The organism is Paenibacillus sp. UMB7766-LJ446 (assembly GCF_030226665.1).
GTDB classification, from domain to species: domain Bacteria; phylum Bacillota; class Bacilli; order Paenibacillales; family Paenibacillaceae; genus Paenibacillus; species Paenibacillus vandeheii.
Genome location: NZ_JASOYM010000005.1, coordinates 346,030 through 403,700 on the forward strand (window position 1 = coordinate 346,030; position 57,671 = coordinate 403,700).

Below are 57,671 nucleotides of genomic sequence, written 5' to 3' on the forward strand. Positions count from 1 at the left end.
CAAGGAGCTGCAGGAAGCGGCGCATATCGACGGGTGTACCAACACCCGGTTGTTCATTCGCATTGTGCTTCCGCTCTCCATGCCGATCATTGCCGTGATGGCGCTCTTCTACGGCGTTGGACACTGGAACAGCTATTTCAGTGCGATGATCTATTTAAATGATTCCTCGAAGTATCCGCTGCAGCTCTTTCTGCGCCAAATCCTGGTACTTCAGGAGATGGCAGCACAGGGCGGGGGAGCTATCGATACCTCTTCCGCAACGGCGATGAATTCCAAAGCGGAAATTGCTGCGCTGGTGAAATATGCCGTCATTATTGTTTCAACTTTACCTGTCATTGCCATTTATCCATTTCTTCAGCGTTACTTCGTTCAGGGTGTTATGATCGGTTCCGTCAAGGGATGATCTTAAACCATAATCCACACTAAAAAAGGGGAGTTGTCGTCATGAAAAAGCTTCGCAAGGCTTCATCCATTGCACTCTGCCTCACCCTATCAGCAGCATTGCTTGCAGCTTGTGGTTCCAATGAAGATGGAGGTTCTGCGACTTCAAATGTCGAAGGGGTCAAGAAAGAAGGATTCCCGATTGTGGACAAACCGCTTACGTTAAAGGTCATGTCCCAGGATGCGGGCGTAGCAGACTGGAATACGATGCCAGTCCTGCAAGAGATGGAGAAATTGTCAGGCATCAAGCTGGAGTACCAGCTTTCGCCGATCGACAGCTTTGAAACAAAGAAGAACCTGGTATTCGCGAGCGGCGATTTACCGGATATGTTCTATGCTGCGGATCTCAAGCCGGCTGAGCAGGTTACTTATGGGACTCAAGGCATTCTGATTCCACTGGAAAAATACATTGATGAGGGCTATGCCCCGAATATTAAGAAGATTCTCGACGAAAACCCGGATGTCCGCAAATCCTTTACAACACCTGACGGACATATGTATGCACTGCCATTTATCGATACGGCTGCCGTGTGGTATAGAGGCCCGATGTGGTATAACGGTGAATTCCTCAAAGCACTTAATGTAGAGGAGCCTAAGACGACAGAGGAATTATATACGTACCTGAAGCGTGTTAAGGAAGAAGATCCTAACGGCAATGGACAACAAGATGAAATTCCGCTAACTTCTGTAAAACTGGATGATCTTCGTATGTACTTCTTCGGCTTCTGGGGCATGTACAACGAAGGAATCTACGCGGATAAGGATGGAAAAGTCCACTACCCTTACCAAGAAGAAGGCTACAAAGGTTATCTGACGTTCATGAACCGTCTGTGGAAGGAAGATTTGCTGGATCATGAGACCTTCTCGCAAACCGGCGATCAGAAAAAAGCAAAAGGTGAAAGTAACAAGCTGGCGCTGTTCAATGACTACCATCCGTACTTCACGCTTGGCGGCGAGCCTAGCACGAAACATCCACTGATGACACCAGTGAAGAGTGAGATTGCAGACTCACCTGTATACGGTAAGCATCCTGGTATATCGGCACGTGGTACCTTTGCGATTACTAGCAGCAATCCGTCCCCTGAGGCAACCATGCGCTGGATTGATTATTTGTACAGCTATGATGGGGCGACCCTGTTCAATCAAGGTCCTGAAGGCGTGCTGTGGAAATTCAAAGACAAGGAAAATCTCGTAAAAGAGTGGCTGCCTGTTCCTGGCGGCGGGGATCGTGAGGAATATCGCGGTAAAATCACGCCGAACTATGGCATTTTGACACCGGGTATTAATGATCCGGATATAGCGAAAGGTCTTCGCACTGAATTTGACGAATGGCTTGACCAGCAGAATCAAGAGAAGTTGGTGCCGATCGGCAAAGCACCATTCCCTAACGTTTATTTGACAAATGAAGAACAAAGCGAAGCGACCGCTCTGTTATCTGATCTGGATACGTACGTCAAGCAGATGGAAGCGAAGTTCGTAACTGGTCAGGAGCCGCTTGAGAACTGGGATAAGTATATTGCGCAAATCAAAAAAATGGGTAGCGACCGTATCGTTGAACTATATCAAGGAGCATACGACCGCTGGAACACAGGCCAATAAGAGTAATCACTCATATAGAAGGACTTCAGAAAGAGGTGTGAACAAGGATGCAGAAATGGTTTGAAGAGGCCAAGCTGGGAATATTCATCCACTATGGCATCTACGCTGTAGATGGGGTCTCGGAATCGTGGTCCTTCTATAATGGAAGAATTTCCTACGAAGAATATATGAAACAGCTGGACGGTTTTACGGCATCGAAGTTTAATGCGGAGAAGTGGGCGGATTTAATTGAGAAATCGGGAGCCCGATATGCCGTGCTGACAACGAAGCATCATGATGGCGTTGCTCTGTGGGATACGCAGTATAGTGACCTCAATGTCGTCAAGCAGACACCAGCGAACCGGGACCTCGTGAGGGAATATGCGGAAGCTATTCGGGAGAAGGGCATTCACCTGGGGATGTACTTCTCGCTGATTGATTGGTCGCACCCGGATTATCCTAGCGTGTATGAGGGTGGCAAGGTACCGGAGGATCTCAGCAGCGTCAATCGGCATTCAAGTCCTGTGGATGGTGTTCAGGATGAGGAGAAATGGCAGAAATTCCTTGAATTCAATAACCACCAGCTGCAGGAGATCTTGACGAATTACGGAAAGGTAGATCTGCTGTGGTTCGATGGCGACTGGGAACGGAGTGCCGAGCAGTGGAATCTCCCGGAGTTCAAGCATTACCTGCAATCTTTTAATCCGGATATCATCATCAACTCCCGCCTTCAAGGTTATGGGGACTATAAAACACCGGAGCAAGGTATTCCGATCACGAGACCGGAGGGACCATGGGAGTTCTGCACCACGATCAATACATCTTGGGGTTATGTGCCAACAGACGACAAATACAAATCGTTAAATCAGATCATTCGGATGTTCTGTGACTGTATTTCGATGGGTGGCAACATGCTGCTGGATATCGGTCCGCGCGAGGATGGCACCATCGATAAGAGACAGGAGGATATTCTGCTTGGGCTGGGAGCGTGGATTCGAACGCATGAAGAGGCTGTATTCGGAACGGGTGAAGGCATTATGCCCCGCTATTATCTGGGAGGCAGCACCGTATCCGAGGACAGAAAGACATTGTACCTGTTTGTATATGACGAGCCAAAAGAGAATGTGTGCATTAAGGGACTGTGCAATAAGATCAGAAAGATTACCGTACTGCACTCGGGCAAAGAACTTAAGCATGAGATCCATGGGGGCGTGCCTTGGTTCAATATCCCGGGCACAACATGGATCAAAATGACCCCGGAGGACACCCATGAGCAGGTGACGGTGCTTAAGCTCGAATTCGATGAGGAACTGGAAATGTACGGCGGCTCAGGAGCCGTTGTTACCCACAACTAACATTACGGGAGGGCATGCGCCGATAGATGCATGCCCTCTCTCATGAAGGGGAGAGAGCGATATGAACCAAAGTGGAGTACCTGAGCCAAGGATTGAGTATGCTCCCAAACATTATATATGCAAACGTGCGAAGGAACCGCTGGTGCTGGACGGCCGCGTCGATAAGGCGTTCTGGGATGCGGCTGATTGGACGGATGATTTTGTTGATATCGAAGGGGATCTTCGTCCGAAACCCGGGAAACAGACAAAGGTAAAAATGCTGTGGGATGATGACTGTTTCTACTTTGCTGCCGAGCTGATGGAAGATCAGATATGGGCTACGTTGACTGAGCGCGATTCCGTTATTTTCTACGATAATGATTTTGAGATTTTTATCGATCCTGATGGAGATTCCCACCAATATTATGAGTTCGAAATCAATGCGCTCAATACGGTATGGGATCTGTTATTGGTGAAGCCTTATCGGGATGGTGGACCGCCGGTCAACGGTTGGGATATCAGCGGTCTTAAGACGGCCGTACATATCGATGGGGAGCTGAACACACCTGGTGCCGATAACCGGAAATGGAGTGTGGAGGTCGCGATTCCTTGGACCAGCCTAAAGGAATGTGCCGAAGGCAACCGTCCGCCTGCGCCGGGTGAGTTCTGGCGTGTCAACTTCTCGCGCGTGGAATGGCAGACCGAGGTGCAGGATGGTGAGTACCGTAAGGTGCTAAATCCGGAGACAGGCAAGCCGTTTCCGGAGGACAACTGGGTCTGGTCGCCCATGGGCATTATCAACATGCATTATCCTGAGCTATGGGGCTATGTCGTATTTTCGGATGATGGAACGGATCATTCCTTTGAGTTGCCAGAAGACGAACGAATCAAGTGGGAGCTTCGCAAGCTCTATTATCGTGAACGTAATTATTATGAAACGCATGGTGAATTTACACAGGATGTGAAGCTACTAATGGGCGAGGAATCGTGGAGCTGTTCGCCTGTAATTGAAACGACTCGCAGCCTGTTCCAGATTACTGCGCCTTCCTCGGACGGCACAGCTGTAATCTGTATTCGGGAAGACGGAAAGCTGTGGAAGGAGTGAGAATGTAATGACCAGTCAAACCTTGGTATTTTCCCTGGATGCACAGTCATTGGAGCGGATCGAGCAGAAGTTCCAGGAGAAGGTACGTTTTGCAGAGGCCCGCAAAGATAAACTGTTTCATGTGTTTCAGCAGCCATTAACTGAAGAAGAGGCATGGGCCTTGAAATATGTGTATGCCTACATGCCGGTGAACGACCTGGCTGATTATGAAGGTGAACTGTTCCTCAGCCATGTGCGTCGGGCGCTGGACATTCGCAAACGTGTGCCTTGGGGCGAGCGTGTACCGGATCATCTGTTTCTGCATTTTGTGCTGCCCTATCGAATCAATACGGAGAATATTGAAGATTTTCGCGGCATTATATTTGATGAGTTGGCCGACCGGACAGCGAAGTTATCCATGGCGGATGCCATTCTGGAAACCAATTACTGGTGTCATGAGAAAGCGACATATATTGGCAGTGATCTGCGAACGATATCGCCGCTGACGATGATTCGGAATGCTCGCGGCCGTTGTGGTGAAGAGTCCACGCTGGCGGTAGCTGCTCTTCGCAGTATCGGCATACCTGCCCGTCAGGTGTATACGCCGCGCTGGGCTCACAGTGACAGCAATCATGCCTGGGTAGAAGCTTGGGCAGACGGCCAATGGTATTACATTGGGGCATGCGAGCCGGAAGCCGGATTGAATCAAGGGTGGTTCACTCCGCCAGCCCGCAGGGCCATGCTGATCAATACGAGGATTTTTGCCGATTATCCGGGACCAGAGGATATAACCCTTAACGAGAAGGGATTTACGGAGATTAATTTGCTTGAAAACTACGCACCGACGCGAACCATCCGCGTGAAGGTGAAAGATATGCAGGGAGAGCCTGTGCCTGGAGCGAGCCTCCGCTTCGAGCTGTATAACACGGCTGAATTTTATCCGATCGCCGAAATTAAGACCGATGTGCTAGGGGCGGCTGCCTTCAAGACAGGTTATGGTGATCTATTGATTCGTGCGGTTAGCGGAGACCAATGGAGTGAACTCCTATTCAAAGCTCAGGACAGCGATCAGGTTGAGCTAGTGTTGGACTCGTCAGAGCAGCCATCAGGCAGCGTGGATTTCGATATGGTTCCTCCTCCCGAAGGAGAGGGAGAAGCAGCAATTGCTTTACCGGAAGAGAAGATTCAGGAACATAGCCGCCGTCTGGAGGAAGGCACGAAGATTCGGAGTGGATATGAGGATACATTCCTGAATGAGGAAGCGGCGAATGCATTGGCTCATTCGGCTGGACTTCCTCGGGAACGGGTATGGGATATTCTCCAGAAGGCACGGGGCAACAGTCGTGAAATCGCAGCTTTCCTGGAGGAACGTTCCGAGAAATACGGTGAGTGGCCGCTCCGACTGCTGGAGTCGATGAATGAAAAAGATTTAATCGATACTTTTCGTCAGACGCTGGACGATCATCTTATAGGTGCGCTCTCGCAGCGAGGATCATGGGCAGATGATACGTTCATGGAGTACATCCTGTGCCCGCGGGTTTCCTATGAAATGGTGGTACCTTATCGATCCGTGTTCCAGAATGCCTACTCGGAGGAAGAGGCAGCGACATTCAGGAAGGAGCCTTCGGCGCTTGTCCGGCATCTGGAAAAGAGTTATACGTATAATGAGGACCTCCCTAACTTGAAAGGCAAGGGAAATCCGGTAGGCACTTTCAGCCTGATGAAGGGAGATCCGCAGTCGCTGGATATTCTGTTTGTCGCTGTGTGCCGCAGTTTGGGCATTCCGGCCCGATTGCATCCGAGCGAGCAGAAGCCTCAGTACTTAGGTGACAGAGGCTGGGAAAATGTGATGTTCAGTCACAACGCTTCTCGTAATCAGGAGGACAGAAGCTGGGGAATGCTGCAACTCCTTAGGGATGAAGAGGGGCCACAGGAAGCACCAGCAGCATCCTATGGCGAGAACTTCTCGTTTGCCCGTCTGGAAGATGGCGTGTACAAAACGTTGATATATCCTCATGGCAGCACGGATGTCTATAGCCAGCCATATGAGGTTGAACCGGGAGCTTATCGCTTGACGACGGGTATCCGTCTGAAAGATGGAGCGGTAAGAGTGCGCTTCATCTACTTTACCGTGCGTGCCGGAGACACTACGGAGGTGGTATTAACTTATCGCGAGACGGTGGTAGACATCCCCGTGTTGGGCAAACTGGCACCCGGCAATGTACTGACCCGTCTGGATGGTTCAGAGGTGGTACTGGAGGCTCTTCTGGGATCAGAGGGTGCCATTGCTGCCTGGATTGAACCCGAGCGGGAACCGACCAAGCATCTGATTCGTGAGCTGGGCGAACTGGCTGAGCCGCTGGATAAGCTGGGTCTACCCATCGTGCTGCTGATCGGAGATACGGAATGGAACGCCTCCTTTGACCCTGCTGCTTATCCGAAGCTGCCCGTACGTACGATTTTTGTAAGGGATTCAAGCTATGCGTCCTTATCCGGTTTCATTCCAAATCCTGCAGCTCACGAAGCTGGCTATCCACATCTGTTCGTGCTGGATAGCCAGGATCAAGTCCGTTATTCGGCTTCCGGGTACAAGATTGGTACCGGGAAGGAAGCCTTGCAGATTGCTGCGGCAATATCTCAATCATTGAATGGATCGGAGTGAAGAGGGTGCCAAACTATATTGCTGCAGGTTATGTCGTCGATTCAGTTCTTCCCGATATGAGGCATGAGGATCTGTTGAAGTTAACACATCTGAACGTAGCCTTCGGTCATGTCAAAAATGATGAAATTACTACCGAGCATTTGAAACACGGTGAGGTTATCCGGAACATAAAGCGCGATCATCCGAATCTAACGGTGCTGTTGTCCGTCGGGGGGTGGAGCGCTGGCGGTTTCTCTGAAGCCGCATCAACCCAAGCCGGAAGGGACAGCATGGCCGCATCGGCGGTTAGGGTACTGGAGGAATACCCTTTTGATGGAATCGATCTGGACTGGGAGTATCCTTGTTACGGTGAAGCCGGCATCGCCTCGAGTCCTGATGATAAACGGAATTTCACCTTGCTTCTCAAGACGATCCGGGAGGCAATGGATGCCAAAGGCTCCCGGGATGGCCGTCATTATCTGCTCACGATTGCGGCAGGGGCTGACCAATACTACGTAGACGGTACAGAAATGGCTGAGGTGCAGAAGTATTTGGACTTTGTGCAGTTGATGACCTATGATATGCGCGGCGGTTTTCAGGTTCTGACCGGACATCATACGAATCTGTATACGCCAACCGGAGATCTGTTCCGAATTAGTACAGATGCTTCCGTGAACCTTTTCATTCGCGCCGGCGTTCCGAAAGAGAAGATCGTGATCGGTGCTGCGTTCTACTCCCGGATCTGGACTGAAGTTCCTGACCGGAACCGTGGCCTACATCAAATGGCCGGCAGTACAGGCGGGTACGGTCCGGCTTTTGCCGAGCTGGATGCAAAGTACATCAACAAGAATGGTTACGTCCGTTACTGGGATGATGAAGCGTGTGCACCGTTTCTGTTTAACGGGTCCAGTCTAATATCTTATGATGATGAGGAATCAATTCAGTGCAAATGTGATTACGTAAAGGATCAAGGCCTGGCCGGAATCATGTTCTGGGAATATGGCTGTGATCCGACCCACCGTCTGCTCGGTGCAATGCATCAAGGGCTTCAAGGTATTTCGGCTGCAAAATAGAAGAAAACTCGGCGTACGAGATCGTTCGGAACACTCGAAAAGTAAACTTGAAAATACGAAAACCTCCCCTTAACGATACGGTAAAGGGGAGGTTTCTATTTATTCGGTGAATCGGTTATCCGGTGAATCCTTATATAGACGTCATTCGAAGCCTTTATCCGATACATTCCTCGTCATCATCATCCGGGGAATCGGCGGAGCCATTGGGGCGGTGCATTTTGCGGTATTGTCCGGGCGTGTAACCCGTCTCTTTCTTGAATTTGCGGATAAAGTTCGGTGTGTCCAGATAACCGACACGTGTGATGATATCTTTTAACGGATCAGTTGTATGCAGCAGCAGCCGGATGACCTCATCCATCCGTTTCTGCCAGATGTATTGGGTAAAGTTCATGCCGATCTTCTCTTTAAATGAACGGCTGAAATACGATGAAGAGATCGTGAATTTAGACGAGATCGTACCCAGGCTGAGATCATAATCCGAGTAATTGGCATCAATATAAGCAACGATTTCATCCATCAGCGAGCTTTCTTCCGTCTCGCTCTTCGCCTCGACATGGGCGCAGATTTCGGCGGCAAGGCCAGTCAGTTTTTTCTCCAAATCCTCCAGCGAGTCATAGGAAGTAATCCGTGGAAGTTGATTAACCACGTGATGAATGCCAAGCTCCGAGGCCGTTTTGAGCATCGTATTCAGAATGTCGAAGCAGATGCAGCGCAGCAGCGGTACAGATGGCATTTCAGATTTCAGGGTATTCAACGCGGTGGATACCATCTGAACCGCCACATCGTAGCTGCCCTGTTTCAAGCTCTGAACCAGCTTCAGCAGCACATCCTTAGGAACCCAGAAGGACGAATCCTGTGCACCGGAACCGGAAAGGGCGTTGAAGAAGGTACTGCTGCCTTGTCCGTGCAGCATGGATGCTTCGAGTGCGGTCGATGCCTCGATGTAGGATTGGTTCAGCTGCAATGGAGAACTGTAGCTGTTGCCGATACCAATCGCCGGAGCGACTCCGACGTGCTCTGTCACCATCGATTGCAGTGATCCAACAATAGACTCCATACGATTACTCCAGCTGGCATGATGGCCGATTTCGGCATCAAAACCGACAATGAGGGCTAATTGGTCTGGCTGTGGAAGCTCCACGCCGTAAGCATAAGCAGACAACTCCGGCAGTTCTATATCGTTTATCAGCTGCATGACTGTACGTTGTTCGGGGTTATCACCGATGGGAAAAGCGTGCATTTCCCAGCCCAAGGTCATGACAAAATAATGGGACCGATTAAAACGGATGCCGAGATTGTCCGTAAACTCGGAAGGGATTTCTCCGGTATGACCATGCTTCAGTAACATGAGCAGTATATGATTACGAGCGTAGGGCTCCTGAAGATCTACGCGCTGGCTGTAATCATGCAGCGTTTTCTTGATCCATTCCAGCTCGTTGCTGGATGTGGAAGGTTCAGGATTATTTTTCAACCGAATGAACTCCATCAAGTCTGAAATCGGATGGTATTGTCTTCGTGCCAGCATGATGGCAAGGAAAGTGCCCATCACCACAACGAAGGAGAAAACCAGAACAATAAAGGTACGAATATGGACAATACGGCTAAAAAATTGATTGCTTGGCATAGCCGTTACATAAGTCCAGCCAGCATCTGATTTGACGGATACAACCGAATGCGGTTCCTGGTTTAAGGAGAGACTGTGCGTTCCCGGCTCAAGTGCAAACAGAGCTTTGACTTCCTGATCGGTAATGGTTTCCCCTTTATAGTTGGCGGCCAGTACCTGCCCGTAATTATCGAAAATATAAGTCATCCCATGGTAGTCGCTGAGAATGGAATCAATCAATCCGGTCAGATTGGACTCATGAATCAGGTACATGACCGTGCCGTGGGCGGGCGTATTGTTAGGCGCAATCGGTACAAGGTAGGCCAGCATGGAATTGGGTATTTTGGTTCCTTGAACGACTTGCTCGGCTGGTCGTATCGTGGGAAACGGAACATTATTCAAATCCCGGATCATGTCCGTTTCGTTCCAGGTGTTAAATTTGTAGCGACCGGTGAATACATCCAGGTTCTCAGAGCCCTGGGACGAATAGATGCTATCATCTCCACGGAAGAACAGGAATAGCTCATCAATAATGGAACTGGTCGCTTTGTATTTGACCAAGGCACTAATCGATTCCCGGCTATAATAGGGATGGTGAGTCCAATATCGGGTTAGCTGCTCATCGTAGGCGATGCGAAATGCGATGTTCAATGACCGTTTTCGCTTGAGTCAGCTGATTGACATTGGTTTGTTCGATCTCTGAACGGAGCGTGTCCACAGCATTGTGATAAATAATAATAGTTAATATAACAAGAGGTATAAGGAAAATGGAGATATAGGATAGTGTGTACTTAAGCAGAAGCTTGGACTTGAAGTGATTCCATTTCATATCTGCAACCTCCCGTTTTTCTATAGTGCTGCAGCGATAGCGCTCTCATAAAAACAGTAAAGCTATTGCTATGATGTCGAGCTCTGGGTGTCCTACTAAAAATACTAGGAGAACTTCTCTAATAAATCAATGGACTTTTCTGAAATTTAAGAGGAGTTGTGCGGAAAGTTTCTTGGAAGAATCGATGTATATAACCATAGCAAAATCCCCTTCAAGTTAACTCTTTTCCTTATGTTACCACACAAGGCTTTTCAAAAGAGTATCGACTTGAAGGGGATAATTTTAATGGAGGATATTCAACGTTTTTACATTGAAATTCGAAGGTCGCACTATGATTTAATCCAACGGTTCATAATCAAACCAATCGAACTGGCTTGGCGCACCTTCTCCCGATGGACTATAGGCATACATGGCAAGGATGACCCCAGTGAAGCCACCCGCCACTTCAGTAGAGAGCAGATGTGTATCGCCAGAGCCAAGTACAGTGCCAATTGTTGAACCTTGCTGTATGGAGAACGTAAAAAGATCACGTTGGGCCTGGATTTGTAATATGACAGGGCCGGGTTCACAATCCTGAATCTCCTCTGTTCTTAATGAAGCAATCGTTCGCCGAAATATGATTTTTTTCTGGCCGTTAATTCGTTTTATGGCTAAATCATAATGGTATTTCTCATTCATGTAGACGGTCAATCCCGCTTCGTCGCCATCATGTATTGGCTCAAAGTTCAGTTTGGCAGCCACGTTGCATAAGAAATGGCTTAATCGACGACCTACAAAGGCGGGATTGCGACCGTCATTGAGAGTCACAGGATTCCCACGCAGAACAAGATGACCCGGGTATTCTGTGAGTGACCAACTTCCAGGAGCCGGATTTCGCAGGAAGATCCAGTCCAGGCCCAGTGTGGATACATCGAAATCATCCCGGATTGCTTTGCGGGGCCAATGAACCTCAGGCAGCTGCGGCCCGGCCATGACGGGCTCAATATGTCCGTCATGACCGATTATTGGCCATCCGTCACTCGTCCAGGTCACTGGTGCGAGAAATGTCTCACGACCCAAATGATGACGCATGGGGTAGGCTGCAGGACGAATTCCCAGGCATACCGCCCACCAGCTCCCATCCTGTGCTTGTACCAGATCCGCATGTCCAGTGGCGTGAATACTGCTTTTTATGCTTCGATTGGACAGGATGGGATTATGAGGACAGGGATCGAATGGTCCGTATGGATTCGTGCTTCGCGCAATGGTTTCCATATGCCCGTACTCGGTTCCCCCTTCGGCAATCATTAGATAATAGAAGTTATTGATTTTGTACAAGTGAGGGGCCTCAGGTGCAGCACCGCCGGTTCCACTCCAGATGAATTGGCTTTCTGTCAGCTTCTGACCTGTCGAGATGTCGATCTCACATTGATAGATTCCTTCGCCTTCATCACCATTACAAGCGGTTTGAAAGTATATCCGACCATCCTTATCAAAGAGTAGGGAGGGATCTATACCGTCTTGGGCAACAAAAATGGGATCGGACCAAGGTCCTTCAGCCGCTCTGCTTCGTACATAGAAGTTACCACCCCCGCTTACATTGGTCGTTGTCATATAAAACCAGCCATCATGATGGCGGAGAGTCGGCGCATATATGCCGCCGGAGCTGCCCGCATTGGCGAGTGGGAGCTGCTCGGCAGACGTGAGAACATGGCCGATCTGGCGCCAATTCACGAGATCTTTGCTGTGAAAAATCGGCACCCCCGGGAAATATTCAAATGTACTGGTTACGAGGTAATAATCGTCGTCTACCCGACAGATGCTGGGGTCAGGATAAAAGCCCGAAATCACGGGATTGGTGTAGTTCATCATGTTGTGCTCCTATTCGTTCCAGAGTTTAACCCGATCCTGGACGTATTTGGTGAATCCCTGTTCCATTTTTTCGACTCCTGCATCTATGAGCTTCTGCTGATAATCATTCCAGATCGCATCGAATTCTTCCGGTTTGGCCATCACGGCCTGTGGAATCTGCTTCCATGTAATATCCTTCACCTTGTTGGCTATAATGTTGATTTCATCATCACTTGGTACGGAGATGTTCCATACCGCTCCCCACGGTTTTACCGGGAAATCCTTCTCATTCGGAAACAGATCCATCCAGGTCGCTGCATCATAAGCTTTGAGGGTCTCTTTCTCAGCATCCGTGTAGTTCTCAATAATCTGTTCCGGGAAGTTCTTGGTATAATAATTGCCAGTGGAGTCTTTTACGCCATCCCCGTAATGCCCTCCGATATTGGTGTAGAGTCCAACGCCGGATTCTCTGGTAAAAGCGATATTGTCATTGATAATACGCTGCTGCACATCCGCAGGCACAACACGTTTACCGTCCTCAACGGTATATTGCTTGCCTTCCAGGCCCCAATAGTTGAGGATCTGACCTTCTTCAGAAGCGAGGAAATCCAGAAATTTAATGGCTCGGACCGGATCTTCTGCACTTTCCGTTATGCCTACTCCCCAGCCAGCCATGAAACCTGTGGACTGGTAGCGGTTATCCTTGTATTGGTCGGACAGCATGACAGAATAATGTCCATAAGTCTGATCATTTTTTCCTGAAGCCTTCAGTGCTTTCTCCCCATCGGAGTAGCCCCAGTCTGCATCGATCAGACCAATGACGCGACCAGAAGCGACTTTGGCCAGATATTGGTCGTTTTTCTGAACAAAAGATTCCTGATCAAGCAACCCGGTATTATACATATGGTTAAGCCACTGAAAATACTCTTTCTCACCTTCCGTACGGAAATGATAAGTTGCTTCATTTGTATTGGGATCAATGTAGTATTCTCCATCGCCCGATTTGCCCGTGGTCTCAGCTGCGGGGTTCGTCACGGTAATTTGGATGTGCCAATCATCCGCGTTCAATGTCATACCGATATTTTTGTTGCCATTCTCATCGGTAGGGTGCTTCTCCAGATAGGATCGAATGACATTTTCATAATCTTGGAGTGTATTGATCTGTGGATACCCGGCTTCCTTCACAGCACGATGCTGAAGCTCGAAACCTGCGCCTGCCACAAAGTTGACTCCATCTATGGCAGAGTAAGTAGGGATGACATAGATGGACGGGTCATCGTTACTGTAGCGCAAGCGTTTGATTTGATCACCGAACAGCTTCTTGATGTTTGGGGCATGCTGATCAATCAGATCGGTAAGGTCCAGCATGGCACCTGCATCTACCAACTTGTCCAAATCCCCTTTGGGACTGATCAGATCCGGGTAATCTCCACTTGCCGCGATCAGTGCCAGTCTCTGTGCAGGGTCCGACACTGCAAATTCCGCATCAAGTGTAATTCCTGTCTGTTTGGTTATCTCCTTACCCACATCATCCTGCATCTTATTCCAGTTTGCGTTGGAATCAGCTCCGAAGAAAGTCAACGTCATCGGTGAAGTATCACTGTCACTTCCTTCATTGCTTTCCAAACTGTCACTGCCACTACTGCATCCTGCCAGCAAGCTTAATGAGACTGTGAGGACCACAGAGTATTTTGCAATCTTTCTCATGGTATGAATCATATTAACCCCCTGTTGTTATTCATTATTTTCTTGAATGCGTTTACAATTATGAATTTTAAAAAAGTCCCTGCATCCGACAGATCAATCATATAATCGTGTTTTCACGATCCATAACACCCCTCGTTTCTGTGCTGAATTTGCATGGCTACATGAGGAATTATAGAGGTCTTATGATCGGCAAACCTTGATTTTTCGGTCCAGGAGTAGCATGATATAGACATTCATCCCAGCATGAACCATGGAGGGCGAACTGTTGAGCAACGCCTATTTGAATTGGTTTACAGCCGATCCGGAGTTCCCATTTTATATTCAATATGGAGGACATGACGAAGATACCGAACTTCACAGGCATGTGGATTTTTCGGAACTTGTCATTGTCCTGAATGGCAATGCGACACATGTTGTCAATACAGAGGCGTTTTTTGTTAAAAAGGGAAATGTATTTGTAATTAATGGTTCCACTCCGCATGCCTACAGAGATCCTCAGGATTTTCAGATATGCAATATTATGTTCAGACCTGAAATGCTCGCCTCAGCAGGACCGGATTTGAGAAAATCCAAAGGCTTTCAGGCTTTGTTTGTATTGGAGCCGTATTATCGCAGTATTCACTCTTATCCGAGTAAAATGGCGTTGCCAATTCCCAATCTGGAGTACGTGGAGTCGCTGATTTCTGTCATGATTGAGGAATATAAAAGTAAGCAGCAAGGGTATCAGACCATGCTAATTTCCCGTTTTACGGAGATGGTTGTTTATTTGTCGAGGCATTATGATACACAGGAGAAGGGGATAGAGGGCAATAATCTGATGCATTTGGCTAATGCCATTTCCTATATTGAGGATCATTATCTGGAACCTCTGTCCCTGGAAGAGATTGCAGGAAAGTCGAATGTTTCTATAAGGCATCTGAATCGGATCTTTAGATCTTATTATCGGATGACGCCCATCTCCTATCTGCAGAAGTTGCGTCTGGAAAGGGCATGTCATCTGTTAAAACACGGGAACCTGTCCATCACGGAAATTTCTTATGAATGCGGGTTTAACGACAGCAATTATTTCACCCGACAGTTCAGAAAGGCATATGGCATGTCTCCCAAAACGTTCAGGCAGTCTCTATAACATTCCACTATGGTACGATGAACAAAAGAAGGAGGGGGAACTTATGAGCGAAACCTGTGTTCCGACTGGCGTGGCATTAAAAGACACCGGCTTTGGATATACGTTGTCCCTGGTTAGTGGTAAATATAAAATGGTCATTTTGTATTGGTTGGCCGAAAACAAGGTAATGCGGCATAATGAGCTGAAGCGAAGTATCGGTACCATTTCTTTTAAGAGCCTGAGCGTTATGCTGAAAGAGATGGAGGAGGATGGTTTGGTGATACGTCAAGAATATCCCCAGATCCCGCCTAAAGTTGAATATTCATTATCTGAGCGAGGGCGTTCACTGATGCCGCTGCTCCATATGATGTGTGATTGGGGAGAAGCCAATATGGTATCTGACCCGGAGTCTGTTCAACGCTAGTGCAGCCGTTTTATAACAACAAAAGGATCTCCCATACGTGATATGGAAGATCCTTTTGTTATAATGATTGATTTACAAGATTTATAGGCAATTTATCTCCAGTGGTTTCAATGCCACTTTAATCATCCAGAAGACGTTCCTGGTCAAGCCATTGACCATGCATTTTATTTTCTTTTTATGCCAACTTCTCTAGATGCGGAACAAGCATAGTGCTTCCTCAACGACCTGGTGATTAGGATTACAGATTGTCAATAAAATTCAAATAGTCTTGTACACTTTGTTCCAACTCACTTGACGCAGGCTCGTGTTCTGCTCCATAAAAGGCAAAGAATGATCGATAATCTGCATCGCAGTATAGCATGGTTGTCTCAAAAGGAGATAATAGTTGTCCAAGGGTATAGCGATATTTGCCCTCTTCCGTGTAATCCGCCTCTTTGATTCCGGCGGATACGGCTAAGGCAACTTTGCGTTGCTGTAGTTTGTCTCCCATAGAGCCATAAGCCCAGCCGTAAGTAAAAACTTCATCCAGCCATTGTTTAAGAAGAGGTGGGCTGCTAAACCAATAGAACGGAAATTGCAGGACAAGGCGATCATGCGATTCAATGAGCTGCTGTTCTTTCTCCACGTTTATGTTTCCATCTGGATAAACTTTATATAGTTCATGTACGGTGTACTTTTCCGGGTATTTCTGAAGTTCGGTTGCCCACCGTTTATTAATGACAGATGTTTGTATGCTTGGGTGTGTGACGATAACAAGGGTTTTCAATGATTATTCCTCCCTGAGCTCTAGTATTTCTTGAGTATAAAGGGAGGTTCGTCATGATGTAAGTATGCACTTTTAGTTCATGTACTTACCTCAAGGTAAGTACTCTATGAAAAAAAAGTGCAGAAATAGATAATCGCCGCCAAGTGTGACCATTGGCGGCGATTGGTTGTTTTCTTGTCGTATGACTTAGCTGAGAAGAAGGAGCCTATTCCTCTTGCACATTATAGAGCACACGGGCGAGCAGACCCTGTCCATAGTTGCCGAAATGCTTGCCGAAGATCGTCAATCCCCGTTTGTTCACCGGTCCGTCCGTTACAGCAATCCGAAAGTGGATATCGCTTTTGTAATCCAGGCCGATCTCGTTCAGGGTTACATCCGAGATACGGCAACCGTCGATATAGCTACCTTCCTGAGTAATACGAATCAGCTTCAGCATTCCGTATTGATTCAGATGCGGTGGCCACCAGTCTGGATTGAATGTACCGCGTGTATTACCGAAATCCCCTGGACTTGTCCAGCACCCAATCTCAATTCCATTGACGTAGAAATAAATATCCGAAGGGTAGTTATCGCAATAACCCGGTGCTTCTGAGCCCAACTCCATGGATAGCTGGATCTCGCTAAACGATTGATTAGGCTTGAGATAGTTCGGAATCCGGTATTCCAGATAACCCTCAGCCAGCCAAATCATCTCAGCATCAATTCGCAACGGGTCCGCAAAATACCGCGGATCATCAAATTCCCCAACAATGCTGTCCCGGGTGGCGAGTCCGCAAGTGGGAGCTGCCTGATAATCACTGTAGTGTCCCACCTGAATTTCAACTTCATAACGATTGCTGATCTCCTGAGAACGCAGATCAACCATCAGTTTTTCCTCATTCAGATAACAAATCTTCTGTATTCCGTGTTTGCCGACTGCGGTGTTAATTTCAATCAGGCCGCTTTCTTCCAATTTCTTAATATGCATTGTAATGGCGCCATTGCTGAGCCCCAGTTTGGTCGCGAGATCATTGAGGTTAAGACTCTGGTTCTTGGCAAGCAACTCAATGATCTGGATCCGAATTTCCGAACTGAGTGCCTTGAATATATTAACGCCAGACATCAGATCTTTAATATAAATCATAAGTGGGTTTCCTTTCCACGTTCTGAACGAAGCCCTTCTGATCCAGGCTTCTGCACATTTATATGGTTTGTTTTAGATAATTATAAATGATTCGTTGAAGGAAGGGAAGGGCAGAGAAAAGGATGCCAAATGCCCTGTTTATATAACAAAAATGTAAGTATAAATCACATATGGATGAATTAATAATCTAAAAAATAGTGTGAATCAATTTATATATATTTGAAATATACCATTGAATTGTAATGTAACCGCTTTTATAATCCTAGTATACCTAAATTGATTTAATACTTCATGAACCAAATTAACGATTTGATCAGGAGAGGTGGAATTCAGTTTGGAAAAGTTCAAAGGATTGACAGGATTCAGGAAGAAACGTTGGGCGTTACCTGCACTGCTTGTACTTGTGCTGCTATTGGCGGGTCAGTCTCGGGCATTTGCAGCATTCTGGAATCTGAGCGGAGATATTGCCGTCCACGATCCATCCATTATCAAAGAGGGAAGCTCATGGTATACCTTTTCAACGGGTGCGGGCATTCAGGTGCTGAAATCGGATAACGGGTCCTCATGGTACCGCGTTCCGCAGATTTTTCTGAGCAAGCCCTCCTGGTGGGCCACTGCCGTTCCGGGTCAGAGCGGCCTGGATGTATGGGCACCAGACGTTGAGCAGTACAACGGCAAAGTGTGGCTGTATTATTCCATCTCTACCTTTGGCTCCAACAGATCGGCGATCGGGCTTGCGTCTGCAACCAGCATTGGAGCAGGTTCGTGGAAGGATGAGGGGGTAGTGCTTCAAACCACATCTGCTAACGATTATAACGCTATTGATCCGAATCTGGTCATCGATGCTTCTGGCAACCCATGGCTTGCTTTCGGTTCTTTCTGGAGCGGTCTGAAGATTGTGAAGCTTGATAAATCCACGATGAAACCTACCGGAAGCATATCCTCTATTGCGGCACGTCCGAACAATGGTGGGGCCATTGAAGCACCGAGTATTGTGTACCGGAATGGTTATTATTACTTGTTTGCCTCCATTGATTCCTGCTGCCAGGGGGTGAACAGCACGTACAAAATGGTCTATGGTCGTTCAACGAGTATTACAGGTCCGTATGTGGACAAAAACGGTGTGAACATGTTGAATGGCGGCGGAACCCTGTTGGATTCAGGGAATGTCAAGTGGAAGGGACCGGGCGGCCAGGATGTGTATAACGGTAACGTCATTGCACGCCATGCCTATGATGCTGACGATAACGGCAATCCAAAATTGTTAATCAACGACTTGCTGTGGGATTCCAGCGGATGGCCAACGTACTAGTTTATTTTATATAAACATAAAATGTTTTAATAAAGTATTGACTAAAGTGATCTGGGTTTGATAAATTTAACAACAGAAATCTTATTTCAGCTAATTGAATACGTTTACAAATCCAGATCAGGAGGGGTTCAGATGGTAAAGAAAAAGAGGTTGGTTACGATCATGCTTCTTATGCTTGTGAGCGCAATTGTGTTTGCAGGCTGTGGTGGCAGCAGTGGTTCAAGTGGGGACAAGGAACTGACGTTTATGTTCCGGGGTGGCACGGATGAACAGAAGGCTTATCAAGCCGTTGTTAAAAAATATGAAGAAGAGCATCCCGGTGTCAAAGTCAAAATTATCGTAACAGCTGCGGATCAATACGCGACAAAATTGAGAGCTGCCATCACAGGCAACAGCTTGCCAGACGTATTCTATATTAACCCTGGCGATGTGAAAGCCTACGTGAACAGCAAAGTGTTGATGAATCTGACACCTTACGTTGAAAACAATGCGGATGTGGATCTGGACAACATCTGGAAATACGGTGTCGACCTGTACCGCTATGATGGAAAAATGGCAGGTCAGGGTGATATCTACGGCATGCCGAAAGATTTGGGTCCGTTTGCACTCGGATATAACAAGACGTTATTTGAAAAAGAAGGCATTCCATTCCCTGATAAAGACAAACCTTATACCTGGGAAGAATTCATCAAGGTCAATCAGCAAGCGACCAAGGATACGAATGGCGACGGCAAACCGGACGTGTTCGGTACAGGCTTTAACGTACAGTGGGCCTTGCAATCCTTTGTCTGGAGCAATGGTGCAGACTGGCTGGATGCAAGCAAAACAAAAGTGACGATTGATGATCCCAAGTTTGCTGAAGCGTTACAATTCTTTGCCGACATGCAAAACAAATATAAAATCACGCCTTCCATTGAGGAAGCGCAAACATTGGATACGTACCAACGCTGGATGAAAGGGGAAATGGCTTTCTTCCCTGTAGGCCCATGGGATATGAGTACCTTCGAGAAACTGCCTTTCGATTATGATTTGCTTCCTTTCCCAGCGGGCTCTACCGGAAAGTCCGCAACGTGGATCGGCTCCCTCGGTATCGGGGTGTCTGCTAAAACGAAATACCCGGAAGAAGCCGCAGCATTGGTGAATTACCTCACGGCTTCCAAGGAAGGCATGCAGCAGTTGGTGGATGCCAAAGTACAAATTCCGAACCTGCTCGATATGGCTGACGAATGGGCCAAAGATACTTCAACGAAACCTGCTAACAAACAGGAGTTCATTGATATCGTAAAAGATTACGGCCGTGCTCTGCCAGGTAACTACACGTACAATGCGGAATGGTATGACCTGTTCTTCACCGACATTCAGCCGGTATTGGACGGCAAGATTACAGCCGCAGACTATGTAAAGCAGCAGCAGCCAAAAATGCAGAAGCTGCTGGACAAAGCAGTAGAGCAAGAGAAGAAATCACAGAAATAATAGATGAAAAGGCGATGCCAGCGGTCTGTGATCATGCTGCTGGCATCGTTATTATTGGATGATTCCATGCGGGTATGTGGCATCAATTGATCGGATCGTTTCAATCGAATGATGCCACATGCTGAACTGATACTAGAAACAGGGGTGACTGCCGTGGTTACAAAATCGAAATTGTATCGCAAAGAGATGCTGTACGGTTACTTGTTCATTTTGCCTCCGGTTCTTGGGCTGCTGATCTTTGTCATGTTCCCTTTTCTCTACTCCCTATATGGTTCGTTTACAGACTGGGATGGACTGGGACAGATGAATTTTATTGGTTTGGCCAACTTTAAGGACCTGCTTACCGATGACCTATTTTACAAAGCGATGTTTAATACATTCTATCTCATGCTTGGCATTCCGATCGGTCTCTTGCTGGCGCTGCTGCTGGCGATGGGGCTAAATCGTAAAATTCCGGGCACAACTACCTTCCGTGTAATTTACTATATTCCGGTTATTTCTTCCCTGGCTGCGGTTTCCATCATGTGGAACTGGGCGTACAACGGGGATTATGGTTTGGTGAACCAATTCCTTGATCTATTCGGGATTGAAGGGCCCAACTGGCTCGCCAATAAAGAAACGGTGAAACCTGCCCTGATTATTATGGCCGTATGGAAGGGGCTCGGTTACACAATGCTGCTCTATCTGGCCGCCTTGCAAAGCGTTTCGCGTACATATTATGAAGCGGCTGAGCTCGACGGAGCGAATGGGTTCCAGATTTTCCGCAATATCACCTGGCCGATGGTGAAGCCTGTTACGTTTTTCCTCGTCGTCACAAACATTATTGGCGGTTCGCAGATTTTTACCGAGATGAACATTATGACGCCTACTGGCGGCCCTGAATACTCATCAGCCTCCATTGTCTTTTATATCTGGCAAAAGGCCTTTAGTAACCTGCAAATGGGTTATGCGTCAGCCATGGCAATGATTCTCGGCGTATTCATTTTTGTCATCACACTCGTGCAATTCAAAATGAATGAAAAATCAGCCTTTGATGGGGATTGAGGACAAGGAAAGGAGTGAACGGATATGTCTTATAGTCAAAAGAGAAAACTGACCAACTCGATCATCTTCATTGTTCTGGCGATTGGGGCCATTGCCATGATTGCACCGCTGATCTGGATGTTATCCACTTCGGTGAAGGAAAAGCAGGATGTATTTGCCCTGCCGCCCGTATGGATTCCGGAGATTATTCAGTTCGGCAAATATAAAGAAATCTGGGAAGCGGGTCCGCTGCTCAGCGGGATCAAAAACAGTTTGATCGTTGCGCTGAGTGTGACGATTGTCGGGACGTTTACGTCCAGTATCGCCGCCTTTGCTTTTGCCAAATTGAGATTCCCGCATAAAAACAAACTGTTTCTTGCTCTGCTCGCATCGATGATGATTCCGTATCCGACAGTCATGATTCCGCAATTCATCATGTTCTCGAAGCTGGGCTGGGTGGACACACTGTTGCCACTCATTGTTCCTGGATTGTTCGGCAACGTGGTCATGATCTTTTTCCTTCGTCAATATCTGCTCAGTGTGCCTGATGCGATTATTGAAGCAGCCAAAATCGATGGCAGTTCCTATTTCCGACTGTACTCCAGCATTACGTTCCCGCTCATTAAGCCTGCGATAGCTGCACAGTTGATTTTATGGTTTATGGGCATCTGGAACGATTATCTGGCACCGATTATTTATCTGAATTCACCGGAGAAGCAGACCTTGCAGCTCGTCATTGCGAACTTCAATGCCACGTATGCGATACAGACGGATTACCCGCTTATTATGGCAGCATCCATCGTTGCATTGCTTCCGGTATTGATCATCTTCCTGATCTTCCAGAAACAGATTATTGAATCGGTAGCGATCTCTGGAGTGAAAGGATGAATCAGCGGAGAACATTCCGCAGGTGGACAAATTCAGGTAAAGGAGTGGTTGCTTCCATGCTGCTGCTGTTTTTGATTGGGGCTACAGGCTGTTCTGGAGACGGGGCAGGGGAAGTAGTGTCTCCGCCTGTTTTTCCTGATGTTCCTCAAGATACTCAATTGTATGACACCTCCATTCTGGACGACGAATCCCGTTGGACGGTGAACAATGCACATGATCCGGCCATTATCAAAACAGATCAGGGATACTACGTCTATTCGACCGACGTTCGGGTAGCGGGAGAAGCGAAACCCGGCGTGATGGTTCGCAAATCGGATGATCTAATTAACTGGACATGGGTAGGTCAAGCGTTACCAGATATTCCGAAGGAAGCGCTCGATTGGACAGGTGCGGTAAATCTATGGGCACCGGATGTGATTCAGGTTGGCGATACCTACCGAATGTATTATTCGGCTTCGACCTTTGGCAGTACGCGTTCGGCCATCGGTTTGCAGACCTCTGCGTCTCCGGAAGGACCTTGGACAGATGAAGGGCTGGTTGTTAAAACTTCCGAGAATGAAAAGGATAAGTTGAATGCCATTGATGCCAATCCGGTAGTGGATGCCGAAGGCAATTCATGGATGGTATACGGTTCCTTTTTTGACGGAATATACATTGCACCTCTCGATCCGCAAACCGGAAAGTTCAAGGAAGAGGGCTATGGAACCCGCATTGCCGCCCGTGATCGTGCTACGGAAGAAGGTGCAGTGGAGGGTCCGTATATCGTGTATAACCCGGAGTTCAAAAAGTATTATCTATTCGTCTCCTATGATTCCTTATTCGAAGATTATAATGTGCGTGTAGCCCGTGCCGATTCCATAACAGGCCCCTACACGGATGTAAATGGCATGAACATGCTGGATACGGAGCACCTGCCTCAATATGAAGTCGGAACCAAAATTCTGGGTGGCTACCGCTTCACCGAAGGTGAGGGCTGGGTTGCACCTGGACATAACTCAGTCCTTAAGGATGGCGACGATTATTATATTGTGCATCATGCGAGAGGTGAGACGGATAAAAACTGGCCGTATCTGCATGTCCGTAAAATGCTGTGGACCAAGGACGGCTGGCCTGTTGTGTCACCAGAACGTTATGCAGGTGAGTACGCACAGGACATTCCGAAGTCGATGATCGCCGGGGAGTGGGAAGGCCTGGCTGTTGACCCGTCGGTGGACGGACAGGTGCAGGCAGTGCCCTACACCCTGCAAGCCAACGGCAAAGCAAAAAGCGAAAACGGTGCAGGCAAATGGACGTTTGACGGTAAACAAACACTGACGCTGGAGTGGACAGAAAGCCCGTGGGGCGGAGCTTCTACAGAAGAGTTGAAGCTCCTTCCATCCTGGGACTGGGAGCGAAGCCAGCCAGCACTTGTAGTAACGGGCCTGAACGACCGCGGCATTGCCGTCTGGGGCAAGCAGCTCAAGGCGGCGGAATAGGTAGCCATAGACATGGCTCGAGGTTATGTGGAGTCGACCAAGCAAAGCGGTCGACCCCATAGATACAGAGCCACACCTATGGCTCGGAGTTGGTTTTGGTACAGCGAGCGTAGAAAGAGCGAAGCTATACGCTTTGAAAGGGTGCACAAGCAGCGAAGGGGGAGGAAGGAGCCGAAGGAGCGACTTTAGCATCCGATTTCAACCGCCAAGAGCGGTGGAAAGAAGAAATCGGAGGACAAGAGAGCAACAAGGCCCTACCACCCCCGGAGCGACCGCGGTGCACCAAGAGCTGGCCTAAAAAAGCGGCCAGCCATGCATTTAGTGTGGGGAGAGTCGCCTGAGCGAAGCGGGCGACACCACATATACAGAGCCACAACCAATGGCTCGGAGTTAGATTTGGTACAGCGAGCGTGGAAAGAGCGAAGCTGTGCGCTTTGAAGTTGCACAAGCAGCGAAGGGGGAGGAAGGAGCCGAAGGAGCGACTTTGGCATCCGATTTCAACCGCTAGGAGCGGTGGAAAGAAGAAATCGGAGGACAAGAGAGCAACAAGGCCCTGCCACCCCCGGAGCGTCTGCGGTGCACCATCAAAGGTTCTTTGCTCTTTTTCCATCAGCGTTTACAAAATAATTACTCCGAGCCATACACACATTTGAAAGGGGAGCATTCCCATGACTGATTCCATTACATTTACCAATCCCATTCTGGAGCAGCGTGCTGATCCGTGGGTGTACCGTCACACAGACGGATATTATTATTTCTCGGCTTCCGTTCCAGCCTTTGACCGGATTGAGATTCGGCGTGCATTAACCCTGGAAGAGTTGAAGAATGCCGAGCCGGTAACGGCATGGCACAAACATGATACAGGACCAATGAGTGCCAATATATGGGCACCTGAAATTCATTTTATCGATGGGAAATGGTACATATATTATGCAGCAGCCCATACGAGCGAGACGAATGAGGGTCTTTTCGACCACCGGATGTATGTATTGGAGAACGATTCTGCGAATCCACTGGACGGTGAGTGGGTAGAGAAAGGACAGATTCGAACGCGCTGGGAGACGTTTGCATTGGATGCAACGACCTTTGAGCATAAAGGAATCCGCTATCTGGTCTGGGCGCAGAAAGATCCGGACATTGTCGGTAACTCCAACCTGTACATTTCCGAAATGGAAAATCCGTGGACGCTGCGTGGAGAACAGGTCATGATCGCTACACCCGAGTACGATTGGGAGATCATCGGCTTCAAGGTGAATGAAGGGGCAGCAGTACTGCACCGCAATGGGCGAATTTTCATTGGCTACTCTGCGAGTGCGACCGACTATAATTATTGTATGGGTTTGCTCACTGCGGATGAAGATGCCGACCTGCTTGATCCAGCGAGCTGGGTAAAATCGCCTAAACCGGTATTCCAGACGTGTGAGGCAAACGACCAGTATGGTCCGGGTCATAACAGCTTCACAGTATCACCGGATGGTAAAACGGATATTCTGATCTATCACGCACGAAACTACAAGGACATCGAGGGAGACCCTCTTTATGATCCAAACCGTCATGCCCGCGCGCAGGTGATTCACTGGAACGAAGATGGCACACCTGATTTTGGAGTCCCTGTTCCAGATGGGAAGGCTGCGGCGGAAGCAAAATAAGGAATGGAAGTTTTGGATAGGAAGAGCCCTTAGTTAGCGAATAACGCTGATTAAGGGCTCTTATTTATGCACACATTGTGTATGAAGCCATGAGGATGAGTATCTTAGATTTACATCTACATTTACATCGAAGCAACCATCCCCCGAACTCTGCGTATGAGGAGTATACAATTCACTATACACATAACTTAGGAGGCCATATATGGATTCACGCGAGACATTGGACCGGGAGCTGGAACAGATTTTAAAATGGGAAAAAGGGCAGAAGGACTTGTTTATTTGGGACAAAATTGGTCGTTTGCCATTTGCCATGCTGGATAAAGTGATGCCTAAAGCGCTGAAACAGAAGATTGGAGACTCGCTGAACGAAGTTGGTCAGTATGTGCAGAATGGCGGGAAATTTCTCGTTCAGAAAAAGAAAGTGGCCAAGCTGCTTCAAGAGGAAGCCACCAGATCGGGTTATACCATGAAGGAAGAACATGATCACATGGAACAGGATGTAGAAGCAGAAGATACGGCGAAGATCCACAGCGTGGAAGGCTTGCCCCTTGACGTGCTGGATCGCACTGCTGATCGCATTACGGATAGTCGAACCAAGTTTGCTGCCGCACAAGGCGCTGCAACAGGTATTGGCGGCATTGTAACCATTGCAGCAGATATACCGATCGTGATGGGACTCTCCCTAAAGGTGCTGCAGGAGATGGCGCTATGCTATGGATATGATCCCGACGAGCCTCAAGAGCGTATATTTATCGTCAAATGTCTGCAATTCTCCTCTGCCGATATTGTGGGTAAGAAAGCGATTATTGATGAACTTTCTGATTACGATAATCCGGACAAGCAGGTAGAGGTTATCTCTCAGATGCAGGGCTGGCGGGAGGTTTTTAATTCCTACAGTGAATCGTTTGGCTGGAAAAAGCTGTTCCAGCTCATTCCGATTGCCGGCATGGTATTTGGTTCGGTGAGTAACAAAAATACGATTCGTGATGTTGCCGAAGCGGGGAAGATGTTATATAAAAAGCGGCTGATTCTTCAACGCCTTTCGCAATGATGTCCATGACGCTAACGCTGACAAAACAAAACCGGGATAAAGCCTAGTGGTACAAGGCTTTACCCCGGTTACACAACAGCGAGGTTGGTTAACCACCTGACGTTACGCTTCACGCGGCTGGTTTAACAACTCTATTTCGCTTCATTGAGCATTGCAGTTTATTTTGTTGAAACTGATCTTTTGAACTGATCTCATTAAATCTGATCCATTTAAAAAACAATTATTCTTCGCTACCGTTCTCTTCCGCCCAGCGGTTCAGCAGCTTATCCGATGGAAGCAGGAAGGTGAAGATACCGATCAGTGGCAGGAAGCTGCACATTTGCATGACTGGAGATACACCGAACACGTCGATCCAGTTCCCCAGCACGAGTGCACCCAGACCGCCCATACCAAATGCCAGGCCAGTAATCAGACCAGAGACGGTGCCGATTTTGCCTGGAATCAGCATTTGTGCATACACAACGGTCACTGAGAAGCTGGACAACATAATAAACCCAATAATACTCAGCAACACGGCTGTCCAGAACAGATTGGCGTAAGGCAGCAGCAGGGCCAGTGGAGCGGCTCCGGCCATCGACAGGAAGATCATGTTACGTTTGCCGAAGCGATCCGCCAGTGGACCACCAAAGAACGTACCCAGTGCCCCGGCAGCCAGGAACAGGAAGATATAGATCTGTGCGTCTTCTGTGGACAAGTTGAAGGTATCCTTCAGGTTAAACGCATAGAAGCTGCCGATCGAAGCGACATACCACGAACGGACAAAGACGAGCAGGATCAAAATGGTTATGGCAGCAGCAATCTTTTTACGCAATGCCGGATTGGGTGTACGACGGGCTGCCGCCTGTCTGCGCAAATACCCTCCCGATTGCAGCATACGTCCATACCAGCGAGCGATATAGATTTGGACCGCGATCCCCGCAGCAGCAATCCCTGTGAATCCGATGGCACCGAACAACCCAAATGGGATGAAAATCCATCGGGTGAGCAATGGAGCCAGAGACTGCCCGGCGTTACCACCGACCTGGAAGATGGACTGAGCCAGACCTCGACGAGGCCCTGAGGCCATATGAGATACCCTTGAACCCTCTGGATGAAACGCCGCCGAGCCCAGACCAACAAAGATAACGGAGATCAGAACGGCCATATAACTATCGGCGAAGGCAAGCAGCAGCATGCCCGTAAACGTAAAGCCCATGCCGATGGGCAGGATGGAAGGCGTCGGTTTTTTATCGGCAAACCAGCCTACAACCGGCTGCATGATGGACGCAGTAAAGTTAATAGCGAACGAAATCCATCCGATCTGCGTATATGTAAGATGCATGGAGTCTTTTAGAATTGGAAAAATAGCTGGAATGACTGACTGAATCGAGTCGTTGAACAAATGAACCAGACTGATGGCAATTAAGATCCGATAAACGGTACCTTGGGCATCCAATCCGGGTGGAGCTTTCGAACGCGCAGCGGCGTCTTTGGGTAATGAATTTTGCATGGACATGTACAGTTCTCCTTTGGTCGCGGTCACGAGGGATCAGCGCCTGATGATGTGATGTGCCTAAGCATATTGTTACATAATAGGACAGATTTGCAGGGGCGACAAGGGGAACAGAAGAAATTAACATACTCTATATAATGTAAAATCTTGATATACTCTACTGGTTCCACTATTAAAGTTCTACTAAATCAGAAATGATAAAGGACTGATCACTATGAAATCGCTATCACCATATGTTCTTGCCAAACGCAATTTGGCGATGACCATTCTATTTATGGCAGTCATGACTTTTCTGACTATACTAAAAACAAAAGCCGAATTTCTTCAGATAGAAGAGTTCGGCTTTTGTGCGCTCTATGATTTTATTTTTATATCTACCCTAACTGATGTAACTGCCAATTTAACGATTATCAATCGTCTCCGGATACATATCATGATTCATCATGCGGTGCTCGGCCATCTGCTCGTACTTCGTACCCGGCTTGCCATAGTTCGTGTACGGGTCGATGGAGATGCCGCCGCGCGGCGTAAATTTGCCCCACACTTCAATGTAGCGCGGGTCCATCAGCTTAATCAAGTCGTTCATAATGATGTTTACACAATCCTCGTGGAAATCTCCATGGTTGCGGAAGCTGAACAGATACAGCTTAAGTGACTTGCTCTCTACCATTTTTACATCAGGGATGTAGCTGATATAAATGGTTGCAAAGTCCGGCTGCCCCGTAATCGGGCACAGGCTGGTGAACTCCGGGCAGTTGAATTTGACAAAATAATCACGGTACGGGTGCTTGTTATCGAAATTTTCCAGAATGCCTGGATCATATTCAAACGTATATTTTACGCCCTGGTTGCCGAGCAGCGTCAAATCTTCCATTTCATCAGGTTGTCTCATCGGTTCGTAAACGCTCCTTATTTCCGGCGACGCACGAAGCTTACCGGTATATATGATAGGCCCTTCATAGCCTTTGTATGTTCTCAAATTACATCATGCCGCCCATTCCACCCATAAAATCCATCAGACGCCGCGTTTGTTGCCCCACACCAAAGTATGCAGCTGTGGCAGCACACGAACGTCGTTCAGATCATCCGATGCGCTAACTTGATCAATCAGCCACTCGTAACGGGCAAGCAATGAAGACGCCAGATCTGGCGTATCGGCAGAAGTGACATCCGGGTTCCCGGTCTGCAAAAATAAATCTGAGCCTGGATACCGTGCATGCACACGGCGGGCATAATCCAGATCTGTCTCATCGAAGATCACGATCTTCAGACTATGGCTTCGTTCCACCGGGCCAGCAGCCAGTCGGTGGATCAGATCATCCAGCACAGCCCAGTCGGTGTTCATGCCTGAGCTGGGAGGCTTGGGAGAGACGGTGACTTCGTCAATGTCCGCCAGCCAAGGCTGCCACCGGGAGCCCTGTGTTTCTACCGCGGTGCGGATGCCGTTCTCCCGCAGTAAGGTAACCAATCCGCCCAGCGAAGCGAGCAGGGCAGGGTTGCCGCCGGAAATCGTCACATGGGAGAAGCGTGAGCCGCCAACGCGGCGCAGCTCGTTCCACACCTCCTCCGGTGTAATCATCCGGATCAGATCCTTGCCGCTGCCGTCCCAAGTAAAAGCCGAGTCGCACCAGGAGCAGCGATAATCGCAGCCCGCGGTGCGGACGAACATCGTTTTCTGCCCAATGACCATGCCTTCACCTTGAACCGTCGGGCCAAAGATCTCCATCACAGGAATACGAGCCTCTTTGTTTCCGTCTTGTCCGTGAGGAAGCTTGTTGTCAGCCAATTCCACCGCAGAAGCAGCATTGGTTCCATCGGTACGGGTCGACGTTGTGAGATTGCTTAGTTCTACACTACTCATCGATCATCCACTCCCGTCTTGCCTCGGCGTAGCTGGTTGGCGTCTCGTATAAGCGGACAAACTCCGTTCGACCACCCTCGGTCAGTGCAGCATAAGGTTCGGTCTGCAAGGCATGTTCCATCTGTTCATACAACCAAACGACCATATTTTCAGCCGTTGTGTTCATGAGGGGAAGGGTTTCGTTCAAATACTGATGATCCAGATACCCTTCAATTTGTGTTTTCCATATCTCTTTGATATGTCCAAAATCAACTGTAAGCCCGGTCTCACCCGGATAACCGCTAATGCCAAAAACAACTTTATAGGTATGCCCGTGCAAGTTCTTGCACTTGCCTTCATAACAATGCAGGTGATGTGCCGCGTCAAACGTAAACTCCTTGCTCACAAGCACGCGTTTGCGATGATAGCGAAGCTGTGCAGGAAGGATATCTTCTCCAATCCGCTGCAATCGCTCCACAATACGGAAGGTTCCTGGCTCTCTCATCATACGTGCGCTCCTACAATTCCAACAGAAGCAGAATCGGTGCGTTGCTCCAGATAGCGATCCAGTCCGGCTTTGCGCAGTTTGCAGGCAGGACATTCACCGCAGCCATCGCCGATAATCCCGTTATAACAGGTTAGTGTACGTTCACGTACATAATCGAAGGCACTGAGATCATCCGCCATTTTCCACGTCTGGGCTTTGTCAAGCCACATCAGAGGGGTGTGAATGACAAATGGGTAGTCCATGGATAGGTTCAGCGTAACATTCATCGATTTCACAAATGAATCCCGACAATCCGGGTAACCGCTGAAATCCGTTTCGCATACACCTGTGACGAGGTGCCGAGCCCCTTTTTGCTTCGCCATAATGGCCGCAAAACTAAGGAACAGCAGATTCCGCCCATCGACAAACGTACTCGGCAGTTCTCCTTCTTCATGCGTAATCTCCACATCTGTACGGGTGAGTGCATTGGGAGCGAGTTGGTTTAACAAGCTCATGTCCAGTACCGTTTGCTGCACACCCAGATCGCGAGCGATCTCTGCAGCGCATTCAATCTCCAGCTTGTGGCGCTGTCCGTAATCGAAGGTAACCACCTCAACCTCGGCGAATTGCTGTTTGGCCCAGAACAAACAAGTTGTACTGTCCTGACCGCCGCTGAATACAACGACTGCTTTTTCTTCGTTCAACATAAAAAAACCTCTCCATCTTCTTAAGATCAATCCATGCGCATAGGCACAGAGTGTCGGAAGAACAGAGAAGTTCATGAACTGGCATCCATCAAAAAACACACCTTCTCGTAGACTGCTTCAAAAAAGCAGGCACGATCTAGTGTCCTTAGTTTTTTACGTACGTTGTTACCTAAAATGTACGCAAGACCATATTAACCTTAATGAAGGTCGAGTCTTATAGAGGGAGTTCGCGAACCTCTCCCATGCCACAGGCATGGATTTTCTTCTTCAATTGTCCGGTACAGTATAACACAATTTTATTATGGTGAGCATATCTGCACTTATTTAATTAATACATTTCCAAAAGGAATGACTTCCTTCAATATTCGCTTAAATAAGCCTTCATCGTTCATATCCTGTTCCAGTCGATGATTTTCACGGCCAGCCTGAAAGAGTACCGAGCCATGGCCCGTCATCTTCCAATGATAATTCATATGCTGGCTGGCAAGGTGGTTCCCGTACACGGTAAGTTCAAGCTGCGCGTTCTCGGGATAAGCGATAATACTGCCCGCATCCACGTAGAGGGGTGCAGTAGGGTGCAGTTCCTGCTGGCAGACCTGACCTTGTGTGAGCAATCCGATTTTGCCTTCGCCGGAAAATTTCATTTTGACTGCGTCCCGGGTGATCAGCATGTTTTTGATTTTCTGAATCTTGGTATGCATCGTTACGCCATCGGAATAGAAAAAAAGGTGGCGGAAGTCGTACAGCAGATCGCTATTCTCACTCAATTCAACTTCCTTCATGGTGAATCCGGGAGGCAGGGCGGCCACAAATTGACAAGGACCGGTAATTTCGGATTTGATCAGCTTTTTTTTGCGATATATCCCCGTAATATTCATGAATTTATCATTGCGACTGCTGCTTGGGCCGCGAAAAGCGACAATTTGCTGGGGGTGTAGAATATGAAGGCGGTCGTCCTGGATCAGTGAGAACGTAACTACTTGTCCGGCTCCGCCAGCTTCGGTATTGTTCAGGTGTATGTGCATGCGGTTGCTCCTGTCCTTTTATACTCGGCCTGAACGGCGACGCGTACCCCAGCGCATCACGCGAATCAGAATAAAGTATCCCAATATGAGAGAAACGGCTGTGATAATCATCGTCTGAATGCGTTTGGCAGTTGCTGTTTTGGCATCCTGATCATTTTGCAATTTGCTAACCATATCGGTCAGTTTCTCGTTTTGCGCCAGCAGCAACTCGTTCTGTGCCTTGAATGCTTCAACATTAGCCTGAGCTTGTCCCAATTGGGCAGAAGTCTGATTCAATTGCTCCAGCGTCTGTTTGTAGCTTTCCTGCAAAGCGTTTACTTCTCCAGGAAGCTCGGAGACCCGTTCCCATCCACTATAGATATCGGAAAATATATTGGCATTCGCTGCACTGACTGTAGAAGTCAAAGAAACAGTAAACAATACACATGTGGTGAATAACACCCGAATGAAATAACCCTGAATGGGTTTTGGCATGTATGGCACCTTCTTTCGGTTACATAATCGTTTGCCGATTTCGTCGTCATTTGTTGAAATACGGCTCTTACATTATACGTCAAAACCGGGACAATGGGTTCAAGAGGATGTAGTTTTAATTACCCTGTATGAGAATAAATCAATACATGCGCATATTGTTTAATTTTAAGAACGACGGGGTAATAGAAGGACAGGGCAGCACTCCGGACGGTCTTGACATCATTCCTTTACTCCAGTTCCGGGTGCAGCTATTCATATTAACGAAATTAGCAATTTAATGAGCGAAAACAATATATCCGATTTTTATAAAGATCGTGAATGCGAATATGTACACAACTGAACAAGCTGCAACGACCAAAACGATTATGATCACTGTAAATGGTGAGCCCATCGGGCGTGAATTGATTATCGACAGTATTACTTATGCTCCCATCACAGAACCTGAATCTGTACAAAAATTACACAAAATGGGAATGAATCCATCTGCGATTTAAGTTAGGACTTGTCATATAAAAGTGGTCTAAAAGCTTGGCATACTGCCAAGCTTTTTCGTCGTTTATTGTCGTAATTACACGGATTTAGGGAGGAAAAACTAATATTATGGAAAAATTTCCTGCGAACATATGTTCCGTGACAATATAGTGTCCATTTACCCTGATAAGTTAGAAGATAATACATATAAATCGGGGGAGAGACTACCAGTGAACTCAGTCTTTGAAGTATCTTATTCGTGGAATAGAGAGGCCATACCGACAGGGGGAGCCGACCCCGTATATATGATGGTAGAGTGGCGTAACGGAGCCCCTGCCAAAAGACTCAGGAAAATAGCACCCAAAATTGTGTCGAGAGACTTGGAACTTTTGCTCAAACCGGAATTTGGAATTCAGCTCAAGGGTATCTATGGCTGTCGTTCCAAAGAAACGGATATCGGTTGGGTTCTAAGACTCGGAGATGTATACAAGGGCGAGAGTAAACAAATATTGCTCGAATTCGCCATGGGACCTCGTGTATCTGGGAAAAGTGCCGTTTGTTCAGCTTATTGGAGTACACGAAAGTTGAAACAAAGCCAAAGAGTGCTGCTGCGCAGAGAACAGTTGTATATTCAGTACACAAGTCATCTGGGCATGCTGCGCCAGCCGGAAGATCCCAAGGTAGAAAAGACGATCAAATTGAACGAAACCGTTCCTCTGATTAAACAAGCTTTGCGCGCTTATGAAAGAGGTCGTACACAAGAGGGCAGTGATCTGCTGCGTCGTCACGCAGATGCTTTGTTAATTGAAGCAGCTCGTAAACAGGATCTGGATTATTATGCGGAAGCCGAAATTGTTGAAAAACTTCGGTACCACTACGGGATTACTTTTAATTCCATGGCTCATAATCGCGGAAAAACGATGTTAGGTGAATAGGGATAAAGAACTAGTGATGATGGTAGGGCCAGGAATGTTTCTACATAATTTTTTGAAGGTGAAGTCAAGGAATAAGTCGAATGTACTAAACAACATAATAATAAAAAATGGATGGAGTTGTATCGAATTTATTGAAACAACATCGTGGAGGGTCCGGCAAAATGACAGACCGACTGATCCGATTAATGCGCATTATAACTCTTGTGCAGGCCAAGCCGGGCATTCTGGCCCGTGAGCTTGCCGAGCGGTGCGAAACAACGGAAAGGACGATATACCGCGACATGGAGGCCCTCAGTGCAATGCATATCCCCATCGCCAATATGGGACACGGGAGAGGATACATGTTTATCAGCCATTTTGCCATGTATCCGCTGAATTGGTCTGATGATGAAGCTCAAGCCTTTATGCACCTGGCAGAAGTCATGGAGAATATTCGTCCGTTGCTGAAGCCTGCTTTTGAGAGCGCGTATGAGAAAGTGGTTGCTTCGAGTCAGAAAAACAAAACTGAGCGAGTGGAATGGTCTGAGCAAATTAGCGGGATGTTCAAAGTGGGTACTTCTGCATGGCAGAATGAAAGTACCGAACTTCTGAATCATTCACTGGTGATGTTGCTTCAGGCTGGAATTTCCCAGAACACTATTGAAGGAGAATATCTGTCTCAAGGTAAAAAGGGGATTGTGCGAATGGATCCCTACTGTCTTATTCCGCGTGAATACCGATTTGATCTGTTGGCGTATTGTCACCTTTCAGAGAAACTGACATTATTTCAAGTGAATCGTTTGCACAGGGTTCGGATTTTGCCACGCACGTTCCGCAAAGATGATTACCTTTTACAATCTCACTTCCGTACGCCACGGGAACTTGGCAGCAGTACGGAGTGGACTGCATTCAAAATCAGATTTTCGCCGCACGCTGTAGAGCGTGTCATGCAGGAGCAGTTTTTTGCACGCCCCATCTTGACGATTGAACCGGAAGGCACATTGTTGTTTGAGGCCATATTGAGTGATGAGCAAGGGTTTCTAACCTGGCTGTCTCAATATGGACCCGATGCCGAAATTCTGGAACCTGAGAAATACCGCCTCATAATGAAAGAACGTCTGGAGCGCTGGAGGGAGATCTACAACTGAACTTCTATGTAGCTCATGGCTGGTTCGTCTTAGTTCAACATACGTTATATGCAGTTACTCTTTAGTCTTGAACAGGTGTGCCAGGTTACCAAAAGGGGAATCGTTGTCATCGTCTTCTGTACTGCTCGAATAGACCACTTTGGACGTGATGCCTTCATCATCTGCGGCGCAATTGGTTTCCAGGTTGAACTGGTCAAATTGATGCATGAATACTTTGGCTGTATTAATAGCATCATCCAAAGCGCGATGCTGGGTGCCATCGAATTCAATACCGCACAGCTCAAGAGCCTGAGCGAGTCCAAGCTGACGGAATTTCCCTTCTTTGCGCACTGTGCGCGACCATTGCTGCTGAAGATCATTGTGATTGGTGATCCAGGCGACATCAAGCTGATGCGTGCGACAATGAGAGATCAGTTTGGTGCGGTCATCCGGTCCCCAGGAGCACATGTAATAGGATTCACTTCCCATCCAGGCAATAAATTGATTCAGCGCTTCCGGAAAAAGGGGAGATGCGTCGATATCTTTCTGCGAAATACCCGTAAATTGAATTGTATCGGCGGACAGCACCGATTTATTGGATGGACGAACATAAGTATGGAACGTGTCTGAAACGTACAGGCCGTTCTCACTTTCCGTTACTTTAACGGCACCGATATCTATAATTTCAGAAGAGTAACGTGTATTGCGGCTTACTGTGAATTCAAGATCGTAAATAATATATGGCATAGGACAAACTCCTTTATCAATTAATACATGGTTTCTATTTCTCTATATTACAGGTAACGCACGGCCATGTCAGCCATCGCTCAGGAATTCATTTTAACGTAAAGCTGGCAACCGTATGGTTGACAATTTCTTGTAAATACACTATGGTGATCAAAATGATAACAGCGATCAACGAGGACATAATGACGTTAGCCAGCTTCGGCAGAGAGGAAACCGCCTAGTGCAAGGTTTCTGTTGCTGTTTCGTTATTCCTACCTCGCGAGCTGCGGAGGAGAAGGCCCAATCGGTCTGTACCCTCCGCCGGATGGGCCCGTTATGCCCTGAAGGACTGTAAGTTCACGTATGGCACAGGTTGCAAACGGAGAACCGGTTATGGCAAATGCCCTGTTGATTGAATGGCAGGTCAGCCGGCAAAATGCAGTTAAATAAGGGTGGTACCACGACACATTCGTCCCTTGACGGATGTGTCTTTTTGCTGTTTATAACTTGATTCACAATAACGACTAGAAGGTAAGGGGTGTGACAAGATGCGTCAAAGTGAAATGCTTGTTCCAACATTACGTGAAGCACCAGCAGAGGCAGATGCAGCAGGACATCGCTGGTTACTTCGCTCTGGCATGATTCGCCAACTCGCAGCAGGGATATACAGTTATCTGCCCTTGGGACGTCGTATCTTGCTGAATGTCGAGCGTATCGTTCGGGAAGAAATGGACCGTGCAGGATGTCAGGAAGTATTGCTGCCAATCATGCAGCCTGCTGAGCTATGGGAGGAATCCGGAAGATATACACAGTATGGTCCTGAGCTGATGCGTCTGAAGGATCGCCATGCACGAGAATTCGCCCTGGGTCCAACCCATGAAGAAGTCGTAACTGCACTGGCTCGTGACGAGGTTAATTCCTATCGGAAGCTGCCGTTTACACTTTATCAGATTGGAACCAAATTCAGAGATGAACGTCGACCAAGATTTGGATTATTGCGGGGACGGGAGTTCATCATGAAGGATGCGTACTCTTTTGCATCCGATTGGGAAGAGCTGGATCACACTTATCAGGCCATGAATACCGCATACTCGCGCATTTTGGAGCGTTGTGGACTGGAATATATTCGCGTGGAAGCCGATGCAGGCACCATTGGTGGTCAGGGAGAGACCCATGAGTTTATGGCACTTGCCGATGTGGGAGAAGATACGATCGTAACCTGCAAACATTGTGGATATGCCGCAAATCTGGAGAAGGCAGGATATCAGACTTCTGAATCTTCTGCTAATCATTCAGGACCTGCTGATACTTCTACTGACCCCAAAACAGTCGATAAAGCCGATGGGAATATTAAAGGGGACACACTGGTTCGTATCGAAACTCCAGGGGTACGTACGATCAATGAGCTAAGCGCCTTTGTGGGTGAGGACGCTCGGCATATGATCAAAACGCTTCTTTATCAAGCAGATGGTCAACTAATCGCTGCGCTTGTTCGTGGGGATCATGAAGTGAATGATATCGCTCTGAAGCAGGTATTAGGTGCAGAGGAGCTGATCCTGGCTGATGAAACTGCACTTGCAGGTCATCCGAAATTAACTGTAGGCTTCCTGGGTCCCATTGGACTGGATCTGCCGATTGTAGTGGATGCGGATGTCGCTGTTATGGAACATGCAATTACAGGAGCGAATGAAGTCGATGTACACTATTCGAATGTACGTCCGGGTATAGATTTTACTTTGGACAAAGTAGATCGAATTCGTTTCGCTGCTGAAGATGACGGCTGCCCAACCTGTGGAGAATCGCTTGTATTCACAAAAGGAATCGAAGTGGGGCATATCTTTAAACTGGGAACCAAGTACAGTGACGCCATGGGAGCATCCTTCCTGGATCGCAATGGACGGCAGTGCGCACCAGTAATGGGTTGTTACGGGATCGGTGTGTCTCGTCTGATGGCGGCTATTGCTGAACAATATGCCGGAGAAGATGGTATCCGTTGGCCAGCAGCTGTCGCACCTTATCATGTACATCTGATTCCAATGAGTTGGAAGGATGAGCAGCAGCGCGAGCTTACGCTGCAGCTGGAACAACAACTTACAGATGCCGGATACAGTGTATTGGTCGATGATCGTGATGAACGACCAGGAGTGAAGTTCAAGGACTCGGAATTGATCGGATTGCCTGTCCAAATTGTAATTGGTCGGGGTGCGGCAGAAGGACAAGTGGAATTTGGCTCACATGTTCTTGCAGTGCAAGGTGAATCCAAACGAATCAGTATGACGGCACAAGAGGCTTTAAGTCAGGTGAAAGATAAGCTTATAGTCCGGAATTAAAAAAAATAGCATCCTTATGGAACTGTGCTACGTGTCTCTATATAATAGAACGATCTATAATAGGTCCGGATATTATGCGATAAGAATTGCTTGTGGTTATGTAACGGAGTAAAGCGCTAAAAAGAGGGCTATAGTCACATAAGCAGGCAACAATATTTGCGTTTTGTCATACAAAGTAACTAGAATTTGAAAAATTGTATTCTGTATACAGTAGGTTTGTTCCTAAGAGCTACAGATATGGTGTGTTAGCAAAGTTTGCATGTGCAAATATGCAAACCATGAAGGATAAATATGTCGATTCTAATGTGAAATATCCGCATGAGAGTGGCAATTATGGAGATTTCTTCTATAGTCCATGGTCGGGGACAAGGGATGAAGTGAATTCTCAAAGTGAATCAAGAGATTTATTTTTGCAGCAAAGCTATATTCAAGTAGACATGGATTGTACAACTCAGCAGATTAACCATGGAGTGAAGTAATTTGTAAATTAGAAAAGGGTGTCCATCAGCCGATTATGGCTTGAGGGACACCCTTTCTTTGGAATGGATTGATGGGTACAACTATTTCTGATTCTGTCGCATCCTGGAGATCATCGATTCGAGCTGCTTTTCTCGGATGATCTTAAGAGGCTGCAGGCAGTTTCAATTGTTGACCTGGATAGATCCAGTGTGGATTTTTGATTTTATTCAGCTTTTGCAGAGCTTGCCAAGTTGTACCGTATTGTTTGGAGATGGAGTACAGGGAATCTCCGGATTTAACAACATGCACTTTGGCTGGAGCTGGTTTGCTTGGTGTCGGTTTCGACGGTGTTTCTGGTTTTGGTGTCTCTGGTTTCGGTGTAGTTGGTGCTGGTGTTTCGGTTACTGGAGCTTCCGGTTCAACCGCAGGAGCTTTTGCTTCCTTGATTCGGCCGTCTGTTTTGATATCAACAGCGCCCAGTTTTTGCATGTATCCGATCAACGCTTCATCCATAGCACCGTACATGCCTGACGTTGCGTATTTTGCGAACATGGTGTACTCGTCACCGCCAACAGCAGTGAAATCATTTGTAGCCAGCGTATACGTTGCTTTCGGGTCAAGGGCTTTATCGCCGATCATGACGGAATGTACACGGCTGCCTTTTGCAGCGGAAGAATCAATGCTGAATGTCATGCCGGATACTTGCGGGAATCCACCGCTTGGTTCCGGATAAGATCCTACACCGTTTTCAAGGGCTGCAAGTACATCAGAGCCTTTTACTTCAAGCGTTACAACCTGATTACCAAAAGGAAGTACAGTGATAACATCACCTTTGGTTACGATACCTTTTTCAATGGAAGAACGAATACCGCCACCGTTTGTGAGTGCGATATCAGCTTTGCTGACGTCACGGATGGCATCTGCCAGCAGGTCACCCAGGTTAGTTTCACCTGCACGCACTTGTTCACGTTTGCCGTCCAGCAGAATCGCTGTTTTGGCTACTTCTTCTTTCAGAATAGGCTCTTGTTCTTTCTGAATGGAATTCACCAATGCGGCTACTTTCTCATTCGGTTTGATGTCTTTTGCTTCGGTTTCATCAATCAATGTTGCTTGTTTTTTGGTTACTTTACCGCCGTCAACCCACAGGTCGATAACACCTACAAAGTTAGTATACTCACCGGCGCTGGCGATCAGTGTTCCGTTATCGGATACAAGTCCATCTTGCAGAACCGTATGGCTATGACCATCGATGAATACATCAATGCCAGGCACTTCTTTCACAACTTTGAGGCTAGTATCGGTGCTGGACGCGTCTTGTCCAAGGTGTCCCAATACCACAACAACATCGACTTTGCTGCGAATTTCGTTTACGAGCACTTTAGCTTCCGCAGATGGGTCTGTAATGTCCAGACCTTCCATATTTTTCGGGTTCGTTTTGTACATCGTTTCCGGTGTGGAGAGGGCAATAATACCAATCTTCACGCCATCTACTTCTTTAATGAGATAAGGCTCAAACAGACGAGTACCGTCTTTTTTCTTCACATTGGCACTGATCATTGGAAAATTCATCATATCCGCCAGTTCAAGCAAACGCTTGGAACCGTAGTTGAATTCATGGTTGCCTGGAACGATGGCCTGATAGCCCATTTCGTTCATGACTTTGACAATGCTCTCACCGTTAACGAGCGTAGCAAAGGTTGTACCATGCACTGCATCTCCGGCATCCAGCAGAAGGTTGTTTGGGTTTTCGCTACGGTATTTGTCCGCAATTCCAGCAACCTTGGCGAAACCCATCGCAGGTGAGGACTCAACTGCGCGTGCGTGCATGTCATTCGTATGTAGAATAGTAATGTGCTTACCTGTGCCCGAAGTCGTATCTGTTGCAGCAGAGGCGAAGCCTACACTGCCAAATAACAGACAGAGCGTTAGCACAAGTGAAACGTAAGTCTTCCAGATTTTCATATGAATCAGTAACCCCCCAAAAAATAATAATCTCGTGAGCGTTTGCACAACTCATGTTGTATTTTACCAGACTATTATTAGGAAATCTCGTGATTTGTGTAAAAATAGGTAACCTGAAAGTGACATCTGATTTTAATAGTGGAAGATTAAGAGATGAATTGACTTATAAGGAACGTATGTTCTTAGAAAGACTAAAAAAAATGCTGCACTTCACGTGGCAGTCCTGTACGTAAACAAAATTTCTCCAGTGATTCATCCGGTTCAGGCCTTAATCCGGAAGTGAGTAGCTGTATGGCAAAACGATTGGCCTGTCTTTCCAGCTTGCCTGGCGCAAAATAGGAGTGTTCCTCCAGAAAGAACCGGTTTATGCCTTTGTGCAATCGGTCATGTCCAAGCTCATGGGCACACACGAAACGCTGCCATTCCGGCGGTAAATCATTGTGAATGACGATAAATCTGCGACGGAGCTTGCGGAAATACAGTCCTTTGGTAGACTTGCCCAGATTGGTGAACCGGATCTGTATTCCAATGGCTCTGGCAATGCTGAAAGGGCAGTTGGTCCGGTGTTTTCGAATCAGCTTTGTTACAATGTCATCCATATCATCTCACCTGCTGCTTTAGTTTATTCAGCTTGAAATGCTTCATGGGCGCTCGTCCGGATCATTCGTTTTTTTGCGTTTGTTCATCTGCTTGGCTTCCCAGAACAGACCTGTCAGGACATCCTTGATTCGTTTCTTGTCCTCAACATCCAGCGGGATGCCGTCAAACATCAGATCATCCTCGTCCTCCAGCATCTTTTTGAAGTCCCGACGGTCCTTGTACGTTGCCCATTCCGGAGCTTCCTGCAGCTCGATTGCTGTATTTGAGACTTCCAGATACCCGGCCTGCTTCATCATATCCGCGTAAGGAACCGAGAGTGCGTCCGAGATTTTGCGGATGGTGGCGGGCTTAGGAACACCGCGAACCCCATTCTCAATGCGTGAAATTTGCGAGTTGCTGATTCCTGCTGCTTCGGCGAGTTGATTGATGCTGTATCCCTGTTGCTCGCGCAGTTGTTTCAGATAAGGACCAAAAGCGTGCTCCACCATTCATGCCACTCCTTTGATTCGTACAAGTGTGTTAACAATTATTAAGAAGACAGTTGGACGGGGGAGGTAGATGCGCACTCTAAGCCCGTTCCGGATTCGGATCGTTCTTTCGATCGCTGTTATCCCCAGATTTCTTTGTTTCCCTTTCCTAAAAGGGAGAAATCCGGTGATAAAGGCGAACGCTTCGCTTCTTCAGAATCGATTCCGTCTCCTTCACTACGTTCGCTCGTGATACGTACCTAAACACGACGCAGGACAATTCTCGGTAGCTTCTTAATAAAAATCAAATGACTTATACGAGGATCTTTAATTATCTGTACTATATCGTATATATACCATTAGGTAAAGGGATATGAATCAATTATGCCAAAAGGTAAAGGAAATGAGAGCGCGGGTTTTATTTTATAGTTAAAACGACCCAAAATGAAGGTTTACGCCGATCCCCAGAAAGTGGTATCCTCAAATAGAAATACGAACAAAATACGAACAAAATGTAAAGATGAGACAAGTTGGGTGATCGGGAAAATGAATTATTCCTGCTTCATCGCTGGCTTGAATTGATTCCAAAAGGCAACAGGGAAAATTGAAAAATGCCGTTACTATTTCAGAGAACTGGATAACCCTAATAAGAGAAGTATTTTGTATTAATCCAAAGAGCGATTCAAATCAGCAATAGATAGATCGAAAAGCTTCTATTCGTCTATCTAATGTACCCGTAAGTGACTGGAACCGAATAATACAAAATACCAAAGATGAGATGAATGCGAGTTTAACTGACCCTTTAAGGAGGAGAATGAATATGGAACTGATGCTGCCCGAATTGGACCGACGCAAAACACAGACTGCTGTTGAAGCCGCGCTGGAAAAATACCGGATTTATAAAACGATTGCTTTTGAAGAACGAGAGGTGATGGTGACGGCGAGTTACGCTGAGCGTTTCCATGGTGCAACGAATGTGACCGGGGATTCCACCGCCAGAACGGCAATCTATAATGTGGATGTGCAGCGCGCACGACAGGCTTACTGCGATACGATTGATTTTGTAGTCTCTCGACTGAGCGAGAAGGAACGTGTACTCGTCAGCGAACGTTATCTGAAGGATGACGATGTATTTGACTATAAAGTGTATAACCATGTGTTTGATCCGCCTGTCAGCAAGGATACGTATACGAAGATTCGGACGCGTGCTTTCTATAAAATGGCGCTGGCTCTGTCGGACCGCGGTCTGATCAATATGGAGCCTTTATCTGCTTCTCGTAAAGAACGACAGAAGCTGGGTTAGATATGAGGCCAGAAGTTCATCCTTTTATATCCTTCGATGATTGTATACAATAATTGAAAAACAACACTAAGGATCAGTCAAAGGAGAGGAATCCGCATGACGGAACAAGCCGGAATGCAGGAGATGTACACACTGAAGACGATCGCGGAAACGCTCAACACATCCAACGACCTGAATTTAATGCTGGATACGGTGCTCGGCAAACTGTTGGAACTGACAGGATTGACTGCGGGCTGGGTGTTTCTGATCGATACTCAGGGAGCATACGTCTGTATTGCTGATCACCGTCTTCCTCCTGCACTGATGCATCATGACAAGGAACCGATGCGCTGCGGGTCTTGCTGGTGCGTGAATCGCTTCCGCGACGGGAGATTGGATAATGCTGTAAATATTATTAATTGCAAACGTCTGGAGGATGCGGTTGAACATCAATGGGGAGATACCCATGACATCACCCATCATGCGACGGTCCCGCTCCGCTCAGGGGAGAAGATGCTGGGACTGATGAATGTGGCTGCTCCGGGCAAACAGCATTTTAGTGATAGTGAGCTGGCACTTTTGCAGGCTGTAGCTTATCAGATCGGCAGTGCGATGGAGCGGATGCGATTATACAGCGCGGAGCAAAGGCGAGCGGATCTGTATGCCAGGCTGGGAGAGTACAGCAGATCGCTGGGCCTGGCGGTGAACGAGTGCAGCAATTCAGACGATATGGCGAAGAAGGTTGTACAGCTGCTCGGGCAGCATTATGACTGGCCTTTTGTTGCACTGTTATCGCAGAAGAACGGAAGTTTTATGGTACAGGCCGCCCATATTCTTGGAAAGTTCGAAATGCTGACACGTTCTCAACTTTCTCCACAGGGGGAGAGTCGCATGCATCGGGTGATTGATTCTCATCGTGCGACGGTATTGGCGGCAATGGAGATTCAGGAAGTTTCAGCACTTTGCAATACTCGGCTCCCCATGTCCGTTTTGGCCTCGGGACTGGCTGCTCCCATCCCTCTGAGTTCTCCTGGCGAAACGGCGATACTGGTGGTTGGCTTGGGTTCTTCCAATGGTTTCCTTCAGGCAGATCGTGAGGTTCTCGATGCACTTGCTGAACATATAACAGCCTCGTGGGAAAGTCTGAGACTGGTTTACAAACGCCGGGAATTAACCCGACTGGAGGAACGAAATCGGCTCGCAAGGGATTTGCATGATTCAGTGAATCAAATTTTGTTCTCCCTGTCCCTGACAGCCAAAGGTGCAGAGAGCATGTTATCCGGATCATTGCAGCTGCATCCAGCCGCGGAAGCAATGAAGGATATACGTGCCTTGTCACAGGAAGCCTTGAAGGAGATGCGTGCCTTGATTATGCAGCTTCGCCCGGCAGGTTTGGAGTCTGGTCTGCTCAGTGCTTTGCAGGAGTATGGTACAGGACAGGGGTTGCAAGTCGTTGTACACCGGGCGGGTATGCGGTCCTTGCCTCAAAGTATTGAGGAAGGACTATGGCGTATTGGACAGGAAGCGCTCAATAATGTACGTAAACATGCGGAAGTTACTTCCGCTGAGATATCCCTACAGCTAAGCGATCAGAAAGCGATATTCATCGTTACAGATCGGGGCAAAGGTGGAGCCAAAAGGCGTGAGGCCTTGCCTGCCAGTTCACTTGGTCTGTCCATCATGAGGGAACGGGCGCAATCGCTGGGTGGCAGACTAGAACTTGTAAGTTCATCCCGTAAGGGAACATCGGTAACGGTAGTCATTCCACTCCCGTCCGAATCTGTATAAAGTCAGGGGGATGAAGAGATGCCGATTACGATTTTACTCGCTGACGATCATGCGATGGTGAGGCGAGGATTGCACGTTTTTTTGTCCACACAGCCAGATATGGAAGTCGTCGGAGAAGCCTCGAACGGACAGGAAGCACTGGAACAGGCAGAACAGCTGCATCCGGATGTGGTGTTAATGGATCTGCATATGCCAGTGCTTGACGGGATCGAGACGGCGAGAAGGCTTCGTGCGATTTTACCTGGAATCCGTATCATCGTACTTACCTCCTTCTCGGATCAGGACCATGTGGTACCAGCCGTACGCGCAGGAGTGAAGGGCTATCTGCTCAAAGACATTGAGCCAGAGGATCTTGCCGTTGCCATCCGCAATGTGCACGCGGGTCAGGTAGAATTGCATCCTGCGGCAGCGGGGCAATTAATGCATGTGATGGCTTCGTCTGAGCTACCGATGAATGAAGCACATGGGCGTGCCAATCCCCTTACGTCCACTCGGCCTCCAGAACAAGAGCGGGATGGGATAGGGAGAGAAACTTCTGACGGACCGGACATGCTCACCCGGCGGGAACGAGAGGTGCTGGGACTGATCGCACAAGGTTTGAGTAATAAAGAGATTGCCATAAAGCTGATCATTACCGAGAAAACGGTGAAAACCCATGTCAGTCATCTTTTGGACAAGTTAGGACTGGCAGACCGGACCCAAGCTGCGCTTCATGCTGTAAGAAATGGCTGGGTTGTCTGATCCATCTTCCAATATTCTCAGACTAAAGTCGTAGAAACTCAACCCCAAGGTTGAGTTTTTTTGTGCTATAAGTTAAGTCTATCTGCTGACGATTCGGAGACGGAAGCACGGTAAGATGAGAGTAACGAAATTTATAACGCAGCGTAGGAACGACTATTAAAACTTAAGGAGAGTGACATAGATGAATATCTTGATTTTGGCAGGCAGTAATCGGAAAAATGCAACCAGTACACGTTTAGGGGAATATGCCGTGGAGGTAATCAGTGGTCAGGGACATGAAGCCAGCCTGTTTGATTTGTATCAAAGACCGCTTCCATTCTATGCACCGGATGAAAAACAGAACGATGATCAGAATCTCGCCGATCTGAACACGCGTATGCTCGCGGCAGATGCCATTATTTTGTCTACCCCAGAGTATCATGGCAGCATCAGCGGTGTGCTCAAGAATGCATTGGATCACCTGAGCCAGGCTCATTTCAGTGGTAAACCGGTATTGTCCATCAGCTCAGCAGGAGGCGCGGTGGGAGTGAGTTCGCTTTTGCAGCTGCAGGCGATCATTCGCAATTTGCACGGGATTAACGCGCAGGAGTGGATTTCCATTGGTGGTGCGCAGCGGAGAAGGTTTGAGGCAACGTTTGACGGATACGAAGAGTTTGAAGGCAGTCAGGACATTGAAGACCGGATCAAACGCGTGCTTGGTTCATTTTTGCACCTTGCCGAGACGTTAACTTCAGTACGGAATTCCTTCGGGAGTTAACAGAGGGAAGTAGAGTAATGGGATGCTAACCATAGATAAAGAGAGAAAAGAGGTTTTCATCATGATTAAAGGCATATTTGAGACGCATCTAAACGTAACGGATTTGGAGAGATCTCATCATTTCTATGAACAAATTGTTGGATTACGGCATGCCTATGGGCAGAAGGAACGTGGAAACTCCTTTTACTGGATTGGCGGTGAAGGCAACGCGATGCTCGGACTGTGGCAAAAGGACCCTTCTGAAGTGCAGCGGCAGCATTTTGCCTTTCAGGTATCGTTGGAGGACATGAAACAAGCTGTCACTTACCTGGAGGATAAAGGGATCAAGACGCGTAACTTTCTGGACGATGATATTGGCGAGTTGTATGTATTTGGGTGGATGCCTGCGGTGTCCGTGTATTTTACCGATCCGGATGGTCATTCTCTGGAATTCATATCGATGCTCCCGGATGAAGCGCAGCCTGAACTCGGCATGGTGCCATGGAGTGAGTGGGAGAAGATGCACGGTCGGGTGAAGGAGGACACGGCATGATTTTTGAAGAAGTCAAATTATATACAGCACGACTGGAAGACATCAAACCATTTTATGTGGATACTCTGGGATTGGAGTTGCTGGAGGAGTCCGAGCATTCATTTACGATTCGAGTCGGTTTGACGAAGATGATATTCGCGGAGAGTGACACGGAGCAGGAACCCTTTTATCACGTTGCTTGGATGATTCCGAAGAATCGTTTTGAAGAGGCCAAAGCATGGGCAGCGGCACGTGTCCGTCTAAGTAGGTATGAAGGTAAGGATGAGACCTATTCAACCAATTGGAACTCGAATTCGCTCTATTTCGAAGATCCTGTCGGTAACATTCTGGAGCTGATTGCTCATCATACCGTTCATAACGAGAGTGACCATCCCTTTTCGAAGCAGGATCTGCTGCAGGTGTGTGAGGTGGGGATAGTTACGGAAGATGTTCTTTCCACGGTGGATGAACTTGAGCAGATGGGGTTGAAGCGATGGGGTGAGGCTAGTGATACCTTTGCCCCTGTAGGGGATGTGAACGGACTGTTTATTGTGGTGAAGAAGGAACGTGTCTGGTTCTTTTCGGAGCAAAAAGCTGACATATATCCGCTGGATGTGTCCATTCGTGAAGTGGGAAAACTTCGAATTGGTTAATATGGGAAGCAGCAGGTAAAACGGTCATATGTGCACCCTTTGAATCATCTTATAGAAGTAAACGCTTTAAAAGGAGTGTTTTGCTAAAAAACGGTCTATGGTCGTTTATGTTTTAGAATTGGCATCGATAGAAGGGTGGTGGCATGTTGGATCGACGTTTGTTGGAAGAAGGGCTGGATATTATGGTGTCCAGTCGGGAGCGTACAGGAGATTTGTGGCACGCCCATTATGGGGCGGGAGCTATTGCGGCTTATTTTTGGGTGCGGGAAAATCGTCTCACTGCCCTTGCAGCGGGCAGTGTTACGGCTGAAGCGAAAGCGATGCTTCGCCAGCATGGATTGAACGATGGCTTGACCTCCCGGAGGGGAGATGTTTTGCCAAGGGAAGAGGCCGAAGCACGTATTACGGCAGCGCTGGATCGAACGATCGGAGAGCTGCACTGGGTTGGCCATCAGGCCATCTACGGTGCCCTTAGCCTGAAAGCCATTCGGGAACTGGATGGTTGGGGCTCGGAGCACGACTTGAATCAGCTGGTTGCACTTATTGATTCTTTTGAACGAACCATCCCAGGCAGATCCTGGATGAACACGACTGTGAAAGAAATTCGCGGCTTAAAAGTAGATGAGGCAGACGGATTTCCTGAAGTTGAAAGCCCTGAACAATTGTCCCGTCTAATTCTGGATGAGCTTGGAGCGTTCCGCGCGATCTATCACGCGGAAGCACATCATGATCTGATCGGCCATATGCTGACCTATGGGCACGCGCTTAACATATTATATGAACTGGATTATCCGACCTTGTTCCACAAGGGTGTTCCACCATTCTTGAAGATGGTCAAGGCTTTGCGACTGAGCCGGGATGTGGACGTTGAGCAGGAGATGCCAACGCTGCAATCTCCAGTCGATCGACTGCCATTGATCCGTGCAGAACGTTCTGTTGCATTGCCCCATGAACTGGAATACTGGCTGACCGACAGACGTTCCAACGATTGGCATGGAGGTCATCTGTTCAAATTTCCATTCAGCTTCTACCATCATGCCAAAAACGGAAATTCGGTTCCGGAAAGCTGGGAGAACTTTCGCTATATTATTGCGTGAGAAACATACATTCAAGAGAGCACAGCCTGAGAAGGTTGTGCTCCTTTTATCTTTTTAAAGGAGCCAAATTTCAAGGATAAACAGGATCAGCATGACTCTGGACGCTAACATGTAAGGTGATTTAATGGACCGCTAATATGGGAGCAGAGTTTATAGCACAAGAAACCGACGTTTAACCGCCATGATGGCGACAACAAATAGGCGTAATCCATACGGATAACCGTCAGCGCGACCGATTTAAACATGTAAGATTGTACTATCGGATCAATAGCAAGTGACACATCCCGATAAGCACATACGCTAATGTACAGACCGGCCTGGTGGGCCGTTTTTTTATGCGGTGAGTGCACACTTGCTCTGATCGGGTACTAAATAAAGATTGAATATATCATTATAAGTTGAACTTAACTTTTACACCAAAACGGAGAGTGCAGAACCAATCTGAAGAAGCGTAGTGTTCGCCTTTAGCACCGGATTTTACCCCAGAACTAGGGAATCAAAAAAATCTGGGGATAAGAGCGATCGGAAGATGGTACTGCAATCGCAGTGACAAGGTGTAACATCTCTAGTTTAACTTATCTAACAGGAGGTTTTAGGATATGAAAACAGTATTGTATGTTCCACTGGATGATCGTCCAGCGAATCTGGATGACGTCGTTGTACAAGGAAAAGCAGCCGGTATCCATATCATTACACCGCACCTGGGTGACATTCAAAATCGTCTGGATTCCGAGAAAACGGTCGAAGGCACAACCTTGCTTGGAACGTCTACGCCTACGTATGGTAAAACGTCCAACATTCATGATTTTATTTTGAAAAATGCCGCCAAAGTGGATGGCTTCATCATCTCTTCGGATATGCTGTCATATGGTGGTCTGATTGGCAGTCGTCAACTTCGCGAGGATGGAGGAGGCACATATCCTGATTACGATCAGGACACAACCCGTTTGCTCGATGTGATTAAAGCCATTAAAAAGAAATACCCGCGCAAACCGGTGTATGTGATGGATACCATTATGCGCCTTGCGACGACCTCATTTGCAGATGGTCTCGCATTGGATGCCTACAACGAATCTCGTGCACTGATGCAGCAGCCACGGCAGTCCTTTACAGCATTCGAGGACATAGTGAACGGGTACAACCTTTCTCCAGAGTCTAAGGAGTATGGGGAAACGACGTACTTTAATAAAGAACATTACTACAACACCAGACAACATAAATTCAAAACGAATCTGTACATGCTGGATCAGCTTGCTCGCAAAGGATATATTGACTTCCTCGCCGTAGGAGTCGACGATGCGAATACACAAGGCGTTCAGATTAATGAGATCAATTATGTGGAAGCACGAATTAATGAATGGCTTGGTGGGACAGATGGACAAAATCCGGATCGGGCTATTATTCTCCCGGATGCTGACGGTCTAGGTCACGCTCTGGTGGCACGCATGGCGAATCAATTGCTTCGCGGCGGGGCGAAGACACGTTATGCGGTAAAATATTTCGGCCCTCATGGTTCAACGATTATCAATGCCTACGAATATATGGATCTGCACAAAAATGTGGTGCGCCATGTGGATATTGTAGGTGGTGTGGTTGTAGCGGATTCCGCTTATCCAGAGCCTGATGTGGCAACTGATACAACTTCCGATGTGGAAAATGGAAATGAATTGACGAATGCTACATCTGCCGATGAAGCGGCTTCGTTTGACATGGCGTCTGAGCTGGATCGCATGACGAACCGTCATCCAGGTAAACCGGGTAAAAAACCGGTGGACATTGAGATTATTGCCATTACAGCGCTGGATCAGGTGCAGGCGGCTGTGGCGCAATTAACGAGTAATAGTGAGAAGGGCCTTCCATCGGTGTTGATTGATTTTGTAGGAAAAGGTCCGGCCAACGTCGATGTAGCCGAAGCACTCCTGAACAGTCCGCATACGGGTCGGGTTCTGGGTTACAGTGCATGGAATACACCGGGGAACAAAATCGGTATGGCTGTGGGTATGGGACAATCCCGTTATGCTTTGATTACAACTGAAACGCATGCCCACACGTTGCGAGACGCCATGAATGCACAGGGGTCATTATTGTTCAAACGCTTCCTGAAAGATTACTACTATAAAGCTGTAGCGATTGCAGACATCCGCACGTATTCCAGAGCGCATGCGCTGTATACCAATGTGGCAACCCTAGCGGATCAGAATATGTCACTGTTTAACTCTGAAGAGGATTACGCTCATCTGCAAACGTTGCTGCGGGATCTGATGCAGACCCATACCGCGACGCTGGCGGGAAAACCTGCTTTTGCCCAAGGGAGTGTGGCGATCAAACAAATCTGTAATGGCGAAGCAGTCTACGCGGAGTATTGCAGCGCGCTGCTGGAATATGCGAACCCCGATTTCATCTGGGGACGTGCGTTTGAGATCACGTTGAATCCAAAGGTTACGCTGAATTAAGGTGTTGACGGTATGAGACGCACTGAGTCGACTTTTTTCCACCCCAGATACACCCTTAATCGCACCGAAGTCGTACGAACTACCGTCTGCGCTAGGGAGGAAAGGGTGTAAGATTGTATTATCGGATCAATAGCAAAGGACACACACCGAAAGCACATACGCTAATGTACAGACCGGCCACAAGGGGCCGGTCTTTTTGATGCGGTGAATGGTGTCCAGCTTCCAATTCGATGGAGAACCGCAAGTACAGAGACGTACTGGCGATGAGTTCCTTTTTCCTATAACAGATCGGTTAAAGGGGGAGTTCATCACTGCAACATGGTCGCTGCACTATGTGAAGCAGAACGCAAACTCGCAGCCGAAGGGGGCGAAATGAATGTGTCTACGAGTAGTGGGTTAAACAACACGGCTAGCACAGGGCAAATGAGCAACGTAATCAGGCGAACGCTGAAGCAGAAGCTTGCGGCTCTTATTCCGGCATGGAACGGTCGCGTACAGGATATTCCTGCATCGGGAGAGGTGTTAACCGGACCCTGTGCCGTGATTGCTTTTTCGGAAGAAGTACCGAAGTCTGCTTGGGCGGGGTATCGGAGGATCATCAAAATCTCTCCATATGCACGCCCCGAAGATGGAGGCGCAGAACAAGTGGAGGCGTGGTCCTCATTGCTGATGGAAGGACTGCACCAGGTCAGGCTGGAGGATGAAGAAGGCGGGGCAGTTACCTGTATTTATCTGGGTTCTTCGGATTGTGATCGTGTGGACGCCAGTTCTGGACTGGTTACGCGCAGCCTGCGATTTGGGGTGTATGTTCCGGAAACGCTGGAACACGCTCAGACTGAAATAGCAGATCCGTGGATGGCTGCACTTCAGGGCTGGACACGAACTCAGCTCGGACAGGAATGGTCCATATATAGGGATGTCTGGCCTGGAGGATATGCGACCAAGTCCATACTGTGGCGATTGACGGGATGCAGTACAACTACCGCAGGGACTTCGGCGCTGGAGATTCGGAAGCAATGGATTGGACATGTGCTGGCTGCGAATGTGGGAGATGTCCGTCAAACGGTTGCGCATTTGGTTGAACAACTGGCTGTGCAGACCCGGATTGCTTTGACGGATACAGGCGATACGCGATATGTGACGGTAGATGAAGTTTCTGCCGACTTGCAGGCAGACGCCTACTTGAACGGGCAGATTCGTCTGACACTGCAGAAGCGTATTCGCCGTCCAGAGACGGATGCACCATTGATCCGCGAGATTCACCATAGCAAGGGGATCGAGTGAACGTTAGTCGAGAGGAACTGTAGATGGGTTCCAGATGAGAGAGATAATATCATAGCTTTAGCTTCAAATTCATAGGTTCATAGGGACAAAAATTCATAGGTCAAAATGATAGTGCAAGATCAGGCTCCACGAATTCAGTAGTCAAACAATGAGGTGAGATGGCCATGGCAAGCTCCGTTAAAAAAAGCAAACAGGCTGCCCCGCAGTATTCGCGGGCGGAACTGATGAATCATGCTGAAGCCCTCTTTGCCATTAAGGCAGAGGTGCTGTACGGTGCACTGTACGAAGCAGCGCAAGAGACGTTTTCCATTGAAGAAGCACAGGAACGTATCAACCAATTTATGAAAGTGAAGGTGAAGGGATAATGGCAGGCGGAACTTGGGAGCAAACGAATCGTCCGGTACTTCCGGGCTTATATATGAATTTTCAGGCGGCGGCATCTTCGGCCATTCAGGCTGGTAATCGCGGAACGGTTGTTGTGCCGATTAAGGCAAACTGGGGTCCGGTGGGAACTTTTGTAGAAGTCGGCAGTGAAGCTGCAATTGAACGTATTTTCTCGGCACATGCCCTGGATAGCGGGACAGCTTATACTTCCTTGAAGCTCGCCCTGCTGGGTGGGCCGAAAAAGCTGCTCGCTTACCGGGTGGCCGGAGCAACAGCAAAAGCAGCCACGCTTACGCTGAAAGACAGCAGTGATGCAGCCGTGCTGCAACTGGACGCCAAGTATCCAGGTGACCGGGGTAACGGATTCTACGTCACCATTCAGCCGGGTGTAATTGATAATACGAAGCATGAGGTTCGCCTGTTTGAAGGCAACCGGATGCTGTATGCACTGCTGACTTCGGATATTTCCGCGGCGTCGCTGGCGAAAGAGATCAATGCGGATGAAAGCAACATTTGGATTAACGCTCAGGCGATTGGTGAGGGTACAGGTGCCGTGGCAACCGTTGCTGGAGCTGCTTTCAAAGGTGGCGCAAGTGGCAACGATGGTCTGACCAATGCAGAGTATATCGCTGTACAGGGCGCGCTGGAAGGTGAGCAATTTGACGTGTTGGCACTGGATCATGCGGCGGATGCACCGTTGCTGGCGAGCTTTGCGGCTTGGGTCAAACGTGTACGCAGTGAGGGTAAGCCCGTAATGGCTGTATTTGGCGGTTCTACGGCGGATGACACCTCTGCTACCGCAGCACAGAAGGCGGCGGCACGTTCACTTACGTTGAATCACGAGGGCGTAATTAATGTCGGTACGGGTGTGCGATTGGGTGATGCTTTCTATAGCTCTTCGGAAACGTCTGCTTATGTCGCGGGTCTGATTGCCGGACAACGTCTGAATGAATCCACAACATATGCACCTTCTCCTTTCGATGACGTAACACGCCGCTGGACGCGTGCAGAGCAGGAGCAGGCGGTACAGAACGGCGTATTTATTTTCTTCCATGATGGACGTCAGGTGAAGGCGCTTCGTGGAGTTAATACACTTGTAACCCCTGCTGCAGGACAGAATAATGCCTGGAAAAAAATCCGTTCGATTCGTGTTATGGATGCGATTAATACGGATTTGCAGCGCTCTGCTGAAGATACGTATATTGGCAAAGTGAACAATACCGAAGAGGGTCGCCAAGCGCTGATCGGTGCGATGAAAGCCTATCTGGCGCTGCTCGCACAGAGCAATGTCATTGAAGCTGAGGGATACGATGTCGTTCTCGACCCGGCATATTATGGTGCTGCACCAATTCTTAAGCCTGAGGCAGATCAGGTATTCCTGCAATGGAATGTGAAGCTCACGGATGTAATGGAGCAGTTGTTTGGTACGTTTTACGTGCAATAAGTAGTGTAGAAGGATACGGTGTTTTAAAAGAAACGCCGATTCGTTGAACGGTTGGTATATACGATATTTTCTAATTTCAAGGAGGAATTGTCATGTTGGATGCGTCAAGAGTAATTCTCGGTACCCATGGTCAGCTGCATATCGATGGTGTGTGGCAGACAAATATTAATAAGCTGGAGGCCAGCGTAGAAATTGAGAAGCGTGAGCTGAATCTGGTCGGCAACGACTGGAAAGTACACAAAAATGGTGCGAAAAAAGGAACAGGTACGATGACGGGTTACAAAGTCACTTCGGATATGATCCAGCGCGGCTTCACCAAGTTCCAGATTATCTCCAAGCTGAACGATCCTGAATCATACGGACATGAGAGTGTCCTGCTGAAAGGTTGCATGGTGGACAAAATCCAACTTGCAAACTGGACAGCGGGTGAGGAAGTTCCGGAGGAAACTGGTTTTACGTTTGAAGGGTTTGAACTGCTGAATCCGATTGTGGCGAACTAAGGATTGGAATGACTTCGAACTTCGGAAAGACCTCGTAACGAAGCTTGTCTGATCAAGCGTACAAGCTACGAAACTTAACAGAAGCGGGATACATATGCAGGCCGAGAAATTCTCGGTCTCTTTGTTGTCCCTGAAATATTGAGATGTATTAACCTAATGTGAAATGAGAAGGAGAACACACCCCATGAGTATGAATGAGAATATGTCTGAAGAACAAATTTTGGATCAACTGTTTGAAGCAGCAGAGCGTTTGCCAGAAGAGAATGTTCGCATTCAACGTTTGGATCTGCTGCTTACCCTGCGTGGATTAACGTCCTCCAAAGTGGATCAGATTCGCGAGCGCTGTACGATTCGGAAAACGGTCAAAGGCCGCACCGAGGAAAAGGTGGATACCGAAACGTTTAATGCGTTGCTGATCTCCGAAGCAACGGTGAAAATGAATGTGCGCGGCCTCGAACTGTCCGGTTGGGGAGACAATCGCATCACAGGCCGCATGAAGCTGTCCGGTGGGGAACAAGCGGTTCGCCGCATGCTGCTCGCGGGTGAGCTGGACGCCGTTGGTGACAAGGTACTTGAGCTATCCGGCTTCGGTGTGGAGATTGAAGACCTAAAAAACTGATTCACTCCGGCGGGATGACCACGTTCCTGTATCACATGTGGGTGCGTCATCATCTACGGCCCGGAGAGTTCTGGTCTTTGCCACGCGGGGAACGTTCGCTGTTGATTGCTTTCTCGGAAGAGGAAATGGCAGCGATCACCTCGCAAATGAATCGATAATTAGAAAGGGCAGGAGGTGAAAGAAATGGCAGAAATGATTGTGGGTTTGTCCAAATCCAATGCGGAAATGCGGACGACTATCCGGTATCTGGATCAGATCCAGCGTTCGACCGAACGTCTGGGCAGAGTTCGCTATCAGAGTTTGATCAAGGTGAACAATGAGCTGAGAACAACCGGGCGCAGGTTGGAAAGCATCTATAGTACGGCTGTTCGGTTGAGCAGATTGCGGATTACGCCGACGGTTGGGTTGACTGACAGTGCTACTCCAGCATTAAATGGCTTGTTGAAAAAAATGAAGCAAATCCGATCTAAGATGCTGAATGCTACAGCTAATGTACAGCTCAAAGTCAAGCACCAAATTTCAGGTGTGTCCGTTAATGTGAATTCACAGCCATTGAATGTGAATTCACAACCATTAATTGATGCTTTGAGTGTAAACACGCAATCTATTCTTATGTTGAGTAACAAGCTGGATTCCATCAATATTGGGGCGGCATCAGGAGGCGAAGAAAAGCCTAAAACCTTTTTACAAAAGATGAAAGGCATGTTTGATCGAGGCAAATCGATTTCTTCTGGAGTAAAAAAGGGATTTGACGCGAGAAGTAGTGGGAAAAAGCTGTGGAGAGAAATAACTAGTCCATCTACCCCAGGTAATAAATGGAAGAAAGCGGTTAGGGTTACGAAACGCGGAGCTACTTTTATGAACGATTTCTCGACCGCAGGTTCCGATTTAATCGGTGGTATAGATGGAATGTGGGGAGATGTCAAAGGACTGTTTGGTGGTGGAGGAGCAGGAGGTGGTGGAGCCTCTGGAATAATGAGTAAACTGGGTGGCGGGTTAGCTAAGGGAGCAGGCAAGCTATTTGCACCGATTCGTATGCTTAGCAATATTAATGATCTTGCAAGCGCCCCTCCAGAGGAACGCGCGCGTGCGGTCGGTTCTGTTGCTGGTAGTGCAGTAGGAACTACTCTTGGCAGCATCCTTGGCAGTGTAATTCCGGTGGGTGGAACCCTGGTAGGCGGTGCAATAGGTGGCTGGCTTGGCGAGAAAGCTGGTGGCTGGGTTGGCGATAAGGTAGGTGGATTGATTAATGGCAGTGCGGAGGGTGTTACGAAAATGACTGCCTATGCTTTAAAGGGAGTTAATAATATTACGGAGAAAACGAAAGATTTTTTCAGTGGTATCTCCAGTTTCTTTGGTGGTTCCAAAGAAGAAACGCCTGCTGCATCACCGTCCACAGCCTCAATAGCTCAGGCAACAACGGTTGCTGAACCAACTCCAGTACCCGCCGGCCCGCCGATGCCGCCACCTGCCTATATTCCATCTGCACTCACTACAACCGGGCCAATGGCTTATATGAACAGCAAGTTCGGTCAGCCTACGGCAGCAGGATTCATGGGAACAAGCGTGATGCAGACTCAGGCGATGGCTCTCGGTAACGGAGCGCAGACAACTGCGAATGCCAATAGCAAATCGTCCACGATGACGGTGCAAATTTCCGAAGAGCAGATGAGCAGTCTGTCCGGTTACCTCAAGGATTTCAAAACCGAGACAACTAACCAAATTTCCGTGAATGTACCTCAAGGCGCTGTACAAGTGACGGTCCGTGAAAATGCCATCGACTATGATGCCATCTCACACCAGGTTGGAATGAGATTTGCAGGTGAAGTGCGTCGTGCGATGGAAAACCGAAAAACCATTATGGCCTAAGTAGAAAGGAGGCCTGTCATGACTGTATTTGAAGATAATGTGGAAGGTATCAAAATGGAATTTACCCTGATCGATGGGAAAACGAAGTTCCAATTTCCGGTGAAACCGGAAGAGCTAACGATCTCTCGATCCAAAGGGTACGAAACGATTAATATGCTGGAGTATGGCGAGTTTGATTTTGCGCAAGGGGAGAAGGTGAAGGAGATCACCTTCTCTTCTTTTTTTCCTAAAGAATATGATGCGTCCTATTGCATGTATGAGCCTTTGCCTGATCCGCGGATAGCAATGAATATGTTGAATACGTTTCTGGTATCGAAAAAGCCGCTGCGCTTCATCATTACCAACACGGGAGTAAACGTGCCGGTGTATCTTATCTCGCACAATACGACTTTCCGGGGCGGTGAGAGTGGGGATATTTACTTTGACATTACGCTGCGCACGTGGCGGGATTCCAAAGTGGAGAAGGTTGGCGGTGCAACATCTGCGAGCAAGTCGGGTTCTCGTACTGATCTGAAAACGAGCAGCAAGACCTACACCGTCAAATCTGGCGATTCCTTGTCCAAAATAGCAAAGCTTGAGCTGGGCAGCAGTTCCAAATGGAACGAGATTTACAAGCTCAATGTGAAGACCATTGGCAGTGATCCGAACCGGATCAAGCCAGGGCAAAAGCTGGTGATGCCATGACCTACAAGGTCATTGTGGACGACAAATATGACATCACCAAGCTGGTGGAGACGATTACGCTGAAGGACTCGCTTGACCAGATTGCCTATCAGGCGAACATCCGGCTGGCGGT

At 47.9% G+C, this 57,671-nt stretch carries 52 protein-coding genes and 1 pseudogene (2 of these 53 only partly in view); 37 read left to right on the plus strand and 16 right to left on the minus strand.

The window, feature by feature from the left end:
* The 6 genes from QP794_RS15450 to QP794_RS15475 all read left to right on the plus strand — a co-directional run.
* Positions 1–403, plus strand: partial view of a carbohydrate ABC transporter permease gene (locus QP794_RS15450; RefSeq protein ID WP_079351017.1) — the 3' portion only. It extends 506 nt beyond the left edge of the window; only the last 403 of its 909 coding nucleotides appear in the window; the start codon falls outside the window, past its left edge; the stop codon is at positions 401–403.
* A gap of 41 nt (positions 404–444) precedes the next feature.
* On the plus strand, positions 445–2,040 hold the full coding sequence (locus QP794_RS15455; protein ID WP_285077921.1) for an extracellular solute-binding protein: 1,596 nt from the start codon (positions 445–447) through the stop codon (positions 2,038–2,040).
* Positions 2,041–2,087: 47 nt separating this feature from the next.
* Entirely contained in the window at positions 2,088–3,374 is a 1,287-nt protein-coding gene (locus tag QP794_RS15460) for an alpha-L-fucosidase (protein WP_285077922.1), read from the plus strand.
* A gap of 61 nt (positions 3,375–3,435) precedes the next feature.
* Positions 3,436–4,458, plus strand: a complete 1,023-nt coding sequence (locus QP794_RS15465) for a carbohydrate-binding family 9-like protein (RefSeq protein WP_285077923.1) — start codon at positions 3,436–3,438, stop codon at positions 4,456–4,458.
* Between the two features lie 7 nt (positions 4,459–4,465).
* The gene (locus tag QP794_RS15470) at positions 4,466–7,099 is read left to right on the plus strand and encodes a transglutaminase-like domain-containing protein (protein WP_285077924.1); all 2,634 of its coding nucleotides are present in this window, start codon (positions 4,466–4,468) and stop codon (positions 7,097–7,099) included.
* A 5-nt stretch (positions 7,100–7,104) separates the two neighbouring features.
* Positions 7,105–8,151, plus strand: coding sequence for a glycoside hydrolase family 18 protein (locus tag QP794_RS15475; protein WP_285077925.1), 1,047 nt, complete (start codon positions 7,105–7,107; stop codon positions 8,149–8,151).
* Between the two features lie 154 nt (positions 8,152–8,305).
* On the opposite strand, the pseudogene QP794_RS15480 reads toward QP794_RS15475, so the two are convergent.
* The 3 genes and pseudogenes from QP794_RS15480 to QP794_RS15490 all read right to left on the minus strand — a co-directional run bounded on the left by QP794_RS15480 (position 8,306) and on the right by QP794_RS15490 (position 14,120).
* Positions 8,306–10,583: pseudogene (locus tag QP794_RS15480) on the minus strand (helix-turn-helix domain-containing protein).
* 336 nt (positions 10,584–10,919) lie between these two features.
* Positions 10,920–12,431 (minus strand): glycoside hydrolase family 43 protein, encoded by a 1,512-nt coding sequence (locus QP794_RS15485; protein ID WP_285078037.1) that lies wholly within the window; start codon positions 12,429–12,431, stop codon positions 10,920–10,922.
* Positions 12,432–12,443: 12 nt separating this feature from the next.
* Positions 12,444–14,120: an ABC transporter substrate-binding protein gene (locus tag QP794_RS15490; protein ID WP_285077926.1), complete on the minus strand. Its 1,677-nt coding sequence runs from the start codon at positions 14,118–14,120 to the stop codon at positions 12,444–12,446.
* 265 nt (positions 14,121–14,385) lie between these two features.
* On the opposite strand from QP794_RS15490, the gene QP794_RS15495 reads away from it, so the two are divergent.
* Positions 14,386–15,249, plus strand: a complete 864-nt coding sequence (locus QP794_RS15495; RefSeq protein WP_285078038.1) for a helix-turn-helix domain-containing protein — start codon at positions 14,386–14,388, stop codon at positions 15,247–15,249.
* Positions 15,250–15,292: 43 nt separating this feature from the next.
* Positions 15,293–15,652 carry a winged helix-turn-helix transcriptional regulator gene (locus QP794_RS15500; RefSeq protein WP_285077927.1) on the plus strand — a complete coding sequence of 120 codons (360 nt, stop codon included), beginning with the start codon at positions 15,293–15,295 and terminating at the stop codon, positions 15,650–15,652.
* Positions 15,653–15,890: 238 nt separating this feature from the next.
* Here the strand turns inward: QP794_RS15500 and QP794_RS15505 are convergent, their stop codons facing one another.
* Both QP794_RS15505 and QP794_RS15510 read right to left on the minus strand, forming a co-directional pair.
* Positions 15,891–16,418 (minus strand): NAD(P)H-dependent oxidoreductase, encoded by a 528-nt coding sequence (locus tag QP794_RS15505; RefSeq protein ID WP_285077928.1) that lies wholly within the window; start codon positions 16,416–16,418, stop codon positions 15,891–15,893.
* Positions 16,419–16,623: 205 nt separating this feature from the next.
* Positions 16,624–17,541, minus strand: a complete 918-nt coding sequence (locus QP794_RS15510; protein WP_024632443.1) for an ArsR/SmtB family transcription factor — start codon at positions 17,539–17,541, stop codon at positions 16,624–16,626.
* A gap of 334 nt (positions 17,542–17,875) precedes the next feature.
* Here QP794_RS15510 and abnA point away from each other — a divergent pair, with 334 nt between their 5' ends.
* The 7 genes from abnA to QP794_RS15545 all read left to right on the plus strand — a co-directional run bounded on the left by abnA (position 17,876) and on the right by QP794_RS15545 (position 26,412).
* Positions 17,876–18,853, plus strand: a complete 978-nt coding sequence (gene abnA, locus QP794_RS15515) for an arabinan endo-1,5-alpha-L-arabinosidase AbnA (protein WP_483311913.1) — start codon at positions 17,876–17,878, stop codon at positions 18,851–18,853.
* Between the two features lie 132 nt (positions 18,854–18,985).
* Positions 18,986–20,326 (plus strand): ABC transporter substrate-binding protein, encoded by a 1,341-nt coding sequence (locus tag QP794_RS15520; protein WP_094937226.1) that lies wholly within the window; start codon positions 18,986–18,988, stop codon positions 20,324–20,326.
* Positions 20,327–20,479: 153 nt separating this feature from the next.
* Entirely contained in the window at positions 20,480–21,370 is an 891-nt protein-coding gene (locus QP794_RS15525; protein WP_024632440.1) for a carbohydrate ABC transporter permease, read from the plus strand.
* 24 nt (positions 21,371–21,394) lie between these two features.
* Entirely contained in the window at positions 21,395–22,237 is an 843-nt protein-coding gene (locus tag QP794_RS15530) for a carbohydrate ABC transporter permease (RefSeq protein WP_024632439.1), read from the plus strand.
* 56 nt (positions 22,238–22,293) lie between these two features.
* Complete coding sequence (locus tag QP794_RS15535) at positions 22,294–23,712, plus strand: arabinan endo-1,5-alpha-L-arabinosidase (RefSeq protein ID WP_285078040.1); 1,419 nt, start codon at positions 22,294–22,296, stop codon at positions 23,710–23,712.
* A gap of 668 nt (positions 23,713–24,380) precedes the next feature.
* Complete coding sequence (locus tag QP794_RS15540) at positions 24,381–25,361, plus strand: glycoside hydrolase family 43 protein (RefSeq protein WP_285077929.1); 981 nt, start codon at positions 24,381–24,383, stop codon at positions 25,359–25,361.
* A 202-nt stretch (positions 25,362–25,563) separates the two neighbouring features.
* Positions 25,564–26,412 (plus strand): EcsC family protein, encoded by an 849-nt coding sequence (locus QP794_RS15545; RefSeq protein ID WP_285077930.1) that lies wholly within the window; start codon positions 25,564–25,566, stop codon positions 26,410–26,412.
* Between the two features lie 220 nt (positions 26,413–26,632).
* Here QP794_RS15545 and QP794_RS15550 read toward each other — a convergent pair whose 3' ends face one another.
* The 7 genes from QP794_RS15550 to QP794_RS15580 all read right to left on the minus strand — a co-directional run bounded on the left by QP794_RS15550 (position 26,633) and on the right by QP794_RS15580 (position 32,437).
* A complete protein-coding gene (locus QP794_RS15550; RefSeq protein WP_036664443.1) occupies positions 26,633–27,901 on the minus strand; it encodes an MFS transporter in 1,269 nt (422 codons plus the stop codon).
* A gap of 403 nt (positions 27,902–28,304) precedes the next feature.
* Entirely contained in the window at positions 28,305–28,796 is a 492-nt protein-coding gene (gene queF, locus QP794_RS15555) for a preQ(1) synthase (RefSeq protein ID WP_079351003.1), read from the minus strand.
* A gap of 123 nt (positions 28,797–28,919) precedes the next feature.
* Positions 28,920–29,630 carry a 7-carboxy-7-deazaguanine synthase QueE gene (gene queE, locus QP794_RS15560; RefSeq protein ID WP_285078041.1) on the minus strand — a complete coding sequence of 237 codons (711 nt, stop codon included), beginning with the start codon at positions 29,628–29,630 and terminating at the stop codon, positions 28,920–28,922.
* Positions 29,631–29,757: 127 nt separating this feature from the next.
* Positions 29,758–30,249, minus strand: a complete 492-nt coding sequence (gene queD, locus QP794_RS15565; protein ID WP_285078042.1) for a 6-carboxytetrahydropterin synthase QueD — start codon at positions 30,247–30,249, stop codon at positions 29,758–29,760.
* Positions 30,249–30,935 carry a 7-cyano-7-deazaguanine synthase QueC gene (gene queC, locus QP794_RS15570; protein WP_285078043.1) on the minus strand — a complete coding sequence of 229 codons (687 nt, stop codon included), beginning with the start codon at positions 30,933–30,935 and terminating at the stop codon, positions 30,249–30,251. The genes queD and queC overlap by 1 nt, the downstream gene beginning before the upstream one ends.
* A gap of 323 nt (positions 30,936–31,258) precedes the next feature.
* Positions 31,259–31,963 carry an AIM24 family protein gene (locus QP794_RS15575; protein WP_024632429.1) on the minus strand — a complete coding sequence of 235 codons (705 nt, stop codon included), beginning with the start codon at positions 31,961–31,963 and terminating at the stop codon, positions 31,259–31,261.
* Between the two features lie 18 nt (positions 31,964–31,981).
* Positions 31,982–32,437 (minus strand): hypothetical protein, encoded by a 456-nt coding sequence (locus QP794_RS15580; RefSeq protein WP_285077931.1) that lies wholly within the window; start codon positions 32,435–32,437, stop codon positions 31,982–31,984.
* 314 nt (positions 32,438–32,751) lie between these two features.
* Between QP794_RS15580 and QP794_RS15585 the strand changes: the two genes are divergently transcribed.
* From QP794_RS15585 to QP794_RS15595, 3 genes are all read left to right on the plus strand, one after another.
* A complete protein-coding gene (locus QP794_RS15585; protein ID WP_285078050.1) occupies positions 32,752–32,931 on the plus strand; it encodes a hypothetical protein in 180 nt (59 codons plus the stop codon).
* Between the two features lie 207 nt (positions 32,932–33,138).
* Entirely contained in the window at positions 33,139–33,843 is a 705-nt protein-coding gene (locus QP794_RS15590) for a hypothetical protein (protein WP_143805668.1), read from the plus strand.
* Positions 33,844–34,004: 161 nt separating this feature from the next.
* Positions 34,005–34,970 (plus strand): helix-turn-helix transcriptional regulator, encoded by a 966-nt coding sequence (locus tag QP794_RS15595; protein WP_079350999.1) that lies wholly within the window; start codon positions 34,005–34,007, stop codon positions 34,968–34,970.
* Positions 34,971–35,024: 54 nt separating this feature from the next.
* On the opposite strand, the gene QP794_RS15600 is transcribed toward QP794_RS15595, so the two are convergent.
* Positions 35,025–35,696 (minus strand): 3'-5' exonuclease, encoded by a 672-nt coding sequence (locus tag QP794_RS15600; RefSeq protein ID WP_285077932.1) that lies wholly within the window; start codon positions 35,694–35,696, stop codon positions 35,025–35,027.
* A 527-nt stretch (positions 35,697–36,223) separates the two neighbouring features.
* Between QP794_RS15600 and QP794_RS15605 the strand changes: the two genes are divergently transcribed.
* Positions 36,224–38,005 carry a proline--tRNA ligase gene (locus tag QP794_RS15605; protein WP_285077933.1) on the plus strand — a complete coding sequence of 594 codons (1,782 nt, stop codon included), beginning with the start codon at positions 36,224–36,226 and terminating at the stop codon, positions 38,003–38,005.
* Positions 38,006–38,274: 269 nt separating this feature from the next.
* Positions 38,275–38,484, plus strand: a complete 210-nt coding sequence (locus QP794_RS15610) for a hypothetical protein (protein ID WP_285077934.1) — start codon at positions 38,275–38,277, stop codon at positions 38,482–38,484.
* A gap of 142 nt (positions 38,485–38,626) precedes the next feature.
* On the opposite strand, the gene QP794_RS15615 is transcribed toward QP794_RS15610, so the two are convergent.
* The 3 genes from QP794_RS15615 to QP794_RS15625 all read right to left on the minus strand — a co-directional run bounded on the left by QP794_RS15615 (position 38,627) and on the right by QP794_RS15625 (position 41,514).
* Positions 38,627–40,426: a 5'-nucleotidase C-terminal domain-containing protein gene (locus QP794_RS15615; RefSeq protein WP_285077935.1), complete on the minus strand. Its 1,800-nt coding sequence runs from the start codon at positions 40,424–40,426 to the stop codon at positions 38,627–38,629.
* Positions 40,427–40,617: 191 nt separating this feature from the next.
* Positions 40,618–41,025: an ImmA/IrrE family metallo-endopeptidase gene (locus QP794_RS15620; protein WP_285077937.1), complete on the minus strand. Its 408-nt coding sequence runs from the start codon at positions 41,023–41,025 to the stop codon at positions 40,618–40,620.
* Between the two features lie 42 nt (positions 41,026–41,067).
* Complete coding sequence (locus tag QP794_RS15625) at positions 41,068–41,514, minus strand: helix-turn-helix domain-containing protein (protein ID WP_285077939.1); 447 nt, start codon at positions 41,512–41,514, stop codon at positions 41,068–41,070.
* A gap of 799 nt (positions 41,515–42,313) precedes the next feature.
* Here QP794_RS15625 and QP794_RS15630 point away from each other — a divergent pair.
* The 17 genes from QP794_RS15630 to QP794_RS15710 form a co-directional block, all read left to right on the plus strand.
* Complete coding sequence (locus QP794_RS15630) at positions 42,314–42,796, plus strand: ArpU family phage packaging/lysis transcriptional regulator (RefSeq protein ID WP_053783401.1); 483 nt, start codon at positions 42,314–42,316, stop codon at positions 42,794–42,796.
* Between the two features lie 96 nt (positions 42,797–42,892).
* On the plus strand, positions 42,893–44,563 hold the full coding sequence (locus QP794_RS15635) for a GAF domain-containing sensor histidine kinase (RefSeq protein ID WP_285077941.1): 1,671 nt from the start codon (positions 42,893–42,895) through the stop codon (positions 44,561–44,563).
* Positions 44,564–44,581: 18 nt separating this feature from the next.
* Positions 44,582–45,304 (plus strand): response regulator, encoded by a 723-nt coding sequence (locus QP794_RS15640; protein ID WP_079350993.1) that lies wholly within the window; start codon positions 44,582–44,584, stop codon positions 45,302–45,304.
* 181 nt (positions 45,305–45,485) lie between these two features.
* The gene (locus tag QP794_RS15645; protein ID WP_285077943.1) at positions 45,486–46,061 is read left to right on the plus strand and encodes an NADPH-dependent FMN reductase; all 576 of its coding nucleotides are present in this window, start codon (positions 45,486–45,488) and stop codon (positions 46,059–46,061) included.
* 61 nt (positions 46,062–46,122) lie between these two features.
* Positions 46,123–46,593 (plus strand): VOC family protein, encoded by a 471-nt coding sequence (locus QP794_RS15650; RefSeq protein ID WP_285077945.1) that lies wholly within the window; start codon positions 46,123–46,125, stop codon positions 46,591–46,593.
* On the plus strand, positions 46,590–47,225 hold the full coding sequence (locus tag QP794_RS15655; protein ID WP_285077947.1) for a VOC family protein: 636 nt from the start codon (positions 46,590–46,592) through the stop codon (positions 47,223–47,225). Before QP794_RS15650 ends, QP794_RS15655 begins: the two co-directional genes overlap by 4 nt.
* A gap of 143 nt (positions 47,226–47,368) precedes the next feature.
* On the plus strand, positions 47,369–48,322 hold the full coding sequence (locus tag QP794_RS15660; protein ID WP_285077949.1) for a hypothetical protein: 954 nt from the start codon (positions 47,369–47,371) through the stop codon (positions 48,320–48,322).
* Between the two features lie 599 nt (positions 48,323–48,921).
* A complete protein-coding gene (locus QP794_RS15665) occupies positions 48,922–50,775 on the plus strand; it encodes a DUF4127 family protein (RefSeq protein ID WP_285077951.1) in 1,854 nt (617 codons plus the stop codon).
* A gap of 318 nt (positions 50,776–51,093) precedes the next feature.
* Complete coding sequence (locus tag QP794_RS15670; protein ID WP_285077952.1) at positions 51,094–52,059, plus strand: hypothetical protein; 966 nt, start codon at positions 51,094–51,096, stop codon at positions 52,057–52,059.
* A 164-nt stretch (positions 52,060–52,223) separates the two neighbouring features.
* Positions 52,224–52,424 carry a YqzN/YkzM domain-containing protein gene (locus QP794_RS15675; RefSeq protein WP_285077953.1) on the plus strand — a complete coding sequence of 67 codons (201 nt, stop codon included), beginning with the start codon at positions 52,224–52,226 and terminating at the stop codon, positions 52,422–52,424.
* A complete protein-coding gene (locus tag QP794_RS15680) occupies positions 52,424–53,887 on the plus strand; it encodes a phage tail sheath family protein (RefSeq protein WP_285077954.1) in 1,464 nt (487 codons plus the stop codon). The genes QP794_RS15675 and QP794_RS15680 overlap by 1 nt, the downstream gene beginning before the upstream one ends.
* A gap of 92 nt (positions 53,888–53,979) precedes the next feature.
* Entirely contained in the window at positions 53,980–54,387 is a 408-nt protein-coding gene (locus QP794_RS15685; RefSeq protein ID WP_062323853.1) for a phage tail tube protein, read from the plus strand.
* Positions 54,388–54,571: 184 nt separating this feature from the next.
* The gene (locus QP794_RS15690; protein ID WP_053783415.1) at positions 54,572–55,006 is read left to right on the plus strand and encodes a phage tail assembly chaperone; all 435 of its coding nucleotides are present in this window, start codon (positions 54,572–54,574) and stop codon (positions 55,004–55,006) included.
* 14 nt (positions 55,007–55,020) lie between these two features.
* Positions 55,021–55,164, plus strand: a complete 144-nt coding sequence (locus tag QP794_RS15695) for a hypothetical protein (RefSeq protein ID WP_162842432.1) — start codon at positions 55,021–55,023, stop codon at positions 55,162–55,164.
* A 25-nt stretch (positions 55,165–55,189) separates the two neighbouring features.
* A complete protein-coding gene (locus QP794_RS15700) occupies positions 55,190–56,875 on the plus strand; it encodes a hypothetical protein (RefSeq protein WP_285077956.1) in 1,686 nt (561 codons plus the stop codon).
* 54 nt (positions 56,876–56,929) lie between these two features.
* Positions 56,930–57,559: a LysM peptidoglycan-binding domain-containing protein gene (locus tag QP794_RS15705; RefSeq protein WP_285078044.1), complete on the plus strand. Its 630-nt coding sequence runs from the start codon at positions 56,930–56,932 to the stop codon at positions 57,557–57,559.
* Positions 57,556–57,671, plus strand: the 5' end (the start) of a protein-coding gene (locus QP794_RS15710; RefSeq protein ID WP_285077957.1) for an XkdQ/YqbQ family protein. 871 nt of this gene lie beyond the right edge of the window; the window shows 116 of its 987 coding nt (coding positions 1–116); its start codon is at positions 57,556–57,558; its stop codon lies off the right edge, out of view. The genes QP794_RS15705 and QP794_RS15710 overlap by 4 nt, the downstream gene beginning before the upstream one ends.

Excerpts from the sequence above, each read along its gene's own strand:
- queE (WP_285078041.1), bottom strand. The coding sequence starts at position 29,630 with ATGGAGATCTTTGGCCCGACGGTTCAAGGTGAAGGCATGGTCATTGGG.
- QP794_RS15680 (WP_285077954.1), top strand. The coding sequence starts at position 52,424 with ATGGCAGGCGGAACTTGGGAGCAAACGAATCGTCCGGTACTTCCGGGC.
- QP794_RS15630 (WP_053783401.1), top strand. The coding sequence starts at position 42,314 with ATGGAACTGATGCTGCCCGAATTGGACCGACGCAAAACACAGACTGCT.
- QP794_RS15595 (WP_079350999.1), top strand. The coding sequence starts at position 34,005 with ATGACAGACCGACTGATCCGATTAATGCGCATTATAACTCTTGTGCAG.
- queD (WP_285078042.1), bottom strand. The coding sequence starts at position 30,249 with ATGAGAGAGCCAGGAACCTTCCGTATTGTGGAGCGATTGCAGCGGATT.
- QP794_RS15660 (WP_285077949.1), top strand. The coding sequence starts at position 47,369 with ATGTTGGATCGACGTTTGTTGGAAGAAGGGCTGGATATTATGGTGTCC.
- QP794_RS15675 (WP_285077953.1), top strand. The coding sequence starts at position 52,224 with ATGGCAAGCTCCGTTAAAAAAAGCAAACAGGCTGCCCCGCAGTATTCG.
- QP794_RS15615 (WP_285077935.1), bottom strand. The coding sequence starts at position 40,426 with ATGAAAATCTGGAAGACTTACGTTTCACTTGTGCTAACGCTCTGTCTG.
- QP794_RS15705 (WP_285078044.1), top strand. The coding sequence starts at position 56,930 with ATGGAATTTACCCTGATCGATGGGAAAACGAAGTTCCAATTTCCGGTG.
- QP794_RS15690 (WP_053783415.1), top strand. The coding sequence starts at position 54,572 with ATGAGTATGAATGAGAATATGTCTGAAGAACAAATTTTGGATCAACTG.
- queF (WP_079351003.1), bottom strand. The coding sequence starts at position 28,796 with ATGAGACAACCTGATGAAATGGAAGATTTGACGCTGCTCGGCAACCAG.
- QP794_RS15605 (WP_285077933.1), top strand. The coding sequence starts at position 36,224 with ATGCGTCAAAGTGAAATGCTTGTTCCAACATTACGTGAAGCACCAGCA.
- QP794_RS15650 (WP_285077945.1), top strand. The coding sequence starts at position 46,123 with ATGATTAAAGGCATATTTGAGACGCATCTAAACGTAACGGATTTGGAG.
- QP794_RS15460 (WP_285077922.1), top strand. The coding sequence starts at position 2,088 with ATGCAGAAATGGTTTGAAGAGGCCAAGCTGGGAATATTCATCCACTAT.
- QP794_RS15485 (WP_285078037.1), bottom strand. The coding sequence starts at position 12,431 with ATGAACTACACCAATCCCGTGATTTCGGGCTTTTATCCTGACCCCAGC.
- QP794_RS15540 (WP_285077929.1), top strand. The coding sequence starts at position 24,381 with ATGACTGATTCCATTACATTTACCAATCCCATTCTGGAGCAGCGTGCT.
- QP794_RS15645 (WP_285077943.1), top strand. The coding sequence starts at position 45,486 with ATGAATATCTTGATTTTGGCAGGCAGTAATCGGAAAAATGCAACCAGT.
- QP794_RS15510 (WP_024632443.1), bottom strand. The coding sequence starts at position 17,541 with ATGATTTATATTAAAGATCTGATGTCTGGCGTTAATATATTCAAGGCA.
- QP794_RS15455 (WP_285077921.1), top strand. The coding sequence starts at position 445 with ATGAAAAAGCTTCGCAAGGCTTCATCCATTGCACTCTGCCTCACCCTA.
- QP794_RS15610 (WP_285077934.1), top strand. The coding sequence starts at position 38,275 with ATGCAAACCATGAAGGATAAATATGTCGATTCTAATGTGAAATATCCG.
- QP794_RS15545 (WP_285077930.1), top strand. The coding sequence starts at position 25,564 with ATGGATTCACGCGAGACATTGGACCGGGAGCTGGAACAGATTTTAAAA.
- QP794_RS15670 (WP_285077952.1), top strand. The coding sequence starts at position 51,094 with ATGGTCGCTGCACTATGTGAAGCAGAACGCAAACTCGCAGCCGAAGGG.
- QP794_RS15575 (WP_024632429.1), bottom strand. The coding sequence starts at position 31,963 with ATGCACATACACCTGAACAATACCGAAGCTGGCGGAGCCGGACAAGTA.
- QP794_RS15550 (WP_036664443.1), bottom strand. The coding sequence starts at position 27,901 with ATGCAAAATTCATTACCCAAAGACGCCGCTGCGCGTTCGAAAGCTCCA.
- QP794_RS15655 (WP_285077947.1), top strand. The coding sequence starts at position 46,590 with ATGATTTTTGAAGAAGTCAAATTATATACAGCACGACTGGAAGACATC.
- QP794_RS15685 (WP_062323853.1), top strand. The coding sequence starts at position 53,980 with ATGTTGGATGCGTCAAGAGTAATTCTCGGTACCCATGGTCAGCTGCAT.
- QP794_RS15625 (WP_285077939.1), bottom strand. The coding sequence starts at position 41,514 with ATGGTGGAGCACGCTTTTGGTCCTTATCTGAAACAACTGCGCGAGCAA.
- QP794_RS15500 (WP_285077927.1), top strand. The coding sequence starts at position 15,293 with ATGAGCGAAACCTGTGTTCCGACTGGCGTGGCATTAAAAGACACCGGC.
- QP794_RS15665 (WP_285077951.1), top strand. The coding sequence starts at position 48,922 with ATGAAAACAGTATTGTATGTTCCACTGGATGATCGTCCAGCGAATCTG.
- QP794_RS15635 (WP_285077941.1), top strand. The coding sequence starts at position 42,893 with ATGACGGAACAAGCCGGAATGCAGGAGATGTACACACTGAAGACGATC.
- QP794_RS15700 (WP_285077956.1), top strand. The coding sequence starts at position 55,190 with ATGGCAGAAATGATTGTGGGTTTGTCCAAATCCAATGCGGAAATGCGG.
- QP794_RS15490 (WP_285077926.1), bottom strand. The coding sequence starts at position 14,120 with ATGAGAAAGATTGCAAAATACTCTGTGGTCCTCACAGTCTCATTAAGC.
- QP794_RS15465 (WP_285077923.1), top strand. The coding sequence starts at position 3,436 with ATGAACCAAAGTGGAGTACCTGAGCCAAGGATTGAGTATGCTCCCAAA.
- QP794_RS15535 (WP_285078040.1), top strand. The coding sequence starts at position 22,294 with ATGCTGCTGCTGTTTTTGATTGGGGCTACAGGCTGTTCTGGAGACGGG.
- QP794_RS15580 (WP_285077931.1), bottom strand. The coding sequence starts at position 32,437 with ATGCCAAAACCCATTCAGGGTTATTTCATTCGGGTGTTATTCACCACA.
- QP794_RS15640 (WP_079350993.1), top strand. The coding sequence starts at position 44,582 with ATGCCGATTACGATTTTACTCGCTGACGATCATGCGATGGTGAGGCGA.
- QP794_RS15695 (WP_162842432.1), top strand. The coding sequence starts at position 55,021 with ATGACCACGTTCCTGTATCACATGTGGGTGCGTCATCATCTACGGCCC.
- QP794_RS15520 (WP_094937226.1), top strand. The coding sequence starts at position 18,986 with ATGGTAAAGAAAAAGAGGTTGGTTACGATCATGCTTCTTATGCTTGTG.
- QP794_RS15620 (WP_285077937.1), bottom strand. The coding sequence starts at position 41,025 with ATGGATGACATTGTAACAAAGCTGATTCGAAAACACCGGACCAACTGC.
- QP794_RS15470 (WP_285077924.1), top strand. The coding sequence starts at position 4,466 with ATGACCAGTCAAACCTTGGTATTTTCCCTGGATGCACAGTCATTGGAG.
- QP794_RS15530 (WP_024632439.1), top strand. The coding sequence starts at position 21,395 with ATGTCTTATAGTCAAAAGAGAAAACTGACCAACTCGATCATCTTCATT.
- QP794_RS15600 (WP_285077932.1), bottom strand. The coding sequence starts at position 35,696 with ATGCCATATATTATTTACGATCTTGAATTCACAGTAAGCCGCAATACA.